General features: G+C 65.5%; 51 protein-coding genes (1 of these 51 running past the window's edge). 24 read left to right on the forward strand and 27 right to left on the reverse strand.

From position 1 onward, the window contains the following. Positions 1-134: 134 nt before the first annotated feature. Together API01S_RS23055 and API01S_RS23060 are read right to left on the reverse strand one after the other, a co-directional pair. Positions 135-875 carry an aldolase gene (locus API01S_RS23055; protein ID WP_050730619.1) on the reverse strand — a complete coding sequence of 247 codons (741 nt, stop codon included), beginning with the start codon at positions 873-875 and terminating at the stop codon, positions 135-137. 61 nt (positions 876-936) lie between these two features. Then, positions 937-1,656, reverse strand: coding sequence for a haloacid dehalogenase type II (locus tag API01S_RS23060; protein WP_050730620.1), 720 nt, complete (start codon positions 1,654-1,656; stop codon positions 937-939). 112 nt (positions 1,657-1,768) lie between these two features. On the opposite strand from API01S_RS23060, the gene API01S_RS23065 reads away from it, so the two are divergent. Further along, a complete protein-coding gene (locus tag API01S_RS23065; protein WP_050730621.1) occupies positions 1,769-2,641 on the forward strand; it encodes a LysR substrate-binding domain-containing protein in 873 nt (290 codons plus the stop codon). Positions 2,642-2,659: 18 nt separating this feature from the next. Here the strand turns inward: API01S_RS23065 and API01S_RS23070 are convergent, their stop codons facing one another. From API01S_RS23070 to API01S_RS23085, 4 genes are all read right to left on the reverse strand, one after another. Further along, on the reverse strand, positions 2,660-3,061 hold the full coding sequence (locus API01S_RS23070) for a YchJ family protein (protein WP_050730622.1): 402 nt from the start codon (positions 3,059-3,061) through the stop codon (positions 2,660-2,662). A gap of 15 nt (positions 3,062-3,076) precedes the next feature. Continuing rightward, the gene (locus API01S_RS23075) at positions 3,077-3,349 is read right to left on the reverse strand and encodes a GNAT family N-acetyltransferase (protein ID WP_006220966.1); all 273 of its coding nucleotides are present in this window, start codon (positions 3,347-3,349) and stop codon (positions 3,077-3,079) included. Positions 3,350-3,443: 94 nt separating this feature from the next. After that, positions 3,444-4,391, reverse strand: a complete 948-nt coding sequence (locus tag API01S_RS23080) for a 3-hydroxyacyl-CoA dehydrogenase NAD-binding domain-containing protein (RefSeq protein ID WP_050730623.1) — start codon at positions 4,389-4,391, stop codon at positions 3,444-3,446. A gap of 69 nt (positions 4,392-4,460) precedes the next feature. Continuing rightward, positions 4,461-5,858 (reverse strand): MFS transporter, encoded by a 1,398-nt coding sequence (locus API01S_RS23085; RefSeq protein ID WP_050730624.1) that lies wholly within the window; start codon positions 5,856-5,858, stop codon positions 4,461-4,463. Positions 5,859-5,982: 124 nt separating this feature from the next. Between API01S_RS23085 and API01S_RS23090 the strand changes: the two genes are divergently transcribed. Both API01S_RS23090 and API01S_RS23095 read left to right on the forward strand, forming a co-directional pair. Continuing rightward, the gene (locus API01S_RS23090) at positions 5,983-6,852 is read left to right on the forward strand and encodes a LysR family transcriptional regulator (protein ID WP_050730625.1); all 870 of its coding nucleotides are present in this window, start codon (positions 5,983-5,985) and stop codon (positions 6,850-6,852) included. Between the two features lie 93 nt (positions 6,853-6,945). Further along, positions 6,946-8,355 (forward strand): amidase family protein, encoded by a 1,410-nt coding sequence (locus API01S_RS23095; RefSeq protein ID WP_050730626.1) that lies wholly within the window; start codon positions 6,946-6,948, stop codon positions 8,353-8,355. Between the two features lie 272 nt (positions 8,356-8,627). On the opposite strand, the gene API01S_RS23100 is transcribed toward API01S_RS23095, so the two are convergent. The 9 genes from API01S_RS23100 to API01S_RS23140 all read right to left on the reverse strand — a co-directional run bounded on the left by API01S_RS23100 (position 8,628) and on the right by API01S_RS23140 (position 18,744). After that, positions 8,628-9,413, reverse strand: coding sequence for a 2-keto-4-pentenoate hydratase (locus API01S_RS23100; protein ID WP_050730627.1), 786 nt, complete (start codon positions 9,411-9,413; stop codon positions 8,628-8,630). Between the two features lie 4 nt (positions 9,414-9,417). Continuing rightward, a complete protein-coding gene (locus API01S_RS23105; RefSeq protein ID WP_006220959.1) occupies positions 9,418-9,798 on the reverse strand; it encodes a hypothetical protein in 381 nt (126 codons plus the stop codon). 451 nt (positions 9,799-10,249) lie between these two features. After that, on the reverse strand, positions 10,250-11,530 hold the full coding sequence (locus tag API01S_RS23110) for a glutamate-5-semialdehyde dehydrogenase (protein WP_006220958.1): 1,281 nt from the start codon (positions 11,528-11,530) through the stop codon (positions 10,250-10,252). A 146-nt stretch (positions 11,531-11,676) separates the two neighbouring features. Beyond that, positions 11,677-12,732, reverse strand: coding sequence for a DNA polymerase III subunit delta (gene holA / locus API01S_RS23115; protein ID WP_006220957.1), 1,056 nt, complete (start codon positions 12,730-12,732; stop codon positions 11,677-11,679). A gap of 3 nt (positions 12,733-12,735) precedes the next feature. Further along, on the reverse strand, positions 12,736-13,398 hold the full coding sequence (locus API01S_RS23120) for an LPS-assembly lipoprotein LptE (protein WP_050730628.1): 663 nt from the start codon (positions 13,396-13,398) through the stop codon (positions 12,736-12,738). A gap of 11 nt (positions 13,399-13,409) precedes the next feature. After that, entirely contained in the window at positions 13,410-16,067 is a 2,658-nt protein-coding gene (leuS, locus tag API01S_RS23125) for a leucine--tRNA ligase (protein WP_050730629.1), read from the reverse strand. Positions 16,068-16,167: 100 nt separating this feature from the next. Continuing rightward, positions 16,168-17,394, reverse strand: a complete 1,227-nt coding sequence (locus API01S_RS23130; RefSeq protein WP_050730630.1) for an MFS transporter — start codon at positions 17,392-17,394, stop codon at positions 16,168-16,170. Positions 17,395-17,622: 228 nt separating this feature from the next. Continuing rightward, complete coding sequence (locus tag API01S_RS23135) at positions 17,623-18,066, reverse strand: MarR family winged helix-turn-helix transcriptional regulator (RefSeq protein WP_231689508.1); 444 nt, start codon at positions 18,064-18,066, stop codon at positions 17,623-17,625. Positions 18,067-18,285: 219 nt separating this feature from the next. Beyond that, positions 18,286-18,744, reverse strand: a complete 459-nt coding sequence (locus API01S_RS23140) for an HU family DNA-binding protein (RefSeq protein WP_006220952.1) — start codon at positions 18,742-18,744, stop codon at positions 18,286-18,288. Between the two features lie 283 nt (positions 18,745-19,027). On the opposite strand from API01S_RS23140, the gene API01S_RS23145 reads away from it, so the two are divergent. The 4 genes from API01S_RS23145 to API01S_RS23160 all read left to right on the forward strand — a co-directional run bounded on the left by API01S_RS23145 (position 19,028) and on the right by API01S_RS23160 (position 23,750). Then, the gene (locus API01S_RS23145; RefSeq protein ID WP_084802483.1) at positions 19,028-20,188 is read left to right on the forward strand and encodes a D-alanyl-D-alanine carboxypeptidase family protein; all 1,161 of its coding nucleotides are present in this window, start codon (positions 19,028-19,030) and stop codon (positions 20,186-20,188) included. A gap of 27 nt (positions 20,189-20,215) precedes the next feature. Further along, a complete protein-coding gene (locus API01S_RS23150) occupies positions 20,216-20,764 on the forward strand; it encodes a hemerythrin domain-containing protein (RefSeq protein ID WP_061306221.1) in 549 nt (182 codons plus the stop codon). Positions 20,765-20,976: 212 nt separating this feature from the next. Beyond that, positions 20,977-21,849, forward strand: a complete 873-nt coding sequence (locus tag API01S_RS23155) for a phosphonopyruvate hydrolase (protein ID WP_061306222.1) — start codon at positions 20,977-20,979, stop codon at positions 21,847-21,849. A 104-nt stretch (positions 21,850-21,953) separates the two neighbouring features. Next, positions 21,954-23,750: a SulP family inorganic anion transporter gene (locus API01S_RS23160; RefSeq protein WP_006220947.1), complete on the forward strand. Its 1,797-nt coding sequence runs from the start codon at positions 21,954-21,956 to the stop codon at positions 23,748-23,750. Between the two features lie 80 nt (positions 23,751-23,830). Here the strand turns inward: API01S_RS23160 and API01S_RS23165 are convergent, their stop codons facing one another. From API01S_RS23165 to API01S_RS23190, 6 genes are all read right to left on the reverse strand, one after another. Continuing rightward, positions 23,831-24,595: an ABC transporter ATP-binding protein gene (locus API01S_RS23165; protein ID WP_039883465.1), complete on the reverse strand. Its 765-nt coding sequence runs from the start codon at positions 24,593-24,595 to the stop codon at positions 23,831-23,833. Beyond that, positions 24,592-26,469 (reverse strand): ABC transporter permease, encoded by a 1,878-nt coding sequence (locus API01S_RS23170; RefSeq protein WP_061306223.1) that lies wholly within the window; start codon positions 26,467-26,469, stop codon positions 24,592-24,594. The genes API01S_RS23165 and API01S_RS23170 overlap by 4 nt, the downstream gene beginning before the upstream one ends. Beyond that, positions 26,469-27,698 carry an ABC transporter substrate-binding protein gene (locus tag API01S_RS23175; protein ID WP_084802484.1) on the reverse strand — a complete coding sequence of 410 codons (1,230 nt, stop codon included), beginning with the start codon at positions 27,696-27,698 and terminating at the stop codon, positions 26,469-26,471. Before API01S_RS23175 ends, API01S_RS23170 begins: the two co-directional genes overlap by 1 nt. A 151-nt stretch (positions 27,699-27,849) precedes the next feature. Then, entirely contained in the window at positions 27,850-28,017 is a 168-nt protein-coding gene (rpmG, locus tag API01S_RS23180) for a 50S ribosomal protein L33 (protein WP_003810296.1), read from the reverse strand. Between the two features lie 37 nt (positions 28,018-28,054). Beyond that, positions 28,055-28,291: a 50S ribosomal protein L28 gene (rpmB, locus tag API01S_RS23185; RefSeq protein ID WP_013395424.1), complete on the reverse strand. Its 237-nt coding sequence runs from the start codon at positions 28,289-28,291 to the stop codon at positions 28,055-28,057. A 347-nt stretch (positions 28,292-28,638) separates the two neighbouring features. Beyond that, the gene (locus API01S_RS23190; protein WP_061306224.1) at positions 28,639-29,787 is read right to left on the reverse strand and encodes a Bcr/CflA family multidrug efflux MFS transporter; all 1,149 of its coding nucleotides are present in this window, start codon (positions 29,785-29,787) and stop codon (positions 28,639-28,641) included. 203 nt (positions 29,788-29,990) lie between these two features. On the opposite strand from API01S_RS23190, the gene API01S_RS23195 reads away from it, so the two are divergent. From API01S_RS23195 to API01S_RS23215, 5 genes are all read left to right on the forward strand, one after another. After that, positions 29,991-31,277: a class I SAM-dependent methyltransferase gene (locus API01S_RS23195; RefSeq protein WP_156487160.1), complete on the forward strand. Its 1,287-nt coding sequence runs from the start codon at positions 29,991-29,993 to the stop codon at positions 31,275-31,277. Positions 31,278-31,765: 488 nt separating this feature from the next. After that, positions 31,766-32,767, forward strand: a complete 1,002-nt coding sequence (locus tag API01S_RS23200; RefSeq protein WP_006220935.1) for an ABC transporter substrate-binding protein — start codon at positions 31,766-31,768, stop codon at positions 32,765-32,767. 291 nt (positions 32,768-33,058) lie between these two features. Continuing rightward, positions 33,059-33,916, forward strand: a complete 858-nt coding sequence (locus API01S_RS23205; RefSeq protein WP_006220933.1) for an ABC transporter permease — start codon at positions 33,059-33,061, stop codon at positions 33,914-33,916. Further along, positions 33,913-35,166: a quaternary amine ABC transporter ATP-binding protein gene (locus API01S_RS23210; protein ID WP_006220932.1), complete on the forward strand. Its 1,254-nt coding sequence runs from the start codon at positions 33,913-33,915 to the stop codon at positions 35,164-35,166. The genes API01S_RS23205 and API01S_RS23210 overlap by 4 nt, the downstream gene beginning before the upstream one ends. A gap of 146 nt (positions 35,167-35,312) precedes the next feature. Further along, positions 35,313-35,687, forward strand: a complete 375-nt coding sequence (locus tag API01S_RS23215; protein WP_061306225.1) for a tautomerase family protein — start codon at positions 35,313-35,315, stop codon at positions 35,685-35,687. A gap of 61 nt (positions 35,688-35,748) precedes the next feature. Here the strand turns inward: API01S_RS23215 and API01S_RS23220 are convergent, their stop codons facing one another. Together API01S_RS23220 and API01S_RS23225 are read right to left on the reverse strand one after the other, a co-directional pair. Further along, entirely contained in the window at positions 35,749-36,744 is a 996-nt protein-coding gene (locus API01S_RS23220; RefSeq protein WP_050730637.1) for a tripartite tricarboxylate transporter substrate binding protein, read from the reverse strand. Between the two features lie 127 nt (positions 36,745-36,871). Beyond that, on the reverse strand, positions 36,872-38,041 hold the full coding sequence (locus API01S_RS23225; protein ID WP_061306226.1) for a CaiB/BaiF CoA transferase family protein: 1,170 nt from the start codon (positions 38,039-38,041) through the stop codon (positions 36,872-36,874). 191 nt (positions 38,042-38,232) lie between these two features. On the opposite strand from API01S_RS23225, the gene API01S_RS23230 reads away from it, so the two are divergent. The 5 genes from API01S_RS23230 to API01S_RS23250 all read left to right on the forward strand — a co-directional run bounded on the left by API01S_RS23230 (position 38,233) and on the right by API01S_RS23250 (position 44,458). Beyond that, positions 38,233-39,297, forward strand: coding sequence for an AraC family transcriptional regulator (locus API01S_RS23230; RefSeq protein WP_061306227.1), 1,065 nt, complete (start codon positions 38,233-38,235; stop codon positions 39,295-39,297). A gap of 148 nt (positions 39,298-39,445) precedes the next feature. After that, positions 39,446-40,630, forward strand: a complete 1,185-nt coding sequence (locus API01S_RS23235) for a lipid-transfer protein (RefSeq protein WP_061306228.1) — start codon at positions 39,446-39,448, stop codon at positions 40,628-40,630. A gap of 100 nt (positions 40,631-40,730) precedes the next feature. Beyond that, complete coding sequence (locus tag API01S_RS23240) at positions 40,731-41,555, forward strand: SDR family NAD(P)-dependent oxidoreductase (protein ID WP_006220926.1); 825 nt, start codon at positions 40,731-40,733, stop codon at positions 41,553-41,555. After that, positions 41,552-42,727 (forward strand): acyl-CoA dehydrogenase family protein, encoded by a 1,176-nt coding sequence (locus API01S_RS23245; protein ID WP_084802485.1) that lies wholly within the window; start codon positions 41,552-41,554, stop codon positions 42,725-42,727. Before API01S_RS23240 ends, API01S_RS23245 begins: the two co-directional genes overlap by 4 nt. Before the next feature lie 36 nt (positions 42,728-42,763). Continuing rightward, positions 42,764-44,458, forward strand: coding sequence for a long-chain-fatty-acid--CoA ligase (locus tag API01S_RS23250; RefSeq protein ID WP_061306230.1), 1,695 nt, complete (start codon positions 42,764-42,766; stop codon positions 44,456-44,458). A gap of 86 nt (positions 44,459-44,544) precedes the next feature. On the opposite strand, the gene API01S_RS23255 is transcribed toward API01S_RS23250, so the two are convergent. Beyond that, on the reverse strand, positions 44,545-45,486 hold the full coding sequence (locus API01S_RS23255) for a LysR family transcriptional regulator (protein WP_050730644.1): 942 nt from the start codon (positions 45,484-45,486) through the stop codon (positions 44,545-44,547). Between the two features lie 142 nt (positions 45,487-45,628). Here API01S_RS23255 and mdlC point away from each other — a divergent pair, with 142 nt between their 5' ends. The 7 genes from mdlC to pcaG all read left to right on the forward strand — a co-directional run bounded on the left by mdlC (position 45,629) and on the right by pcaG (position 53,890). Then, positions 45,629-47,275: a benzoylformate decarboxylase gene (mdlC, locus tag API01S_RS23260; protein WP_255221308.1), complete on the forward strand. Its 1,647-nt coding sequence runs from the start codon at positions 45,629-45,631 to the stop codon at positions 47,273-47,275. Between the two features lie 68 nt (positions 47,276-47,343). After that, the gene (locus tag API01S_RS23265; protein WP_061306231.1) at positions 47,344-48,822 is read left to right on the forward strand and encodes an aldehyde dehydrogenase; all 1,479 of its coding nucleotides are present in this window, start codon (positions 47,344-47,346) and stop codon (positions 48,820-48,822) included. Positions 48,823-48,859: 37 nt separating this feature from the next. Beyond that, the gene (locus API01S_RS23270; protein ID WP_061306232.1) at positions 48,860-50,059 is read left to right on the forward strand and encodes a 4-hydroxybenzoate 3-monooxygenase; all 1,200 of its coding nucleotides are present in this window, start codon (positions 48,860-48,862) and stop codon (positions 50,057-50,059) included. A 32-nt stretch (positions 50,060-50,091) separates the two neighbouring features. After that, the gene (locus API01S_RS23275) at positions 50,092-51,519 is read left to right on the forward strand and encodes an MFS transporter (protein WP_061306233.1); all 1,428 of its coding nucleotides are present in this window, start codon (positions 50,092-50,094) and stop codon (positions 51,517-51,519) included. Further along, positions 51,516-52,532: a ketopantoate reductase family protein gene (locus tag API01S_RS23280; RefSeq protein ID WP_061306234.1), complete on the forward strand. Its 1,017-nt coding sequence runs from the start codon at positions 51,516-51,518 to the stop codon at positions 52,530-52,532. Before API01S_RS23275 ends, API01S_RS23280 begins: the two co-directional genes overlap by 4 nt. After that, positions 52,529-53,272 carry a protocatechuate 3,4-dioxygenase subunit beta gene (gene pcaH / locus API01S_RS23285; RefSeq protein ID WP_061306235.1) on the forward strand — a complete coding sequence of 248 codons (744 nt, stop codon included), beginning with the start codon at positions 52,529-52,531 and terminating at the stop codon, positions 53,270-53,272. Before API01S_RS23280 ends, pcaH begins: the two co-directional genes overlap by 4 nt. Positions 53,273-53,281: 9 nt before the next feature. Next, positions 53,282-53,890 (forward strand): protocatechuate 3,4-dioxygenase subunit alpha, encoded by a 609-nt coding sequence (gene pcaG / locus API01S_RS23290; protein WP_050730649.1) that lies wholly within the window; start codon positions 53,282-53,284, stop codon positions 53,888-53,890. 144 nt (positions 53,891-54,034) lie between these two features. Here pcaG and API01S_RS23295 read toward each other — a convergent pair whose 3' ends face one another. From API01S_RS23295 to API01S_RS23305, 3 genes are all read right to left on the reverse strand, one after another. Further along, entirely contained in the window at positions 54,035-54,457 is a 423-nt protein-coding gene (locus API01S_RS23295; protein WP_006220916.1) for a GreA/GreB family elongation factor, read from the reverse strand. A gap of 375 nt (positions 54,458-54,832) precedes the next feature. Next, positions 54,833-55,669: an alpha/beta fold hydrolase gene (locus tag API01S_RS23300; RefSeq protein WP_006220915.1), complete on the reverse strand. Its 837-nt coding sequence runs from the start codon at positions 55,667-55,669 to the stop codon at positions 54,833-54,835. A 396-nt stretch (positions 55,670-56,065) separates the two neighbouring features. Further along, positions 56,066-56,489, reverse strand: the 3' portion of a protein-coding gene (locus API01S_RS23305; protein WP_061306236.1) for a CinA family protein. The gene runs 110 nt beyond the window's last position; the window shows 424 of its 534 coding nt (coding positions 111-534); the start codon falls outside the window, past its right edge; the stop codon is at positions 56,066-56,068.

A 56,489-nucleotide genomic window follows, 5' to 3' on the forward strand; every position in this document is an offset into this window, starting at 1 on the left:
GTGGTTTCCAAATTGCTCCGCTTTTATGGCGTAGTGGTTCCGGTTTGACCGCAATCGATAATAGACAATTGAATAACCCCCTCGCAGCTGGCGCCGCGAGGGGGTTTTGTTTTATTCGAAACCCGAGATTGCCTTTATGGCAATTGGCGGCGTAGCGCTTCGAAAAACAGTTCGGATTGCAGCCGCTCGCTTTGAACCTGCTCTGCGACTTTGGCGGCGATCGTCGCATCTACAGGTTTGAGCGGCCGGCCCGTGGATTGGGCAAGGACCTGCGCGGTACAGGCACGTTCCAGGAAAAACAGGTCATCGTAGGCGTAGTCGAGGCGCTCGCCGCACACGACCACGCCATGATTTCCGAGGAAAACGATGTCAGCGCCTTGCATCGCATGCGCGATACGCTCGCCTTCCGAGACGTCCAGCGCCAAGCCGTTGTAGTTTTCGTCGATGGCCAGGCGTCCGTGGAATCGCATGGCGTTCTGCGACAGCGTCGTGTCCAGGCCGCGATCGGAAGTCAGGGTGAGCGCGGTGGCATACGGCATATGGGTATGAAGAACGCAGGACTTGCCCGCGATGCGGTGGATGGCGGCATGGATGAACATTGCGGTGGGTTCCACCGCATGTCGTCCGGCCAGTTTGTTGCCTTGCGCATCGATCAGCACGATGTCGTCGGCTTGAACCTCATTCCACATCAGCCCCCGGGGATTCAGCAGGAAGTGGTCAGGGTCGCCCGGCAGCGCGACGCTGAAGTGATTGCAAACGCCTTCTCCCAATCCGTGCGCGGCGGCCGCGCGCAAAGCCAGGGCCAAGTCGGCGCGAAGCGCTGCTACGGGTTCTGCGTGAAAGAGTGCGTCTGCAAAATGAGGTTCTTGATTCATGTCTGCCTTCGGGTTGAGGGGAGGATCGAATGCGTGAGCCGCTACGTGTCAGACCGCCGCCTTACATCCAGCCCGCAGCACGGAATAAATCCGGGACGCGGTCCAATGTCGGTACGGTAGCGTCCGGACGGTAGTCAGGCAATAGCTGCCGGCCCGTACCACGATCAATCCACACGCATCGAAAGCCGATGTCGCGCGCTGCGGCGTGGTCCAGATGCGGGCTGGCGCAAATATGTACGACCTCGTCGGGCGTGACGCCAAGGCTATCGTGAGCGTGCGCGAAGATCTTGCGCGCAGGCTTATAAGCACCCGCCGCTTCTGCCGTGATCACACGGTCGACATGACCGCCCAGTTGGGCGACGTTGCCGGCGATGATTCCGTCGTCGGTGTTCGAGATGATGCAAAGCCGGAAGCCCGCCTGTTTCAGGGCGGCCAGGGTGTCGACCACTTCGGGAAAAGGCGGCATGACCGAAATGCTATTTATTAATACGTCGGCATCCACAGGCCGGTAGGGTAAAGACAGATCCTGCATCGTCAAGCGCAACGACTCGCGCGAGATATCGGCAAAGTTGCGATGGGGCGGCGTGCGTTCCAGCCTATGTTCGTGCTGGTCGTAGACACGCAGAAATTCTGTCGGCGTGGGATGGTGAGTCGCTTGCTCTTGCGGGGTGTTGGCAAGAATACGGGTGACGGCAGCGTGCAGGCCCTCGTCCCATTGGATCAGCGTGCCGTAGCAGTCGAAGGTGAGCCACTCTGGGCGGGGCAGTGATGTCAGCGGCATGGCAGAACCTTATCGAAAGTGTTCGGAAGCAATCAGCGTAGAGCCTGGGCAGGGAAGTCGTAAAATTAATAATGAAACTCCCCTCAGTTGTAAAACGAATGAGAACGCCGCCATGCTTGATCTAGAGCTACTGCGCACGCTGGTCTGTGTTGCCGACGAAGGCAGCTTCACGCGCGCGGCCAGCCGCGTGCATCGGACTCAATCCACGGTCAGCCAGCAAATACGGAAATTGGAGCAGACAGTGGGAAAGCCCCTGCTGCTGCGGGACCGGGCGGGCGGCAATGTGTCCGCGACCGAAGAGGGCGACCTGATGCTGGCCTATGCCCGCCGTCTGCTCGCCATTGCCGACGAGGCCGAGCATGCGTTGATGGCGCCGCGCGCGGCGCGCGTCGTTCGCCTGGGCATTCCCGAGGACTTCGATGTGGCGCGGCTGACTTTGCTGCTGGCGCGATTTGCGGCTGATCATCCCGACGTTCGCCTGGAAACGGCCAGTGGCATGAGCACCGAGTTACGTAGCCGACTGTCTTCCGATGAATTGGATCTGGCGCTGATCAAGCGGGAACCGGGTGACGGCCCGTGTTTGGCTGCGTGGCCAGAGCGCCTGGCCTGGGTCAGCGCCAAAGGACAGGATGCGCCGAAAGCGCCCGTTCCGCTGGTGATGTTTCCGCACGGCTGCATCTACCGCAAGCGCATGATTTACGCGTTGGAGAGCGCCGGTCGCCCTTGGTATGTGGCGTACCACAGCCATAGTCTGGCGGGGGTGCAGGCGGCCGTCGCCGCAGGCTTGGGCGTGAGCCTGTTACCCGCGTTCGCCACACTTGAGGCGCACGCGGTGCTGGGTGCCGAAGACGGCTTTGAGCCGGCGCCATCGACCGAGCTGGCGATTGTCAGCAGCCGGTGCTTGCCCGGCAGCATCGAGCAACCGCTGGTGTCGGCGTTAAGGCAGGCGGTCGAGGCCGACACGCAAACGCCCGCGTTCGGATGAACATGAGCGGCGCTGCGTTCAGCTTACGTCGCCGTCCACATAGAACCACTGCCCACCTTCCCGGACGAAGCGGCTGACTTCGTGCAGGCGATGCGCGCGGCCGGCCTGACGGCTGCGAGCAACGAATTCGACGGTAGCGTGGTTGGCATCCTGATCCCGCGCCTGCTTGATGGACAAGCCCAGCCATTTCAGATCGGGTGGGTTCGGCTCCAACGCTGCTGGCCGCGTCGTGGGATGCCAACTGGCCAACAGGTAGGGCAGTTTGTCGAGCACGAATGCGCTGTAGCGCGAGCGCATAAGCGCTTCGGCGGTAGGAGCTTGCATGGCGAGCGGCCCTTCATGCCAGCGCGCACAGCAACGCTCGTAGGTCGCGCCGCCACAAGGACAAGGCGTGGCGGAGGAAGCAGATTTCTTGGTCACGGGTAGCGAGGCGCGTCAGGCACGCAGGTCGTTGTATTCGGGGTGGCGGCGCATGTAGACCTCGGCATACGAGCACACGGGACGCACTTTCCAGCCATTGGCGCGCGCCGTGTCCAGCGCGGTTTTGGTGAGCTCGGCCGCAATGCCACGTCCACCGACCTGGCTCGGAACGCCTGTGTGCACGATGGACATCGTATTGCCTTGCAGTTGGTAGTCCAGTACGCATTGCACACCGTCAACGGTGGCGGTGAATCGGGATTGCGCGAGGTCTTGCGTGACGACAGTCATTCGAAGGCTCCTTGGAGTGGCCGGGACGCAGGGCCGGCGTAGAACTCAATAGATTAACGCGGGGACGCGGGAGACCGCAGGTGGCCCCACGGGATTACCGGTGCAGCACCTTGATCAGCGCGGTGAGCTGGGCGTCGCGCGCGTGCACGATATCAGCGATGCTGCGCTGCCCGGCTTCGGCAGCGACGCCTTCGATCAGCTTGCGTTGCAGCTCCTCGGTCATTTCGGGCGCGCCCAGATCGTCCCACCACGTCTGCACCGGGCCCAGCAAGTGGTCCATGAAGTTCGCCAGGCCGCCTGCGCCACCCCCCAGGTTGAACGTCATGTGCGGTCCGAACAAGGCCCAGCGCAGGCCAGGCCCCTGCGAGACCGCCGCATCGATGTCCGCGACACTGGCGACATTTTCGGCGGCAAGATGGATGGCTTCGCGCCAGAGCGCCGCTTGCAGGCGGTTGGCGATATGGCCCGGCACTTCTTTGTTCAGACGGATTGGGTACTTGCCGATCGCCTTGTAGAACGCGATGCTCTGGTCGATAACCTCGGACGACGTCTTGTCCCCACCCACTACTTCCACCAGCGGGATCAGATGCGGCGGGTTAAAGGGGTGGCCGATGACAAAGCGCTCGGGATGCTGGCAGCGCGCTTGCAGACGGCTCATGATCAGTCCCGACGAACTGGACGCCACGATCACGTGAGCAGGCAAGAGGGCGTCCATCCTGGCGAACAGATCGATCTTGAAATCTTCGCGTTCCGGCGCGTTTTCCTGCACGAAGTCTGCGTCGACCAGCGCGCGGGCCAGATCGGGCTCGAATACTAGGGCCTCGAACGACGCGCCCTTGGCGACGCGTCCCAATTCCTTCAGTACTGGCCAGGCGGCTTGCACGCGTGCGCGCGTTTGGGCTTCGGCATCGGGAGCCGGGTCGCTGACCACGACGCTCAGGCCATGTGCAAGGAACAGTGCCGCCCAACTGGCGCCGATGGTGCCGGCGCCGACGATGGCGACACGGCGGATGGATGGCGCGGGCGTGGCAGTGCGAGACATACGGATCTCCCTAGGGGTGGAATCCGCCATATTGTGATGCAAAGGCTGCGCCCGTGCTTGCCCTGCGGATCAGGCGTTGGGCGTGCGTCGAAGGTGACGCCAGACCAGCGCAACCGCCGTCGCGTAGCTCGCGGCGATCACGCAATAGGCCACGGGCAGCGCGCTGTTCCAGTCGGGCAGGGCATGCATGATGGTGCCCATCAAGGCCACACCCACCAACGCACCGGACTGGCGGTTGGTGTTCAACGCCGCCGCCGCACTGTTGGCGTGGCGCTTGCCCGAGACCTGCATCACGATGCTGGTCATGGCGGGCACGGCAATACCCACGCCCAGGTTTCCCAGCGCCACCAGCAAAGCAAACGGCCAGTAGGCGATCGTGGGCGTGAACGCCACAATGCCGACCGCGCTCATGATGGCGGCCAACGACATGCCTCCCAACAGCGCTGCCGATACGTTCCAGCGCGCGGAGACGCGGCCGGAAATCATGTTGCCGATCGAGAACACCGCCAGCATCGGGACCAGTTGGATACCGGTCTGGAGCGCATCGGCCCCTCTTGCGTGTTGCAGGAACAAACTGAGCAGGAAGAGCTGGCCGTAAGAGGCCAGATTGATCAGAAAGCCCACGCCGTTGGCCGCGGCAAAATGCGGCGTCTTGAACAGGGCTCGCGGCAGGATGGGTTCGGCGTGGCGGCGTTCGCGTCGCACCAGCAGCACGACGGCCAGCGCACACAGCGCGGCGGCGCCCGCAATGCGGGGCGAAGTCCAGCCGTAGGCGTTGCCTTGTATCAGCACGAAGCACAGCGAAGACAGCGCGATCACGCCCAGGACATGGCTGATGGGATTGAGCGCGCGCGGACGGCGTGGTGCGGCCAGGATGCGGCGACGGGCAAGCCAAAGGCCGGCGACCCCCAGCGGCAGGTTGATGAGGAAAATGCCGCGCCAGCCGAACTGATGGATCAACACGCCGCCCAGCAATGGGCCGGCGGCGCCCGCCACCGCCACGATGGCTGACCAGGCAGCCAGCATGCGGTTGCGCACGTTTTCGTCGTCATAGGCGTGCGTCAGCAGGCTGAGCGAACTGGGCATGAATAACGCGGCGCCCAGGCCCTGCAACATGCGGGAAGCGATCAGCGTGTTGGCGTCAGGCGCCAATCCGCAGAGCAGCGAGGCCAGCGTAAACACGGCCAGGCCGGCCAGATAGATCGTCTTTGCGCCGTAGCGGTCCGCGAGCGCTCCCGCCACCAGCAGCAAGGCGGCGAAGGTCAGCGTGTAGCCGTCCACGATCCACACCAGATCGGTCAGCGGCACGACGAATTGCAAGGCAATGCTGGGCAGGGCGACGTTGACCACCGTCACGTCCAGCATCGCCATCACGAACCCGATGGCCAGCGTGACAAGCGGCAGCCAGCCGGTGGTGGGCTTGGCGGCGAGAGGGGGCAAAGGCGTGGTTCGGCAGGCGGTGTTCATGGCAGCAGTCGCGGAAGTTCGAGGCGCAAGCTTAGAAGTTTTCCGAAATGCAAAAAAGCCGAATTACTGCTTTATAGTGATGCAAAAATGCATTGGTGGGGACCTGACCCCCGGGGACGGCGCTATGGATTGGGACAATGCCAGGATCTTCCTGGCGATTTATCGTGTGGGTACGCTGCGCGGCGCGGCGGCCTTGTTGCAGATCGACCAGGCAACGGCGGGCCGACGCCTGGCGGCGCTGGAGTCATCACTGGACGCGCGGCTGTTCTTGCGCACGCCGGGCGGTTACGTGCCCACGCCCGCTGGCGAACTGGCCTTCGCGGCAGCAGAGCGCATGGAGCAGGCGGCCGACCAGTTGCAGCGCCAGATGCAGGGGCTGGATCACCGCCTGTCGGGCGTGGTGCGCGTAGCGGCTTCCGAAACCGTCGCCAGCTATTTCGTCATGGAGGCAGTGCGGCGCGTGCAGGCCCAGCACCCGGACATACGCGTGGTGCTGTCGGCATCGATCCAGATCAGCAACCTGACGCGGCGCGAGGCGGATCTGGCCATCCGCAACCTTAAGCCCGACAACCCCGACCTGATCCAGCGCCATCTGGCGCGCAAAGAAGTGGGGCTGTATGCGTCGCGCGGCTACCTTGCCGCGCATGGCGAACCCCGCCCCGGCACGGCCTTCGCCGGGCATACCTTGGTGACATACCAACAGGCCGTGCTGCCGGGGTGGTCCGACACGTTCTGCGGGGAACCGACGGGCAACGGTCGGATCGCCATCGAGCTGAACTCCGGCATGATGATTCTGGCCGCCGTGGCGGCGGGCCTGGGGATCGGCGAACTGCCCACGCACATGGCGCCCGATTACTCCGACCTGGTGCGTATCTGGCCCGGTCGGGCTGAACCGTACGATCTCTGGCTGGTCATGCATGGCGATCTGAACCGCACCGCGCGCGTGCGGGCCGTGGCCGACGCGATCGTCGAGGTGTTCGAAGAAGATAAATAGCCGCGCCCTTGCGGTAAGCCGTGGCTTGTGGACGAGCGCGACTGGCGCTAATGTGTGCTGCTCCGCTGGAAAACCACGATTCAGGAGCAACGTGTGTCCGATCTTTGGCGTTTGTCCGCAGTTGAGCTTGCCTCTCGTATCCGACAGCGTGAAGTGACCGCTGTCCAGGCCGCGCAAAGCGCTTTGGACCGGCTTGATGCCGTCAATCCGGCGCTGAACGCAGTCATCGATCATCGTCCTGAAGACGTCCTGGCTCGCGCGCGCGACGTGGATGCCCAGCTTGCGCGCGGAGAAAATCCCGGCTTGCTGGCGGGTGTGCCCGTAACGGTCAAGGTCAACGTCGACCAGGCGGGCTACGCCACGACCAACGGGGTCAGCCTGCAAAAGGACCTGATCGCAACGGACAACAACCCGGTCGTCGATAACCTGCTGCGCGCGGGCGCGGTCATCCTCGGCCGCACCAACACGCCGGCATTTTCGCTGCGCTGGTTCACGGGCAATCGCCTGCATGGCGATACCCGCAATCCCCGCAACGCGGCCCTGACGCCGGGTGGGTCGTCGGGCGGTGCGGCGTCGGCGGTGGCGGCCGGTATCGGGCATCTGGCGCATGGCACCGATATCGCCGGTTCCATTCGCTATCCCGCCTACGCGTGTGGCGTGCACGGCTTGCGGCCATCGCTGGGGCGCGTGCCTGCCTATAACGCAGCGCTGCCCGAACGCTCCATTGGCGGGCAGCTCACGGCGGTGTCCGGGCCGCTGGGGCGCACCATCGCCGACGTGCGCTTGGGGCTGGCGGTGATGGCGGCGCGCGATCCCCGCGATCCGTGGTGGGTGCCCGCGCCGCTGGTGGGGCCCGACGTGCCCCGCCGCGCCGCGCTGTGCGTGAACCCGGATGGCATGGACACGCAACCGGCTGTCGTCAAGGCGTTGCAGGAAGCCGCGCGGCGACTTAGCGACGCGGGCTGGACGGTCGATACGCTCGATGCCGTGCCGCCCATGCAAGAGGCGGCAGATTTGCAGATTCGGATGTGGATGGCCGATGGCTATGAGGCCATGGTGGCGGCAGCTGAAAAAGAAGGCGATCCCGGCGCCCTCGTGGCGTTGCGTGGTCAGCGCGACAAGGCGGCCGATGCGAATCTCAGTAATTTTTCCGCGGTCCTGACACGTCGGGCAACGCTGACCCGCATGTGGGAAGTGTTCCTGGCCGACTACCCGATCCTGCTGCTCCCGGTATCGGCTGAATTGCCGTTTCCCGACAAGCTGGATCTTCAAGGCGATGCCGCTTACGCGCGCGTGTGGCGCGCGCAGATGACGCAGATTGGGGTGCCGTTCATGGGTTTGCCGGGCCTGTCCGTCGCAATGGGCCACGCCATGAGCAGCGTCGGCCAAAGCCCCGTGGGCGTGCAGATCGTAGCAGGCCGATACCGCGAAGACTTATGCCTGGCCGCTGGTGAAATCATTGAAGCGGCGGGTGACGCTATCGCGATTGCCGAGCCGGACTGAGTCCCGGCCGGAGACTGGGCTTGAGCCTGGGTCTGGGCCCGGCCTGGGCGTGGGCCTGGGCCTGGGCCTGAGTCCCGAGCCTGGGCCTGGGCCTGGGCCGGAGCCCAGGTCCGAACTCGGACCGAGCTGATCCGGCGCGGGGCCGAAGCTATCCCGGAATTGATCCGAAATTGGTCCAAGGCTGGCCTCAGGCAGGTCCGCTGCACCTCACTTCCATCCGTAGCGCTATGACGGATGGCGGCCGGGTTGCCGCGCAGAAAAACAGGCTTCGCTTAACTTCCGAAGCGTACGCGTAGCACGCCCAGATCGCCGTAGATCAGTTCGATGTCCTGATGGGCGGGCACGTCCAGGAATCCGGCGTAAGAACCGGTGATGACGTGCTGGCCGGCATGCAGTCCAAGCCCTTGTTCGCGCAGGAAATTCGCCAGCCAGTACAGGCCGGCCTTCGGGCGCTCGTTGGGATGAAAGCCAGGATGTTGCTCGACTTCGCGGCCGGCGATGGACAAGGTCAACGTCATGTTGGTGGGCGCCGCGTCGGGGCTCGCAATGCGCGGCCCTAGGACCAGTCCTTCGTTGAACATATGATCGGCAAGCAGTTCGGGCAGGCTCGCATGTTCAGGAGACGCGTACCGGCAGCCCAGTATTTCCAGCGCCAGGCGGGCACTGCCCACGGCGGCGTCAACTTCGGCTTCGGTGTAAGGCGTATCGCGCGCGGGCAGGTCGTGGGCAAGCTCGAACGCAATTTCAGGTTCTACCCGCACGATTTCAGGGCGCGTGGCGACAGGGCCTGCCTCGGCATACGCCGTGCCGGATGCGTAGATCGGCGCCACGACGGTCTTCTCGGGCGAGGGCAGCGCGCTCTTCCAGGCGGCGATGCCATCCTGGTGCATTTCCTGCAAGAGCTGCGCAGTGCGTTGCTGGACCGCGAACGCCTGCGCCATGGATTGGGGGCGGCAGTCCGCGGGCAGGCGCGGCCCGGCTACGCCGCTTTCGCGCGCGGCGATCAGCGTGCGAGCGGCGTCCAGGCTGCCGGGATAGTCTTCGATTCGGATCTGCATGAGGTCAGGTTCCCAGGTACAACATCACCCACAGGACGATCATTGCAATCAGTCCCACCCAGCACGAACCCCAGAAACCCACGATCGGCCATTTCAGCGAGAGCGGCGTCTTCTTCGGGTCGACATGACCCAACAGGTCGTTCGCATTGCCGATCAGCCAGAACCGCGTGCCAGGAAACATCAGGCGGAAAAAATAATCCAGCATGATGGCCGCCTGGACTGCCAGCGGGTACTGCTTCCACGGACGATGTTGCAAATAAGGGTGCTTGAACGCAGCGTTGATTTCTTTGGTTTTCAAGAAAAACAGGACGATGCCGCTCAGTGTGCAGGTGATGAAGCAAAGCACGAAAAGGCTGAAGGCCATGGCCATGACAGGTGAATGCATGGGGGATCTCAAGATTGCGCGGCGTGCCGCATTGAATGAAAAAAAAGCAGAACCAATTGGGCCGAACCGGGCGGGTGAGGCTTGATGCGTAGCGCCGGCAAGATCAGCACTGGAGGGTGCTACCGGCAAGCAGTCAGTGATAGGCAGTAACCGGCGAGCACAACTTCGCAAACCGCACCTGGCACGCCCCAACTGGCAAACTGCCTCCCGCAAGTAACGCTTGATGAGCAACCTGCAAGGCCACCCTTCACCAGCACCTCTGACTGCAACGGCTGAAGACCATACCTGAAAAGCAGCATCGCAATGCGGCGTCTTCCAAGCAGAACCTGCGACACGGAAACAGCCAACCCAGAACAAAATTCCGCCCGTATTGTAGAAGGCTTGGCGCTGCCGCGTGTTCAGGGCTGCGTCAGCGATGGCGGGCGGGTCGAGCCACCATCGCTTGAAGCCTTCAGCCTCGGACCTGCCCCTCGCCGTTCAGCACCCACTTCAACGTCGTCAAGCCTTCCAATCCGACAGGACCGCGCGCGTGCAATCGGTTCGTGGAAATGCCGATTTCCGCACCCAGCCCATATTCAAAGCCGTCGGCAAAGCAGGTCGGCAGGTTGACGTAGACCGAGCTGGAATCCACTTCGCGTTGGAAGCGTTGCGCGGCGGACAGATCTTCCGTGACGATGGCGTCGGTGTGGCCCGAGCCCCAGCGCGCGATATGCTCGATCGCGTCGTCCAGCGTGTCGACGATACGAATCGCCAGGATCGGCCCCAGGTATTCGGTGCCCCAGTCTTCTTCGGTGGCGGCAGTGATATGCGGCAGCAAGGCCAGCGTGCGCGGGCAGCCACGCAGCTCGACACCATGCTCGATAAAGGCCGCGGCCAGCGAGGGCAGGATGGACACTGCGGCCACCGCGTCGACCAGCAATGTTTCCATCGCGCCGCAAATGCCGTAGCGGTAGGTCTTGGCATTGAAGGCGATGGTGTGTGCCTTGTCCGGGTCGGCCGCCGCATCGATATAGATGTGGCAGTTGCCGTCCAGGTGTTTGATGAGCGGCACGCGGGCTTCCTGCGACAAGCGCGCGATCAGGCCCTTGCCGCCGCGCGGCACGATGACGTCGATGTGCTCGGTCATGGTGATCAGTTTGCCCACGGCGGCGCGGTCCGCGGTGGCCACGACCTGGACGGCGTCGGGCGGAAGGCCGGCCTCGGCCAAGCCCGTCTGGACCACGCGGCCCAGCGCGATATTGGAATGCAGCGCTTCGCTGCCGCCGCGCAGGATGGCAGCGTTGCCAGATTTCAGGCACAGGGCGGCCGCGTCGATGGTGACGTTCGGACGCGACTCATAAATGATCCCGATGACGCCGAGCGGCACCCGCATCTGCGCCACGCGCATGCCGTTCGGGCGCACGGTGGTGGCGGTGATGCTGCCGATGGGATCGGGCAGGGCGGCAATCTGGCGCAAGCCTTCGGCCATATGGGCCAGAGTCTTGTCGGACAGCGTCAGGCGATCCAGCAGCGCCGGTTCCAGACCGTTGGCGCGGGCGGCGGACACGTCTTTTTCGTTGGCGGCTTTGAGTTCGTCGTGGCTGGCGGCCAGGGCGTCGGCCATAGCCAGCAAGGCCTTGTTCTTGGCGGCGCTGTTGGCGCGCATCATTGCGCGCGAGGCGCGACGGGCGTTTTCGCCCAAGGTCAGCATGGCGTGTTCGATGGAGGACGAGGACATGGCAGTGTCAATCATGGGATGGGGCGGCGCAGGCGCCGTCTGAGGATTCAGTTTATATCCGGCGCCCATGGCTGGTGCGCGGCGCGATGGCCAGGAACGAGCGGCGGGATCGGGGGCGAGGCAAAGAGCGGGTCAGGGCGAAGGCGGCGGCATTGCCGCCTTCACGGTCGTCCGCCGGCGGCGGCCACGCGCAGGGCCAGCCGGGTCATTTCTTCCCACGGATCGGAGAGCCGTCCGGCGACCGATAAGCCCTTGATCAGACGATCGACGTCGTGGGCGTGTTGCACAGCGACAGGCCAGACGGCGGGCTGCACACGGTTCAGCGCCTGCAACGCCAGGCGTTCGTGCGCGCCGAAGATACGCAGGCGGCGCATCAGCCCATTGGCGTCCTGACCCAGCGCACGCGCTTCGGCGATGCGGGCAAGCAGACGGATTTCTTCCCCGACCGCCCACAACACCAGCGGCAGCGCCTCGCCTTCGGCGCGCAGACCGTCGATCATGCGGATCGTGCGGGCGATGTCGCCTGCCAGCATGGCGTCGCGCAGGCCGAAAACGTCGTAACGGGCCACGTTCAGCACCGCCCGTTCGACGTCCTCAGCAGCCAGTTGGCCTTCGGGATACAGCAGACCCAATTTCTGGATCTCCTGGTGCGCGGCCAGCAGGTTGCCTTCGACCTTGTCCGCCATCCATTGCAGGGTGGCGGCGTCGGCGCGCTGGTTCTGGCGGGCCAGCCGCATGCCGACCCAGGCGGGCAGGCGGCCCCGTTCGATGTTGGCGATGTCGACCATCACGCCGCCTCGGGCAAGCGCTTGCACCCAGCGGCTCTCGCGCGTGGCCTTGTCCAGCCGAGGCAGCGCGATAAGGATCAGCGTGTCGGCATCTGGCTGCTTTTCGGCCTGCTCGGCCAGCTTGGTCAGGGTGTCGGCACCGGATTTTCCTGGCTTGCCCGTGGGGATCTTGATTTCAAGGATGCGGCGGTCGCCGAACAGCGACACGCTTTGGGTCGCGGCGGTGACGGCGCTCCAGTCGCTGCGAGCGTCCATTACCATCGAGAGCCGGTCGGTGTAGCCGGCGTTGCGCGCCGAGGCGCGCAACGTGTCGACAGCTTCGGTCACCAGCAAAGGCTCGTCGCCGGACACCGTATACAGCGGCGCAAGCCGGTTGCCCGGGCGTTGCAGATGTTCCGCCAGACGATCCGCGTCCAAAGGCTGTGCCATGGGCTAGCGCAGGATCGCCGGGTCGGTGGTGGACGGCGTCTTCCACGGCGCGGGCGTGCTCTTGGGCTGCGGCGCGGTCGGGTCGTACAGCGGGATTTCGCCGTTGTCTCCGCGTTGCTCGGCTTCCTCGAAGGCACGGCGCACGTCCGGGGCGGTCATGCGGCGCAGCAGGCGGGACACCAGGTCGCGCTGCATGGCCTTGTACAGCGTGTCGATCTGGCCCTGCTTGGCCTGCACGACCTGGTCGTCATACGGCATTTCGCGGTAGATGGACAGGGTCGTATCCGGGATCAGCGCCCGGCCCTTGCTGTCGATCAGGCGGAACGTGTAGTTGATGCCCAGTTCGTATTCCTCGACGCGGCCTTGCGCATTCAGGGAGACCTCGCGCAGCGAGCGGTTATCGCTAACCTGCTGGAGAATTGCCTGTGCATCCTTGGGGGAATCGACCAGCTTGGTATTCGGTGACGCTGCGCGCAACGCACGGCGCACGTCCGCGCCGAACAGCGTGTTATCAGGCACGCCGACGTAAAGCGTATCGAACGGCATCGGCGTGACGCCGCGCAGCGTGAAGCCGCAAGCGGTGAGCAGCATGAACAGCGCCAGGCAGGCGCCGCGCAGCAGCCAGGATTGGCGGGGGGAGTGCGAGAGTTGCCCGGCGGTGTACATGCTTGACCTCATCAGCCTACGACGTTGACCAGTTTGCCCGGCACCACAATGACGCGCTTGGGCGGACGGCCTTCCAGGAAGCGTGAGACTTCCTCCTGGCTGGCGGCGAGCTTTTCGATGTCTTCCTTGGCGGCGCCGGCGGCAACGCGGATCGAGCCGCGCAACTTGCCGTTGACCTGGAGCATCAGCTCGATCTCGTCCGCGATCAAGGCGGCTTCGTCCACGTGCGGCCAGGGCGCGTCGAGCAGGTCGCCCAGCTCTTTTGCGTAGCCCAGGTCTTGCCACAGATGCCAGGTGACGTGCGGGACGACCGGGTACAGCACGCGCAACAGCACGCCCAGCGTTTCGGCATAGGCGGCGTCGGCGGCGGCATCCTCGGGCAGCTTGGCGTCGTCGATGGCGTTCAGCATCTTCATGCAAGCCGACACCACGGTGTTGTACTGGATGCGCTGGTAGTCGTAGTCGGCTTGCTTGAGCAGCGTGTAGACCTCGCGGCGCAGGTCCTTGACGGCGGACGTGGCCTGCGACCAGTCGGCGCCATTGGCCAGGCCACGCGCCACCGCATCGCGGCGCGCGTAGCTGATGGACCACAAGCGGCGCAGGAAGCGGTTGGAGCCTTCAACGCCGGAATCGGACCACTCAAGGGTTTGCTCGGGCGGGCTGGCGAACATCACGAACAGGCGCGCGGTGTCGGCGCCCAGCGTGTCGATCAGCGATTGCGGATCGACGCCGTTGTTCTTGGACTTGGACATCGTGCCCACGCCGCCATAGGTGATGGCGGAACCGTCCGACTTGAGCTTGGCGCCGGTGATGGCGCCGCGGTCGTCGTAGACGTTTTCGACGTCTTCGGGCCAGAAGTACTCGATGCCGCCCTGCGGCGTCTTGCGGGAATAGATGTGGTTCAGCACCATGCCCTGGCACAGCAGCTTGGTGAAGGGCTCGTCAAAATTGAGCAAGCCCATGTCGCGCATCACCTTGGTCCAGAAGCGCGCGTACAGCAGGTGCAGCACGGCGTGCTCGATGCCGCCGATGTACTGGTCCATCGGCATCCAGTAGTCATTGCGCGCATCGACCATGGCATTGTCGTTGCCCGGCGAGGTGTAGCGCATGAAATACCAGGACGAATCCACGAAGGTGTCCATCGTGTCCGTTTCGCGGCGCGCGGGCTTGCCGCAGCTGGGGCAGGCGCAGGACAGGAAGGCTTCGTTCTTGGTCAGTGGGTTGCCGCTGCCGTCCGGGATCAGGTCGTCCGGCAGCACGACGGGCAGGTCTTTTTCGGGTACCGGCACCGGGCCGCAGTCAGCGCAGTGGATGATCGGGATCGGGGTGCCCCAGTAGCGCTGGCGCGAGATGCCCCAGTCGCGCAAGCGCCACGTGGTCTGCTTTTCGCCCAGGCCTTGTGCGCCCAGATCGACCGCGATGGCGTCCACGGCTTCCTTGTGCGAGAGGCCGTCGTACTTGCCGGAGTTGATGGTGCGGCCCGATTGCTTGTCGCCGTACCACTCCTGCCAGGCAGCGGTGGAGTATTCCTTGCCGGCCACGTCCACGACTTGCACGATGGGCAGGTCGTATTTCTTGGCAAAGGCAAAATCGCGTTCGTCGTGCGCGGGCACGCCCATGACGGCGCCGTCGCCGTAGGTCATCAGCACGTAGTTGCCGACCCAAACTTCGACGTCCGCGCCCGTGATCGGGTGCGTGACGGTCAGGCCGGTGCGCATGCCTTCCTTTTCGCGCGTGGCCATTTCGGCCTCGGTCGTGCCGCCCAGCTTGCATTGTTCGATGAACGCAGCCAGCTCCGGGTTGTTGCGCGCGGCATGGGTGGCCAGCGGGTGTTCAGGCGCCACGGCGCAGAACGTCACGCCCATGATGGTGTCGGCGCGCGTGGTGAAGACGTACAGCTTGCCGTCCTGGATCAACTGGCCGTCCTGGCCGGCGATCTTGTGCGGGAAGGCAAAGCGCAGGCCTTCGGACTTGCCGATCCAGTTTTCCTGCATCAGACGCACGCGCTCGGGCCAGCCGGGCAGGTCGTTCTGGACGGCGCCAAGCAGTTCGTCGGCGTAGTCGGTGATGCGCAGGTAGTAGCCGGGGATTTCGCGCTTTTCAACCAGCGCACCGGAGCGCCAGCCACGGCCGTCGATGACCTGTTCGTTGGCCAGCACGGTCTGGTCGACCGGATCCCAGTTGACCACCTGGGTCTTGCGGTAGGCGACGCCCTTTTCCAGCATCTTCAGGAACAGCCACTGGTTCCATTTGTAGTACTGCGGATCGCAGGCGCACATTTCGCGCGTCCAGTCGATCGCCAGACCCATCGCCTTCATCTGCTTCTTCATATAAGCGATGTTGTCGTAGGTCCACTTGGCCGGCGGCACCTTGGACTTGATGGCCGCGTTCTCGGCGGGCATGCCGAAGGCGTCCCAGCCCATGGGCATCAGCACGTTATAGCCGCGCATGCGCAGCTGGCGCGCCATCATGTCGTTGATGGTGTAGTTGCGCACGTGGCCCATATGCAGCTTGCCGCTGGGGTAGGGCAGCATCGAGCAGGCGTAGAACTTCGGCTTTTCGGAGCCGTCGGCGTTCTTGGCGTGTTCGTGAACCAGATAGGCGTCGCGGGCCTGCCAGTCTTGTTGGGCGGCCGCTTCGACGGTAGTGGGGAGGTAACGTTCCTGCATGGGCTCGGGCACGGTGGCAAAAAAGGGTGAGCCGCCCTGCCGCGCGGACGCGGGGGCGGCCTGACGCGGTGGCGGTCAAAACCCCTGATTATAGGAGGTGCTAGACGCGGCGAGGGGGCGGGGCCATTTCCGGGATGCGCGCACTGGGCGCCAAAGCGCCATATGCCAATGTAACGACGCCCAGAACAGCGCCCGCGATGACCACGCCGGGCCAGCCGAAGTGGGCGTAAAGCCAGGACGATACCAGTGAACCGGAGGCGCCGCCGAGGAAGTAGCTGGTCATGTAGCCCGCCGTGAGCCGGCTGCGCGCTTCCGGCCGCAATCGATAGAGCGAGCTGGTATTGGTGACATGCACGCCCTGGATGGCCAGGTCCTGCACCAGGATGCCCGCCAGCAGCGCCACCACCGACACCTGGCCAAAGGCCATCAGGCCCCACGAACCCAGCAGCAGCAACAGGCCCACCCGTGTGGCCAGGTTGCCCAGCCCCTGGTCCGCCAGCCGGCCAAACCGATTGGCGGCATAGGCGCCCGCCGCCCCCGCCAGGCCAAACAGCCCGATGGTGGTGTTGCTGTATTGATAGGGCGGGCTGGCCAACAGGAAGGTCAGCGGCGTCCACAGCATGCTGAATGCGGCGAACAGCAAGAAGCCCAGCAGCGACCGCGCGCGAAACAGGGGCTCTTGCACGAACATGCGCAGAATGGAGCCCAGCAGGCGCGGATAGCTCATCGTGGTGGGGCTCTGGTAGCGCGGCAGCACGCGCCACAGCGCGGCCGACATGCCCAGCATCAACAGCGCAGCCACCCAATACACCGTGCGCCAGCTGCCCACGTCCGCCAGCACGCCCGCCACCGTGCGCGCCAGCAGGATGCCCAGCAGCAGGCCGCTCATGACGGTGCCGACCGCCTTGCCGCGTTCGTGCGGCGCGGCCAGCGTGGCGGCGAACGGCACCAGGATCTGCGCGACGACGGACAGCATGCCGGTCAGCGCGGTGCCCAGGAGCAGCAGGGCGATGTGGTCGGCGAACGCGGAGATCAGCAGCCCGCCCGCCGACAGCAACGTCATCAGGACAATCAGGCGGCGGCGTTCAAACAGATCGCCCAGGGGCACCAGCAGCATCAAGCCCAGCGCGTAGCTCAGTTGGGCCGTGGTGACGATCGCGCCCGCCGCCGCGTTGGACAGCCCGAATTGCTGGCCGATCGTATGCAGCAGCGGTTGCGCGTAGTAATTGCTGGCCACGGCCAGGCCGGTTGCCACCGACATCAGCAGGACAATCGGCGCGGTCAGCGTGGGGGTGGGCGGCGTGGAAGGTTGGGAAGAGGCGGTCATGAAACGGGATGGAAAGGCTGGGCGATAAGGTGCGGAGTAGGGGGCGGAGTAGGGCGATGGCAACGAAGACGGCGACAGCGTCGGTAACGACGACTCAACGGCAATCGCCACGACGCCACTGCAACGGCAAGGACAACATTAACGACGGTACGGCAGCGGCGACGCCGCAACAGCAACGGACACTGCATTGATGACGGCATCGACACCGCCACCGTCAGCGCCGCGCGGTCAGGCGCCGATGCCGCCTGGCGTCTCCTGGTCGTGTTTGATCAGCAGTTTTTTCAGCAAGCCCGCCAGTTGCTTGCGTTCGGGCAGCGAGAGCGGATCCAGCAGTTCGCCCAGGTCCTTCAGATAGTCCTTGAGCACCAGCTTGATGACGCGCAACCCGTCTGGCGTCAGCGACACGATGATGCCGCGGCGGTCGTCCGGGTTGGGGTTGCGCACCAGCAGGCCCGCCTGCTCCAGGCGGTCGAGCCGGTTGGTCATGGCGCCGGAAGTCAACAGCAAGGCGTCGACCAGTTTCTGCGGATTCATGGCGTGCGGCGCGCCCGTGCGGTAAAGGGTCGCCAGAACGTCGAATTCGCCCTGGTGCAGGTTGTGGCGACGAAAGCTGCGGTTCACGTTGCGGGTGGCGAAGGCGTTCAGGCGGAACACCCGCGTGACGACCGCCATGGCCGCGAAATCCTGATTAGGGCATTCCGTGGACCATTGCGAGATGACGAGATCGACAAGGTCAGACGTAGGCAAGAGCGGCTTCTTTTGATGTGAAGTTTCTTAACGTAAAGATAAATTCTAGCTGGCGTGGGCCCACTCGTGCAAATCGAGCGGCAAAAAGAAAGGCCCGCCTCTTTCGAGGCGGGCCTTTCCGGCTTGACCGGATGGTCGCGCGAATTACTGCGCGGCGTCCTTCAGCTTCTTGAGCGGGCGAACCTTCACCTTGACCGAAGCCGGCTTGGCGGGGAACCAGCGCTCAACGCCGGTGAACGGGTCCTTGCCGAAGCGCTTGGCCTTGGCGGGAACCTTCTGCACGGCAACCTTGAACAGGCCGGGCAGCGTGAATTCGCCAGCGCCCTTCTTGTCCACGGAACCCAGCACCGAGGTTTCCAGGCTGGCCAGCACGGCCTTGACGGCCTTGGCTTCAACGCCCGATTGCTCGACGATGTAAGCGACCAGCTGGGTCTTGTTCATTGCAGCCTTGATGGCCTTGGGTGCAGCAGCGACCTTCTTGGCGGCGACGGCCTTCTTGGCTGCGGGCTTCACAGCGGTCTTGGCGGCGGTTGCCTTCTTTGCGGGCGCCTTGACGGCGGGCTTGGTGACTTTCTTGGCAGGAGCTTTTGCTTTCGTGGCCATGGTCAAAATCCGTAGTTGAGGACATGGAGCAGCGCGCGCCGGGTATCGGCAATTAACGCCACGCGCCCGATGATAGCGGAAGACTAGCCGTTCTTGCGGCTTTCCGCCGGGATTTAAGCCGTTGTTTGTTGTTTTCCACGCAGAAAGTGCTTGCTGCAAGGGTTCGATTTCAAAATGCTGTCGCGCAAAGCCCTGTTTTCACGGCATGCCAGCCAATGAACCATCCGCGCGTCTCGTGTTCCAATTGCCTCGCTAAAACAAAGCATGGATTCGAAGCACCGATATGTTGATGAAGAAATTGGCGGCGAGCCTGCTCGTCGCGACCGCATGCCTGTCCAGCGCGATGGCGCAGCCGATGCCTGAACCTGTGTTGTCGGCCAAGGCCTGGCTGTTGCTCGATGAGACCAGCGGGCAGGTGATTGCCTCGCACGCAGCCACGACCCGGATCGAGCCGGCGTCCCTGACCAAGATCATGACGGCTTACGTCGTGTTTGACGCCTTGAGCAAGAAAGAACTGTCGGCGAACCAAACGGTTGTCATTTCGACGCGCGCCTGGAAAGTGCCTGCGGGCAGCTCCAAGATGTTCCTGGAGCCCGGCTCGAAAGTCACGGTGGACGACCTGCTGCGCGGTTTGATGATCCAGTCGGGCAACGATGCCGCCATTGCGCTGGCCGAGGCAGTGTCGGGCAGCGTGGAAGCCTTCGTGGCGCGCATGAATGACACCGCCGCCAGGCTTGGTCTGCACGCCACGCACTTCGCCAGCCCGCATGGCTTGCCCGATCCGGGCACGTATTCGACTGCCAGCGATCTGTCCGTGCTGGCCACGCGCTTCATCCGCGATTACCCGCAGCTGTACAAGACCTACGATTCCGCCAAGCAATTCACCTTCAACAAGATCACGCAGCCCAATCGCAACCGGCTGCTGTGGCTGGACCCCAGCGTGGATGGCCTGAAAACCGGTCACACCGATTCCGCTGGCTACTGCATCGTTGCCACTGCGCGCCGTCCCAATGGAAACGATCAGCGCCGCCTCATCACGGTGGTCGTGGGCACGGCTTCGGACAAGCTGCGCACGCAGGAAAGCCGGCAGTTGCTGGAGTGGGGTTTCCAGGGTTTCAATACGATCAAGCTGTACGCGCGCGGCCAGGCGGTGGCCACACCCGAGGTCTGGAAGGGCGCAAGCGACAGCCTCAAAGCGGGTTTTGCGCGAGACGCCTACGTGACCGTGCCAGCGGGCGCCAAGGTCGAGCCGGTCTGGACGCCGCAACAGCCGCTGGTCGCGCCGATCGCGGCGCAGGATACGGTGGGCGCCTTGCGCGTGTTGGTCGACGGCAAGCCGGCCATGCAATTTCCGGTCGTGGCGCTGGAGCCCGTGGCTGAGGCAGGCATCGCAGGGCGCGCCTGGGACAGCGTTCGATTGTGGTGGCGCGGTCATTCTGGTTGATGGCGATACAGACGTCGGAGGTGTGCGATGGTGGTGAGCTTTCCCGGTGGTCCGGCTGCCGCGCCCGGCGCGGATGATCCTCTGGCACTGCTGTCCGCTTGCCACGGGCGCATCACGCGCCAGTGCGCGACGCTTGCGCGCCTGGCCGCGCACCTGCCGGTGCACGGCAGCGACGAAGCGGCGCAGACCGCCGCCGCCAGCGTGCGCCGGTATTTCGACACCGCCGCCGCACACCACCACGACGATGAAGAAGAGGATCTGTTTCCTGCCTTGATCGATGCCATGGCGGGCTCGGATGCGGGTTGCCTGCATGCGCTGGTGCGCGGGCTGGTGGACGAGCATCGGCGGCTGGCGTCATTGTGGACGCCGCTGCGGCAGGCACTGTCCGAGATCGCGGCGGGCCGCGCGGCGGCGTTGTCCGCCGAACAGGTTCGGGAATTCACGCAAGCCTACGCCGCGCATATCCAGCGCGAGGAAGACGAGCTGCTGCCGATGGCGGCGCGCCTGATCGCGGACGATGCGCTGACCGCCATCGGTCAAGCCATGAAGGCGCGCCGGGGCGGCGAAGCGGGCTGATCGGCGGGGGCGATCCCTGACCGTGCTTGGTGATGCGCCGCAGCCCCGTCGGCGAAACCTGAGTCCAGTCGGGGATACGGTGCGGCATCTTCGGCGGCCCCCGCCTCAATCTCCGTAATTGCCGCGCGCGCCCCGTCTCACCAGCTCCCTTGGAATTGGCGCTACGATCCCCCAAGCCGGCGCATTGGGCGCCGCCCAGACGACGCCTCGCCATGAACCGCAACCAACGCTTTCGCCAGCAGCTGCAAGCCCCCGTTCTGATGCACGCCATGTCGGCGCACAATCCCATGGCCGCGCGCCTGGCTGCCGAGGCGGGCTTTGACGCCATCTGGGGCAGCGGCTTCGAACTGTCCGCCAGCTACGCGGTGCCCGATGCCAGCATCCTGTCTTCGTCGGCGCACCTGGACATGATGCGCGCCATGGCCGCGACGGTGGACGTTCCGGTCATTGCCGACATCGACACCGGTTTTGGCAACGCGATCAACGTGTCGTATATGGTGCCGCAGTACGAAGCGGCAGGCGTGTCAGCCGTGGTGATGGAAGACAAGACCTTTCCCAAGGACACCAGCCTGCGCGCCCAGGGGCGGCAGGAGCTGGTTCGAATCCAGGAATTCCAAGGCAAGCTCGAAGCCGCCTGCGCCGCGCGGCGCGATGCCGATTTCTGCGTCATCGCGCGCACCGAGGCGCTGATCGCCGGCCTGGGCCAGCAAGAAGCCCTGGACCGCGCCTTGGCCTATGAAGCCGCGGGCGCGGACGCGGTGCTGATTCATTCCAAGCAAAGCTCGCCCGACGAAATCCTCTCCTTCATCGCCGCGTGGCCGGGCCGCGTGCCGCTGGTGCTGGTGCCGACCGCGTATCCGCAACTGCGTGAATCCGACATCCAGGCGCTGGGCAAGGTCGGGCTGGTGATCTACGGCAACCACGCCATCCGCGCGGCGGTGGGCGCCATGCGCGAGGTGTTCGCGCGCATCCGGCAGGACGGCGGCATCCACCAGGTGGACGCGGATCTGCCCTCGGTCAAGGACATCATCGCGTTGCAGGGCGACGCCGGCATGCGCGAGCTTGAACGGCGCTATCTGAAGTAAGAGGCCGTGCCCGATTGCGCCGGCCCGGGCGTTGCGCGCGCCCGGACGAGGCATTACGCTAGACGGCTTTTGGCGCCGGAAGGCACGATGGAACAGGCGACACGATGACGCAAGCCGCAAGCAAACTGGCCAGCCGCCTCTTCGGTTCATGGGTGGCCGAGGTCAATCGCGTGACCTTGCGCGCGGACCTGGCTGCCGGCCTGCTGGGGGCGCTGCTGGTGCTGCCCCAGGGCGTGGCTTTCGCCACGCTGGCGGGGCTGCCCGCCGAATATGGGCTGTATTCAGCCATCGTGCCCTGTATCGTCGCGGCGCTGTTCGGATCGAGCCGCCATGTGATGTCCGGTCCCACCAACGCCAATTCGCTGGCGCTGTTCGCCGTGCTGACGCCCTTGGCCGTCGCCGGCAGCCCTGGCTATATCGAGCTGGCGCTGGCGGTCACGGTGCTGGTGGGTGTGATGCAGTGGCTGGTGGGCGCACTGCGCCTGGGGTCGCTCGCGCACTTCATTTCACCTTCGGCGCTGTTCGGTTTCACCAGTGGCGCGGCCTTGCTGATCGCCGTGCATGCGCTCAAGGACGGGCTGGGCGTGCCATCGCCCGCCTCGCATGGCGCGGGCGCGCTGCTGGTCAGCGTGGGCACGCATCTGGATCAGGTTCATCCCGGCGCCGTCCTCGTGACGTTGACCACGCTGGGCGCGGCGCTGCTGGTGCGGCGGCTGGACAAGCGCAAGCCCTACATGCTGCTGGGGCTTATCGCCGGGTCGCTGGCGGCGGCGGGGTTCAATGCCTGGGTTGCCACGCGGGGCGGCGCGCCAGTGTCGGTGGTAGGCGCCATCGCGCAGCCGTGGCCGCCATTTCACGTGCCCAGCGTGGATTGGCGCGCCTTGCCCGACCTGATGAGCCTGGCTTTCGCGCTGACCATCGTGGCCTTGGCCCAGTCGATATCCATCGCCAAGGCGGTGGCCACCCGGTCGGGCCAACGCATCGACGCCAATCGCGAATTCGTGGGGCAGGGGCTGTCGAACATCGTCGGCGGCTTCTTTTCCTGCTACCTGTCCTGCGGGTCCTTGAACCGGTCGATTCCCAATTTCGAGGCCGGCGCGAAGACGCCGCTGGCAGCGGTGTTTTCCGCCGTGCTGCTGGTGCTGTTGGTGGCCGTGTCCGCGCCCTTGCTGGCCATGATCCCCAACGCCGCCATTTCGGGTTTGCTGTTGCTGGTGGCCTGGACCCTGCTGGATATACCGCGCTGGCGGCAATTGATCCGGATGCAACCGGGCGAATGCGCAATCGCCGCCGCCACGCTGGCCGCCACCGTCACCATCCGCATGGAAGTGGCGATTCTGCTGGGCACGGTGTTGTCGCTGATGGCGTATCTGCACCGCACTTCGCGCCCGGCGATGCGCACGATGGGATTCGATTCGCGCGGGCCGGACCGGCGCTTCGTCGTGCTTGCGCATCACCCGGATGCCTTGCCGGAGTGCCCGCAACTGAAGTTGCTGCGCATGGAAGGGTCCATCTATTTCGGCGCGGCGGCGCATGTGGCGCAGCGGCTGCATGAGCTGCGCGAAACGGCCGACGCGCCGCGCCACCTGTTGGTGATGGCCAAGAGCATGAACTTCATCGATCTGGCCGGCGCGCAGGTGTGGGAAGACGAGCTGGTCGCGCGGCGCGCGATGGGCGGCGACCTGTATTTCCATCGCCCCAGGCCGGAAGTGCTGGATATGTGGCGGCGCACGGGCTTTTTGGATCGGCTGGGCGCGGATCACATCTATCCGGACAAGGCGACCGCGCTGCGCGAGATCTACGCCAAGCTGGATCGCGGCATCTGCGCCGGCTGCACGGCGCGGATCTTCTGGGAGTGCGAGACGCCCGGCCAGACGGCCGGCGTACCGCCCAGCCCGTAGTCAGGCGGCCAACCGGATGCCATCCCGTAATCCGGCCCATCGTCCACAAGGCCGCCGCTGACGACGCGCGCCTGGCACCTTCACGCGTCAGGCGTTTCGGTCCCCAGATAGGCGGCGCGCACGCGCTCGTCGGCCGCGATGGCGGCGGGGGCGCCTTCGGTCAGCAGCGCGCCGCGCACCAGCACCGCGATGCGGTCCGCATGCTTGAACACCACGTCCAGGCTATGTTCCGTGAAGAGGACGGCGATGCGCTGCGTATCGGCCAGTTGGCGCGTCAGGCGCATCAGCGCGTGCCGTTCGTTGGTCGCCATGCCCGCCGTAGGTTCGTCCATGAGCAGCAGGCGCGGCTGATGGGCCAGGGCCATGGCAAGTTCGACCCGCTTGACGTCGCCATAGGCCAGCGTGCCGCATGGCGACAGCGCCTTGTCCGCCATCTGCACCTGGGACAGCAGACTCATGGCTTCGTCCAGCGCGTGGCGGTCGGCGCGGCGCCAGGGATGAAACAGCAGCCGGTCGCGGGCCAGCAGCGCGGTCTGCACGTTTTCGCGCACGCTCATCGAGCGGAACGTGGCGGCGGTCTGAAAGCTGCGGCCCACGCCTAGCCGGCAGATCTTGCCGGCCGACAAGCCGACCAGTTCGCGGCCATCCAGCCGCACGGAACCCGCATCCGGCCGCAATTGGCCGCCCAGCACGTTGAAGCACGTGGACTTGCCCGCGCCGTTCGGTCCGATCAGGGCCAGCATCTGGCCGGCGTCCAGCGTGAACGACACGCCCGCCAATGCATCGATGCCGCCAAAGGATTTGCGCAGCCCTTGCACTTGAAGCAGCGGAGCGCTGGCCGTCATGCGCGCCTCCCGCGCAAGCGCGCAGCGGCGCCCGCCAAACCGTCCGGGAACACCATGACCAGCGCCAGGATCGCCAGGCCAAGCACCGCGTGCCAGTACTCGGTGCTGCGCGCGGCAACGTCTTGCAGCCACGTGTAGGCGGCCGCGCCAACCAGTGGCCCCGCCAGCGTTTGCAGCCCGCCCAGCAAAACCATCACCAGGCCATCCACCGACCGGCTCACCGCCAGCACGTCAGGCGCGATGCTGCCCTTGGAAAAGGCGTAGAGCGATCCGGCGATGCCCGCCGCGAACGAGGCCGCGACAAAGCCCGCCCATTGCACGCGACGCGTCTCGATCCCCAGCGCTTCGGCGCGCAGGGGCGAATCGCGCACGCCGCGCAATGCATAGCCCAGCGGGGAAAACGCCAGCCGGCGCAGCCAGGCGATGCCCGCCGCGCACAGGCCCAAGGTCACGTAATAGAACCACGGGCCTTGCGCCAGCCATGCCGAGGGCCATAGCCCGATCAAGCCATTGCTGCCGCCCGTGACGTCGTCCCACTGATACGCCATCGCCCAGAGGATCTGCGCGACGGCCAGCGTCAGCATCGCCAGATACACACCCGACAGGCGCACGCAGAACCAGCCGAAGAGCAGCGCCCCGAAGGCGGCCGCGAAGGGCCCCAGCAGCAACGCGGCTTCCATCGGCAGGGCGGCCAGCTTGAGCAGCAGCGCCGCCCCGTAGGCGCCCAGGCCGAACCAGGCCGCGTGGCCGAACGAGGTCATGCCCGCCAGGCCGGTCAGAAAATGCAGGCTGGCGGCGAACAGGGCGGCAATCAGGATCTCGGTCATCAGAATGCCCAGATACGGCCATTGCAGTGTGGCGACGGGCACCAGGGCCAGCAGGACCAGCAGCGCGCCATAGGCAAACCGCAGGCGCGGGCCGGCTGGCGCGATGGGACGTTCCGGCGTGCCGGCGTGGGACGTGGGGGCGGGCGGCTTGCCCAGCAGGCCCCAGGGCCGCACCACCAGCACCACCGCCATGACGGCGAATTCCGCCAGCAAGGTCAGCTTGGACAGGTTGAAGACCCACGGGCCGATCGCCACCTGCCCCAGGAAAACGAAAACTGCCTTCACGCAGCAGATCAGCAGCGCCGCCAGGAACGCACCGGGTATCGACCCCAGCCCGCCGACCACGACCACGACGAACGCGCTGGCAATGATTTCCAGGTCCAGCCCCAGCGTGGCCGGGACACGCGGCGCGGCCAGTGCGCCGCCCAGCCCGGCAAGAAACGCCCCCAGCGTGAAGGCGGACGTGAACAGCCAGGCTTGGTTCACGCCCAGCGCGGCCAGCATGCTGCGGTTCTCAGAGGCGGCGCGCAGCAGCCGGCCCCAGCGCGTGCGCATCAGCAAGAGCCACAACAGCCCCAGCACGACGGGGCCGGCGGCGATCAGCAGCAGGTCATATTCGGGATAGCGCCGTCCCAGGATCTGCACCGCGCCGGACAGGCCGGGCGCGCGCGCGGCGAACAGGTCTTCGGGGCCCCAGATGGCCAGCGCGGCGTCGCCGATGATCAGCACCAGCGCAAACGTGGCCAGCAGTTGGAACAGCTCGGGCGCGCGGTACAGGCGCTTGAGCACCAGCCATTCGGCCGCTGCGCCGATCAGCCCCGTGACCAGCGCGGCCAGCAACAGGCCCAGCCAGTAAGCGGCGCCCGTGCCAAACCATTGGGTGAACGTCCAGGCCAGGTAGATGCCCAGCATATAGAACGAGCCGTGCGCGAAATTCACGACACGGGTCACGCCGAATATCAGCGACAGGCCCGCAGCCACCAGGAACAACGCGCTGGCGTCCGCCAGGCCGTTGAGCAGCTGCGACAGCAGCCCCGACAGGCTCATCAGTTTGCGGGGCGCATCTTGCGGACCTGCTCATCGGGCGGCTGCAAGCGCGCGCCGTCGATGTAGGCAAAGTCTTTCATGATGCCCTTGCCGTCTTCCACCGCCGTCACGCCCACGTAGACGCCCATCGTCGATTGATGGTCCAGCTTGCGGTATTGGATCGGGCCGTAGGGCGTGTCGACCTTCAGGCCGGCAAATGCGTCCACCAGTTTTTCGGTGTCGACGGCGCCAGCGGCTTTCAGGCCCTGGGCGATGGACATCAGCGAGGCATAGCCCACCACCGAGCCGACCTTGGGCGTTTCGTTGTAGCGCTTTTTGTAGGCGTCCACGAAGGCGGTGTTGGCCGGCGTGTCGATGGCATACCAGGGGTAGCCGGTCACGATCCAGCCCGTGGGCGTGTCGGCGCCCAGCGGTTCCAGATACTCGGGTTCGCCGGACAGCACGGACACGACGGGCATGTTTTCGAACAGGCCGCGCGTATTGCCTTCGCGCACGAACCGCGTCAGGTCGGCGGCGAACAGCACGTTGAAGATGGCGTCGGGCTTGGCGTCGGCCAGCGCCTGCACCACGGCGCCAGCATCGACCTTGCCCAGCGGCACGGCCTGTTCGGCCACGAATTCCACGTCGGACTGGAACGACTTCATCATGGCCTTGAAGGTGGCCACGGCGGATTGCCCGTATTCGTAGTTGGGGTAGACGATGGCCCAGCGCTTCTTGCGCAGGGCAAGCGCCTTGGGCGCCAGCGCGGCGACGTGCATCCACGTGGAGGGGCGCAGCCGGTAGGTGTAGCGATTGCCCTCTTGCCAGGTGATCTTGTCGGTCAGCGGCTCGGCGGCCAGGAAGAACACTTGCTGCTGCTTGGCGAAGTCCGTCAGCGCCAGGCCGGTATTGGACAGGAAGCCGCCGAACAGCAGCTCCACTTTTTCGCGTGCAATCAGTTCCTGCGCGGCGCGTACCGAATCGCCGGGGTTGCCGTTGTCATCGCGCGAGACGACTTCGAGCTTCCTGCCCAGCACGCCGCCACTGGCGTTGACTTCTTCCACCGCCAGTTGCCAGCCCTTTTTATAGGGGCCAAGGAATGCGGGAATGGCCTTGTAGCTGTTGATCTCGCCGATGCGGATCGGCGGTTCCTTGTCCTTGGCGGTAGCGGCGCCAATCGGCGTCAGCGCCAGGGCCAGGAGTGCGGGCGCGAGCGCGCGGCGCAGCAGGGGAAGGCAGGGACGAAGCATGGCGGATATCGCAGGCAAGAGGGATGGGAGCAGCGTAGCGGCCAATTGAAGCATGTCCCTTTGCCGCGCGGCAATAATAAAAAACGCCGCGAGCCAACAAAAAAGCCCCGCGATTGCGAGGCTTTTTGTACTGCTTGGAGAACCGGCTGCATTACTTCAGCTTGGTTTCCTTGTAGTCAACGTGCTTGCGAGCGACCGGATCAAATTTCTTGATCAGCATCTTTTCGGGCATGTTGCGCTTGTTCTTGGTCGTCGTGTAGAAATGACCCGTGCCGGCAGTCGACTCGAGCTTGATCTTTTCGCGGATACCTTTGGCCATGTCGTGCTCCTAGTATGTAGATTGGCGGGGAGGCCGATTAGGCCATTTCGCCGCGGGCACGCATTTCGGCCAGCACGGCGTCGATGCCGTTCTTGTCGATCGTGCGGATGGCCTTGGCCGAAACACGCAGGCGAACCCAGCGGTTTTCGCTTTCAACCCAGAACCGGCGCGATTGCAGGTTGGGCAGGAAGCGACGCTTGGTCTTGTTGTTCGCGTGCGAAACATTGTTGCCCACCATCGGGCCTTTGCCGGTCACTTGGCATACGCGTGCCATGGATGCACCTCTTTAGTGTCGTTCTTCTCGCGCATCGCTTTGGGGGGTAGACAGGGTTTTAGCCGCCGGGCTGTGAGGCGCGCAATGTGTTGCTTAAGTTGCGCTGCCTTGCCGGCCACCCAGTCTTAGTGGATGAGGGGCAAGTCGTACCGTAGTCAAGTAAGTATCTACTTCGTACGTGGTGCTTGCCCCGTGCTTATACCCGCTGCCTGCCGCCCGCTAAATACCGTAATGCGCGGGGTTGGGGTCAGAGTGCTGAACTACAAAGCATAGTAGTCCCGCACGGGAAACTTCATGTGAAGACTTAGATTCTAATACGAAAAACGTAAGCAGAGCAAGCGGCAGCGTCAGGTCGTGTGCGAACGCGCCACACGGCCCGCCGTCCACGACAGGCAGGCGCAGGCCGCCAGCGTGGTGGTCAGGGGCAGGGCGCTGTCCGTTTGCCAGGCGCTGACCGCAAAGCCGGCCAAGGCGCCGCAGGACAATTGCAGCGTTCCCAACAGCGCCGATGCCGCGCCCAGGCGCTTGCCCTGGTCCGACAAGGCCAGCGCTGCCGAATTCGGATTCACGAAGCCCTGGCTTCCCATATAGCTGATCAGGCACAGCATCAAGAGAGGCAGCGTCATCCAACCCGCCAGCGTCAGGCCCACGGCGACCAGGCTGGCCGTTGCCAGCGAGGTCAGCGCCCAGCGCTGCAACTGGTGCGGCTTGTAGCTGCGCAAGAGGCGGGCGCTGATCTGCGAACAGATGATGAGCGACAGCGCGTTGGTGCCGAACAGCAGCCCGTAATACTGCGGCGGCACGCCATACAGTTCGATGAAGACGCGCGGCGAACCGATGATGTACGCAAACATGCCGGCCTGGCCGAACCCGCCCGCCAGGCTGTGCGCCATGAAGCCGCGATGCATGAACAGGTCGCGATAGTTGCGCAGGATGGTGCTCCAGCGCAGCGGCACGACGCGTTCGGGCGCCAGCGATTCCTTCATGATGCGGGCCACCGCCACCATCAACATGGCGCCACCCACCAGCATGATCCAGAACAGGCTGCGCCAGGACGCGATGGCCAGCAGTTGCCCGCCCGCCAGGGGCGCGAGGATGGGAGCCAGACCCATGATCAGCATCAGCAGCGACATCGCGCGCGCGGCTTCGTGGGTGTCGTAATGGTCACGGATGACGGCGCGCGGGATCACGATGCCTGCCGCGCCGCCCATGGCCTGCAAGACGCGCCAGCCGGTCAGCGCTTCGACGGACCCCGACAGCGCGCAACCCAGCGAAGCCACCATGAACAAGGCCAGGCCCACCATCAGCGGCGGCTTGCGGCCGAAGCGATCCGCCATCGGTCCGTAAAACACCTGCGCCAGCGCCAGGCCGATCAGATAGGCCGCCAGCGTGCGTTCCACGTCGCCGCGCGGCACGCCCAGATTCGCCGCGATGGTCGGGAACGCGGGCAAATACATATCGATGGCGAAGGGGCCGATCGCGGTCAGCGCGCCCATGAGTATGAGCCAGCCGGGCAGGCCATTGCGGGAAACAGATGATGGGGACATGGTGATCGCGGTAAAACGCAGGGACAGGGCGCGCTTGCGGTTGCCCGCCAGTCTTGCGCCAAGCCAACGACTTTATCATGCGCGACCTGACAGCAAAGTGTCGCAATATGTCGATAAAGTCGCCCACGACCTGTCGTGTTCGAGGAGAAGACGTGAATCCTTTGCTTTCTGTGGTGGAACGCAAACTTCAAGCCCTTCCCGTGTCGGTGCAGCTGGTTCTGCCCGATGGCGCGGTGCTTGGGCCGCCCGATCCGCGAGTGCGCTTCGTGACCCACGACATGGCCGCGCTTGCGCATCTTGCCGAAGGCGGCGTCGGCGTGCTTGGGCAGGACTATGTGGAAGGGCGCATCGACATCGAAGGCAATATGCGCGACGTCATGGCGGCCGCGTCGGCGCTGCTGCCGGGCTCGCCCGTTGAAGCCGCGCGCGGCGGCTGGCTGACCGAGCTGGTGCGGCGCGTGATGTCGGTATGGCGCCATTCCATCGAGCGCGACGCCAAGCAGATCGAATTCCATTACGACCTGTCGGACGATTTCTACGCGCTGTGGCTGGACCCCCGCCGCGTCTATTCCTGCGCATACTTCCGCACGCCGGACATGACGCTTGCGCAGGCGCAGGAGGCCAAGCTGGATCACATCTGCCGCAAGTTGCGGCTGCGGCCCGGCGAACGCTTTCTGGACGTGGGCGCGGGCTGGGGCGGGTTGTTGCTGTGGGCGGCCGAACACTACGGCGTGGACGCCACCGGCATCACGCTGTCGCGCAACCAGCACGCCTACGTCACGCGGCTGATCGAGGAAAAGGGCTTGTCGGGCCGGGTGCGGATGGCGTTGCTGGACTACCGCAAGCTTGATGAGTCCATCCCCTACGACAAGATCGCGTCGGTGGGCATGTTCGAGCACGTGGGCCGCGCGCAACTGGACGATTACTTCGCCAAGCTGCGCCGCCTGCTGCGCCCGGGCGGCCTCATCATGAACCATGGCATTACGGCGGCGGGCGTCTATAACGCCGAGCTGGGCAATGGCATGGGCGAATTCATCGAAAAGTACATCTTCCCCGGTGGCGAACTGACGCACATCAGCGTCGTCATGCAGTCGCTGACCAATGGCGGCCTGGAAGAGGTGGACGTGGAAAATCTGCGGCCCCATTACGCACGCACTTTATGGGCATGGAGCGACGCGCTGGAGGCCCATCTTCCTCAAGCCGCAGCGGTGTTGAAAGGGGAAGAGGGCGCTCGCTCGCTGCGGGCGTATCGCCTGTATCTGGCGGGCTGCGCCATGGCGTTCGAGCATGGCTGGATCGCGTTGCATCAGATCCTGGGCCAGCCGCCGGCCGTCGGGCGCGCCGATGAATTGGACAACCCCGCAGACCTGGCGTACCCGTGGCGGCGCGACTACATGTATGGCGACGTGGAACGCTCGATCAATCTGAACAAAAACTGAAAACAAGCTGACGATTTACTGAAATTAGCAAGCAAAATTGGCGGGGTTGAGCCTTCTTTGACGTCCTTTCAGGCTGCCGGAACACCTTGTATGTACTAATACGAACCAAATATTTACTGAATGTATCGTCAATTTGAAACCAATATTCCCCAGGGGAAATTGCGTCCATCCCCCTTGTAGCCTAGGGTTATCCCGGGGCTTTCAAGCCCCGAATGTATCTGACTTATTCAGGTTTGGGGTTGGGCGGTGCAGCAATTTCGTTTAAGATGCTGCCTTCTTCGTTCAGTTTGTTCCCTTCTGTGGGTTTTCAAAAAAGCTGTTTTGAAACTCCTGCTGTCTTGCAAGAACCCGCGCCTTTGCGGTTCCTCTTGTCGCTAGTGTCGGTTTGTATTGGCGGTTCGCCCGTCTTCCGCACAACCCCCTTAGCTCCACGGCACTTCCGGGCCAGGCCCGGCGTGTGTCCTTGAACCTATGGAGGCAAAAAGCCAATGCGTTTTACCCCTGTCAAGACCCTGGCCGCCGCGGCCGTCATGTTTGCCTTTGCCGGCGTGGCCCAAGCCGCCGACGCCCCGCAATGCGAAATCAAGCGTCCGGTCAATTTCGGCGCCATGAACTGGGAATCCAACCTGGTCCTGGTCGATGTCGAACGTTTCATCATGGAAAAGGGCTACGGCTGCAAAACCGAAACCCTGCCGACGGAAACGCTGCCCGCCCTGGCCGCGCTTGAACGCGGCGACCTGGATATCAATACCGAAATCTGGCTCAACAGCGTGGCCGACCCCTGGGACCGCGCCGAGAAGACCGGCAAGGTCAAGCGCATCGGCGATCTCTACATGGGCGCCGAAGGCTGGTACATCCCGCGCTACACCGCCGAACGCCTGCCCGAACTGAAGTCCGCCGCCGATCTGCCCAAGTTCAAGGACGAATTCAAAGACCCCGAAGAACCCGGCAAGGGCCGCTTCTATGGCTGCCCGGCAGGCTGGGGCTGCGAAGTCACCAGCAATAACCTGTTCCACGCCTTGAAGCTGGACGACAGCTACACGCTGTACTCCCCCGGCACGGGCGCTGCGCAGAAAGCCGCGCTGATGTCTGCCTACAAGCGCAAGCAGAATGTGGTGTTCTACTACTGGTCGCCCACGCCGCTCGTTGGCGCGATGGATCTGGTCAAGCTGGACATGCCGCCTTACGATGCCGAAAAGCACAAGTGCCTGACGTCGAGCAAGTGCGCCAATCCCCAGCCCAGCGCTTACCCGGAAAACCCCGTCTTCACGGCGGTGAACACCAAGTTCACGCAAGAAGCGCCGAAGCTGACCGAGTTCCTGTCCAAGGTCTCGGTGCCGCTGCCGGTCATCAACGAGACCCTGGCCCACATGGAAGAGTCCGGCGATGAATCCAATGCCGTGGCCAAGTGGTTCCTGAAGAACAAGCCCGACGTCTGGACCAAGTGGGTTCCGGCCGACGTCGCCCAGCGCGTCCAAACCGCGCTGTAACGTAATCGGATCTGGCCTCGCGCTGTCAACGCGCGTGCCGGCCCGGTCTGCCGCAAGCGTCGGCATGCCGGGCCGCCTTAAGGGAAAAAGCCCCGTGGCAATTCTTGCGTTGGGTTTTTTCCCCTGAGATGGCCGCTGGCCGGGCGCTTGCGCCCGTCCGCCAGCAACAGGCGTTGCACCGTATGCAGCCCGCTTTCGTCAAGAAAGCCATCCGGCCGCATACCCATCCGGAATCCGGAATGCGTGGTGGCCATCGGCCGCCGCATAGCGCCCCAGAATGGAGTCGAAACTATGTTTCCTGAAATTATTCCCGCCCGCCAGGTCAGGGCGGCGATCGACGGGTTCGTCGATCACCTGGTCACCAATTACGCGGACACGCTTGAGACCCTGTCTCAGCCGGTGCTGCACGCGCTGGTGTGGTTGGAGCAACTGCTGCGCAACTCGCCCTGGTGGGCCGTGGTTGCCGTCACCATCGCGATCGCCTACGGCGTCAGCCGCCGTATCGGCCTGAGTCTGGCCATGGGCGCGCTCTTGTGCGTGATCGGCGTGCTGGGCCTGTGGGACGCCGGCATGCAGACGTTGGCGCTGATGATCATGGCCGCCGGCCTGTCGGTGGTGATCGGCATCCCGCTGGGCGTGCTGATGGCGCGCATCAATTGGCTGCGATCCATCATGCTGCCCGTGCTGGACGTGATGCAGACGATGCCCAGCTTCGTCTATCTGATTCCCGTCGTGATGCTGTTCGGCCTGGGCAAGATCCCCGCCATCATCGCCACCGTGATCTACGCCGTGCCGCCGCTGATCCGCCTGACCGACCTGGGCATCCGGCTGGTCGACCGCGAAGTGCTGGAAGCGTCGCGCGCCTTTGGCGCCAACCCGCGCCAACAGCTCTTTGGCGTGCAACTGCCGCTGGCGCTGCCCAACATCATGGCCGGCATCAACCAGACCACGATGATGGCGTTGTCGATGGTGGTGATCGCCTCGATGATCGGCGCGCGCGGCCTGGGTTATGAAGTGCTGCTGGGCATCAACCGCCTGGAAGTCGGCCGTGGCCTCTTGGCGGGCCTGGGTATCGTGGTGCTGGCCGTGCTGTTCGACCGGATCACGCAATCGTATGGACAGCGCATGCGCATGGGAGGCCAGCGATGAGCAAGATCGAAGTCAAGAACATCTACAAGGTCTTCGGATCGCATCCGAAGAAATGGCTGCAAGCCGCCCAGGGCGGCATGAGCAAGGAACAGCTGCTGGCCGAAAGCGGCCACACGCTGGGCCTGCGCGACATCAGCCTGTCGATTGAAGAAGGCAGCATCTACGTCATCATGGGCCTGTCCGGCTCGGGCAAGTCGACGCTGATCCGCCACTTCAACCGCCTGATCGAACCCAGCGCCGGCCATATCCTGGTCGATGGCGTTGACGTCGTCAGCCTGAACAAGCGCGAACTCGAAGTCTTCCGCCAAAAGAAGATGAGCATGGTGTTCCAGCGCTTCGGCCTGTTCCCGCACCGCACAGTCCTGGACAACGCCGCTTACGGCCTGACCGTGCAGGGAGTGGGCCGCGCCGAACGCGAAAAGCGGGCGCGCGACTGGCTGGAACAAGTGGGCCTGGCCGGTTTTGAAAACCAGTATCCGCATCAGCTGTCCGGCGGCATGCAGCAGCGCGTGGGCCTGGCGCGCGCGCTGGCCACCGACGCCGAAATCCTGCTGATGGACGAAGCCTTCTCGGCGCTGGACCCGCTCATCCGCCGCGAAATGCAGGACCAGTTGCTGCAATTGCAGGCCAAGCTGAACAAGACCATCGTGTTCATCACGCACGATCTGGACGAAGCGCTGCGCCTGGGCAACCGCATCGCCATCCTCAAGGACGGCGAACTGGTGCAGGAAGGCACGCCGGAAGACATCCTGCTGAATCCGGCCAATGATTACGTCCAGTCGTTCCTGCAGGACGTGAACCGCACCAAGGTGCTGAACGCCACGCACGCCGTCAACCCGGCGCGCCTGACCTTGACGATGCGTTCGCGTCCGGCGCACGCGCTGGACCGCATGCGCGCCATGGACTACGAATACGCACCGGTGCTGGACGGCAAGCGCCTGGCGGGCGTGCTGACCGCCAAGGCGGCCGAGCAGGCCATCCAGGAAGGCGTGCGCGACGTGTCTCGCTTCGTGGAAGACCTGGCGTCCGTGCCCGCCACCGCGGGTCTGGGCGAAGTGCTGGCGCAGCTGGTGCATAGCGATCAACCCGTGGCCGTGACCGGCGAAGACGATGAATTCCTGGGCATGCTGTCGCGCAAGAAGGTCGTTGAACTGGTGACGCCGGCCTTGACCGAGACCGTGACGTCCGAGACCGACGCCGCGGATCTGGTCGCCCAACCGGTACCCGAGCATCGGGGCGAAGCGGCCTGATCGCCACCCGGCGTCCTGCCATCCCGGGAAGCCAGAAGAAAGAACTTTGCCCGCGTGCAATCGCTTGCACGCGGGCAAAGTCGTTTTATGATAGCTGGCCGGTCAAGCTGCCCGGCGTTCCCCGTTTCGAATAACCGGAAGCCGTCATGCCCATTTTGAATGTCCAGATCCTGCAAGGCCACTCGGCCGCCCAGAAGGCCGCCTTGCTTCGCGCCGCGTCAGACGCCGTGGTCCAGAGCATTGTCGCGCCGCTGCCCAGCGTGCGCATCGTGCTGCAGGAAGTGCCCGCCGAAAACGTGATCGTGGCCGGAGAGATCGGCAAGCGCATGGTGCGCGTCGACGTGGCGCTGATCGAAGGGCGCGACGAACCCAAGAAGGCCGCGCTGATCGCCGCCTTGAACCAGGCCGTGTGCAGCAGCATCGACATCTCTGGCGAAGACGTGCGCGTGTTGATCCGCGACGTGCCCAAGGTCGACATGGGCGTGGCCAACGGCATCAGCGCCAAGGCTGCCGGCCGCTAAGACGCCATAGCCAGCCAGCCCGGCCGCGCGGCGATCCCGCGCGTTTTTTTTTGCGCCCGCGTTATTGCATCTTCAACCCGAGTTCGGCCACGAAATGCTTTTCCTCGGCGACCTGCCGGACCGCGAAATCGGTATAGGCCGCGCTGTCCATCAACATGTGCGGTTGATCCGCGTTGTCCAGCGCGCGGTTGTATTCCGCGTCGCGCGAGGCGCGATGAAAGGCCTTTTGCAGCACGGCCACCGTCTTGGGATCCATGCCCTTGGGGCCGGCGATGCCCACGGGGTTGGTCGCCACGATGGGGTAACCCAGTTCGGTCATCGTGGGTACGTCGGGCACGCGCTTGGCGCGCGCTTCGCCAACGATGGCCAGGAGCCGCGCGCGGCCCGTGTCGATCATCGGTCCCCACCCGGCGTCCGACACCATCTGGATGTGCCCGCCCAACAGCGCGGTGGTCTCTTCCGCCGCGCCCTTGTACGGGATGAAGTTGAACCTGGCCCCGGTCAGCCGTGACAGGCGTTCGATGGCGATGCGGCCCGAACCGCCCGCGCCCGTGCCGCCGTAACTGATCTTCTCGGGGTTGGCGCGCGCGTGGGCGATCAGTTCGTCCAGCGTTTTCCACGGCGCGTCCTCGCGCACCACGATGCCGTAGGAATACGCCGTCATGCAGGCGATATAGGTGAAATCCTTGACGGGGTCGTAGTTCACCTGTTGCAGGAACGGGTAGCGGAACAGCGTGCCCACCACCACCGATACCGTGTAGCCGTCCGGCGCCGCCGTCTGCGCCATGGCGGCCGGCCCCAGCGTGCCGCCCGCGCCGGGCCGGTTGGCGATGACGACCGTCTGGCCCAGCTCGCGCGAGGCCGCCACCGCCAGCGCGCGCATCTGCGTATCGGTCGCGCCGCCCGCGGGGAACGGCACGATCAGCGTCACCGGACGCGTCGGAAACGAGGCGGCGCGGGCGGCGGGCCAGAAGCCGAACGTGGCTGGCAAGGCCAGCCCCAGCTTGAGCAGGCTGCGACGCCGGGGCAAGGCGCTGCGGCGAGAATGATCCGTCATGGTTGTCTCCGTTCTGTTGGTTGTTATCGGGTACCGCAATGCGTCGGCGACGCCGCGCGTTCAAGGACGGGGCAACGGGCACGGTCACGCATTACCCCGCATGCGGCCCCGGCACTCCCGCCCGCGATCAGCACGCCACGCCGCGCGCCGACAGGCTGGCGATGGCGGCCTCGTCGTAGCCGGCTTCGCGCAGGATCTGCGGCGTGTGTTCGCCCGGCAGCGGCGCTTGTCTCGCAATGGCGAACTGAAAGCCTGACATCCGCACCGGACTGCCCACCTGCGCGCCCGCGCCGTACTCGGCATGCCGGGCGGCGTGCACCATGCCGCGCGCCGTGAAGTGCGGGTGAGCCAGGCTCTCCGCCAGTTTCAACACGGGCGCGACGCAGCAGTCCGCGCCATCCAGCACGTGCAGCCAATGCGCCAGCGGACGCTGCGCGAACAGCTCTTGCAGTTCGGCGCGCGCCCAGGCCTGCCGCGCCGCGTCTTCGTCGCGGTGCAGGGCCAGCAGATCCTGCCTGCCCAAGCGCTGGCACAAGGTGTCCCAGAACTTGGGCTCCAACGCGGCGACAGCCAGATAGCGGCCATCCTGCGTGCGGTATTGCCCGTAGCAGGCCAGCGCGCCCGACAGCGTGTCGCCGCCGGCCGGGCGCGTATCGCCGTGTGCGTTCAGTGTCGCCAGCGGCACCACCGCGCCGGCCAGCAAGCCGTCGGCGATGGCGATATCCACATAGCGCCCGCGCCCCGTGCGCTGCGCATCGACCAGCGCCGCCAGGATCCCCATCACCGCCGTCAGCGAACCGCCCAGGATGTCTGCCACCGGCAGGTTCGACAAGGCCGGTTGATCCGGCCCGCATCCCATCTGGTCGGCCACGCCCGCGTAGGCGGCATAGTTCAGGTCGTGGCCAGCAGCCTGGGCCAGCGGACCGTCCTGGCCGTAGCCCGTGATGCTGCAATACACCAGGCGCGGATTGTGGCGCGACAGCGTGTCGTAATCGGCCTTCAGGCGCGTCGTCACGCCGGGCCGGAAGCTCTCGATCAGCACGTCGGCGTCGCGCGCCAGCGTCGCCAGCGCCGCCTGTCCATCGGGATGCTTCAGGTCCAGCCGCAGCCCGCGCTTGTTGCGGTTGCACACGGCGCGCAGGGCGGGGGGCGCGTAGTCGCCCGCCTGCGTTTCCTCGATCTTGATGACGTCGGCGCCCAGGTCGGCCAGATACTGCGCGCCCAGCGGGCCGGGCAGCAGACGCGACAGGTCCAGCACCTTGATGCCCGCAAGCGGGGCGGTGTTCGGCGTATCCAAAGAGGGACTCCGGTAAATGCGAAGAGGCTGCCGGCCATCGGCAAAAGCCAGTCTAGGCGCGGGTTCGCGGCGAACCAATGGCGAAATGGTTGATTCCGCTTGGCGGGAATGCTCACGTCGGGCATTCCTGGGACGCGGCGCTTTCGCTACCATCGACGCAGTCGGTTCACGCCCCGCCGTAGGAATCCGCCATGACGCATCACACCATTGCCGTCGGACACATCGCCCAGATCCTGCAAGGCGCGCGCACGCGTGGCGTGGACGTCGAGCGCGTGCTGCGGCGCGCCCAGGTGCCGCCCGCGCTGTTGCAAGCGCCGATGGCGCGCGTGTCGCAGGCGCAGTTCGCGCAGATTCTGCGGATGTTGCGGCGCGCCACACGCGATGACTTTCTGGGCATGGGTCGATACCCGGTGCCGCTGGGCGCATTTGCCCACGCCTGTCGCCTGGCCTTGCAGGAAAGCACGCTGGGCGACGCGCTGCGCGTGGCGTTCCGCTATTACCACGGGGTGCTGCGCGACTTCACCGCGCGGCTTTGCATCAGCGGCGACACCGCGCGCATCGTGCTGGACGCGCGCGGCGCATCGGGCTGCGCGCAGTGGTATGGCGAACGCACGTTTCTGTTCTTCACGCTGGGCGTGGCCAACTGGCTGGCCGGTCGGCGCCTGCCTATCCTGGGCGTCGATTACAACGCCGGCGCGCGCAGCGCCGATGCGCAAAAGGTATTCCATGCGCCGGTGCGCTACGGTCAGCCCCAGACCGGGCTGTGGCTGGAGGCGCGCTGGCTGGCGCTGCCCGTGGTGCAGGACGCGCAGGCGCTGCACGCCTTTCTGGCGAACGCGCCTTTCGACCTGCTGGTCAAGTACCAGGACCGCGCCACGCTGACCGACCGCATCCGCCGCCTGTTGCGCAACGACCTGTCCGCCGACCTGCCATCGCTGGCCCAGGTCAGCGCGCAGTTGTCGATGACGCCGCAAACGCTGCGTCGCCATCTGCGCGAGGAAGGGCAGGGGTTTCAGGTGCTCAAGGACGACTTGCGGCGCGATGCCGCCGTCGAGTACCTGGGCCGGCACGATCTTTCCCTGGTGGAGATCGCCGAGCGCCTGGGCTTTTCGGAGCCCAGCACCTTTCATCGCGCGTTCAAGAAATGGACCGGCGTGTCTCCTGGCGAATACCGCCGCAATCAATTGACGTGCGGCCCCACGTTCGACCCGCCCCGCGCACGGCCAGGCGCTGACACTTTCCGCCAATCCATTTGATGCCTGCGGCCATTGCCGCGCCCTGTGCGCGGCGGGAAGCTACGGGCTGGTTCGCGGCCCAGCGGACGGCGACAGGCGGCAGCGGCATCCCGCAAGCCGCATCCCGTATTTCGCGCAGCCGCCACGACACACGACAGGAGAGGCAGGCATGAATCGAACCGTATGGGTGGCCGGCGTCGGCATGATCCCGTTTTGCAAACCCGGCGCCAGCGAGCCGTATTCCCAGATGGGCGTGCGCGCAGCGCGGGCCGCCTTGTCCGACGCGGGCGTGCCCTACGAAGCCGTGCAGCAGGCGTACGCCGGCTATGTGTACGGCGACTCCACCTCGGGCCAGGCGGTGGTGTATGGCGTGGGCCTGACTGGCATCCCCGTCTTCAATGTCAACAACAATTGCGCCAGCGGTTCGTCTGCATTGTTCCTGGCGCGCCAGGCGGTCGAGAGCGGCGCGGTGGAATGTGCGCTGGCCGTGGGATTCGAGCAGATGAGCCCGGGCGCGTTGAAGGGTGTGTACGAGGACCGCCCGTCTCCGCTGGCGCGCTTCGTGTCGGCCATGAGCGATGCGCAGGGCTACGACACCGCCACGCCGCGCGCCGCGCAATTCTTTGGCGGTGCCGCGCGCGACTATATGAAGCAGCACGACATCCGCGCCGACACCTTCGCGCGCATCTCGGTCAAGGCGCGCCAGCACGCGGCCCGCAATCCTTATGCAGTGTTTCGCCAGACCGTCACGCTGGCGGAGGTCATGGATGCGCCCATGATCTTCGAGCCGCTGACCCGTCTGCAATGCTGCCCGCCCACCTGCGGCGCGGCGGCGGCGATTCTTTGTTCCGATGATTTTGCACGCCGTCACGGCTTGCGGCCCGGCGTGCGTATCGCCGCGCAGGCCATGACGACCGATACGTCATCGACGTTCGAGGCTGCTGATATGCAGCGCCTGGTCGGCCTGGACATGACGCGCGCCGCCGCCGACCGCGTGTACGAAGCGGCGGGCGTGGACCCCGCCGACCTGGACGTCGTGGAACTGCACGACTGCTTTACCGCGAACGAGCTCATCACCTACGAAGGGCTGCGCCTGACGCCGGAAGGCAGCGCCGAAAAGTTCATCGTCGACGGCGACAACACTTACGGCGGCCGGGTCGTGACCAACCCGTCGGGCGGCCTGTTGTCCAAAGGCCACCCGCTGGGCGCGACGGGGCTGGCGCAATGCACAGAGCTGGTCTGGCAGTTGCGCGGGCAGGCCGATCTGCGCCAGGTCGACGGCGCGCGGCTGGCGTTGCAGCACAACCTGGGGCTGGGCGGCGCGTGCGTCGTTACGCTGTACCAGGCGGCGTGAGCGGGTACGTGCAGGTCACGTGGCCGGCACACGCGCTGCGCAACACACCAATTCACGGCGGCGCACGCGCGCTGCCTTGAAAAGAATCAGGAGACAGACGATGGGTACGCTTGAAGGCAAGGTAGCGCTGGTGTCCGGCTCGGGGCGCGGCATCGGCCAGGAGATCGCGCTGAAACTAGCGCGCGAAGGTGCGAAGGTCGTCGTCAACGATCTGGACGAAGGCCCGGCCAATGACACGGTCGCGATGATCCGCCAGGCGGGCGGCCAGGCCCAGGCCTGCGCAGGCAGCGTCACCGCTCCCGGCTTTGCCGACCGCTTCGTCGGCGCGGCGGTGGACAGCTTTGGCGGGCTGGACATCATCGTGAACAACGCCGGCTACACCTGGGACAACGTCATCCAGAAAATGACGGACGAGCAATGGGACGAGATCCTGGCCGTGCACCTGTCGGCCCCTTTCCGCATCCTGCGCGCGGCATCCGGCTTCTTGCGCGAAGCCGCCAAGGCCGAGGCCGCCGACGGACGCGAAGTGTTCCGCAAGGTGGTCAATATCTCGTCCACCTCGGGCGTGATGGGCAACGCGGGCCAGGCCAACTACGCCGCCGCCAAGGCCGGCATCAACGGCCTGACGCGCGCGTTGGCCAAAGAGTGGGGGCGCTACAAGGTCAACGTGAACAGCGTGGCGTTCGGCCTGATCAAGACGCGTCTGACCGACGCCGCCGCCGACGGCGACACCACGCTGGACATCCAGGGCCGGCAGATCAAGGTGGGCGTGAATCCCCAGGTGCTCAAGAACGCCGAAAGCCTCATCCCGATCGGCCGGGCGGGTACGCCGGTGGAAGCGGCGGGCGCGGTCTATCTGTTCTGCCTGCCCGAATCGAACTACATCAGCGGACAGGTGCTGGTTGTGGGGGGCGGCCGTCCATGACGCGCCCTGAGACGTCGATGCCGGCGACCGGCCCCGCCTGGATGGACGCGGATCTGACGCTGTTCCAGGACTCCACCCGCCGCGTGTTTGAAAAAGAATTCGCGCCCGACGAGGACAGGTGGCGTCGCCAGCAGCATGCCGACCGCAGCATCTGGGACAAGGCGGGGCGGCTGGGGCTCTTGTGCGTCAGCATGCCCGAAGCCTATGGCGGCGGCGGGGGCAGCTTCGCGCACGAAGCCATCGTGGCGGCCGAGCAGGCGCGCGCCATGGTCTATGGGTTCAGCAACAACGTACACAGCGCCATCCTGGCGCACTACATCCTGAATTACGGCACCGAAGCGCAGCGGCGGCGCTGGCTGCCCAGCATGGCCACCGGCGACCTGGTGGGCGCCATTGCCATGAGCGAGCCGGGCGCGGGGTCCGACCTGAAAAGCGTGCGCACCACGGCCGCGTGTGATGGTGACGTTTACGTCATCAATGGCTCCAAAACATTCATCACCAACGGCCTGCATGCCGACCTGATCTGCGTGGTGGCCAAGACGGACCCCTCGGCGGGCACTCGTGGCGTCTCGCTCATCATGGTGGAAACGCGCGACCTGCCGGGCTTTCGGCGCGGCAAGCTGCTGGAAAAGCTGGGCCAGAAAAGCCTGGATACGGCCGAGCTGTTCTTCGACGACGTGCGCGTGCCAGCCGCCAATCTGCTGGGCGAAGCCGAAGGACAGGGCTTTACGCAGCTGATGCAGCAGTTGCCGCGTGAGCGGCTGCTGATCGCGGTGGGCGCGGTGGCGACGATGCGGCGCGCCATTGACGACACCGTCGCCTATACCAAGACGCGGCAGGTGTTCGGGCAGGCGCTGATTGACTTGCAGAACACGCGCTTCAAGCTGGCCGAATGTGAAACCATCGCCACCATCGCGGCGCGCTTTGTCGATGACTGCATCGCGCGGCAGTTGCAGGGCACGCTGGACCTGTCCACCGCCGCCATGGCCAAGTGGTGGACCACGCAGATGAATTGCCAGGTCATCGACGAATGCCTGCAATTGCATGGCGGCTACGGCTACATGCTGGAAACGCCGATTGCCCGCATGTATGCGGATGCGCGCGTGGGCAAGATCTATGGCGGCTCGAACGAAATCATGAAAGAAATCATCGCGCGTGGCATGACCGCCTGAGGCGGGCGGCACCTGGCGCGGGAATCGGAGACACGGATGCAAGAAGCGCATTTTCGGGTGTGGCCCAAGGGGCTGCCGGCCCACATCAGCCAGCCCCGGTCCAGCCTGACCTTCAACCTGGAGGCGTCGGCAACGCGCTATCCCGACAAGCCCGCCATCGTCTTCTACGACACCGTGCTGGATTACGCACGCCTCAAGCGCGAGGTCGACGCCATGGCCGGCTATCTGCAACAGTGCGCGGGCGTCAAGGCGGGCGACCGCGTGCTGTTGTTGAGCCAGAATTGCCCGCAGTTCATCATCGCGTACTACGCCGTGCTGCGCGCCGATGCGGTGGTGGTGCCGGTGAACGCGATGAGCGCGCAAGACGAGCTGGCGCACTACCTGCAAGACAGCGGGGCGCGCGTGGCCTTTGCCGCCCAAGAGCTGGCGCCACGGCTGGCGAGTTTCGTCGAGGACGGGCGGCTGGAACGCGTCATCGTCCACACTTATTCCGATTACCTGGGCGCGGGCGCGGGTAAGGCGGGCGAGGGGTGCGAGGGGTCCGACATAACGCCGCCCGACTGGATCGCCGCGCCGCGCGGCAGCCTGCACAGCCTGGGCGGCGTGCCCTGGTATGGCGCCCTGGCGGTCAATGCACCGCCGTTGCCGCACAAGGCGCGCGCGGGCGATCTGTGCTTGTTGCCCTATACGTCCGGCACCACGGGCCGGCCCAAGGGGTGCCGTCACACGCATGGCACGCTGGGGGCGGCGGTGACGGGGTCGGCGCTGTGGCGCGGCCTGACGGCCGAGGCCGTCATCATGGGCGTGGCGCCGCTGTTCCATCTGCTGGGCATGCAGAACTGCATGAACCTGCCGATTCTGCTGGGCGCTACCGTCGTGCTGCTGCCGCGCTGGGACCGCCAGGTGGCCGCGCAGCTGATGGCGCGGCATCGCGTCAGCGTGTGGGCCGCGCCTCCCGCGATGGTCGTGGACTTTTTCGCGCAGCCCGACATTCAATCCTATGACCTGTCGCGTCTGGCGCTGCTGTGCGGCGGCGGCGCGCCGATGCCCGAAGCGGTGTCCGCCATGCTGTCCGAGCGCTACGGCATCGTCTTCAACGAAGCCTATGGCCTGACCGAGACGGCTTCGTTCCTGCATTGCAACCCCATGCACCGCAACAAGCGCCAGTGCATCGGCGTGCCGACGTTCGGCGTCGACACGCGCGTGGTGGACCCATCCACCTTGCAGGAAGTTGCGGCGGGCGAGGTGGGCGAACTGGTCACGCGCGGCGCGCAGCTGATGCTGGGCTACTGGAACAATCCGGCGGCCGACGACGAAGCCTTCTTCATGCTGGACGGCCAACGCTACTTTCGCACGGGCGACCTGGGCCGGGTGGACGAGGACGGGTACTTCTTTATCACCGACCGCCTCAAGCGGATGATCAATGCCTCGGGCTATAAAGTCTGGCCGGCCGAGGTCGAGAACACCTTGTACGAGCACCCCGCCGTGCATGAGGCCTGCGTGATCGGCGTGCCCGATGCGTGCCGGGGCGAAACGGTCAAGGCGCTGCTGGTGTTGCGGCCCGAGGCGCGCGACAGCGCCCGCGAGGAAGAGGTGATCGCGTGGGCCCGCGCGCGGATGGCCGCGTACAAAGCCCCGCGCATCGTGCAATTCGTCGAGGCCTTGCCCAAGTCCAGCACCGGCAAGATCCTGTGGCGGCAGTTGCAGGGGGCGGGGCGCGAGACTGCCTAGCGGCGAGGAACAGTGCCCATGGCCAAACGCTCAGGGCAAACCGGTCCGGGCCAAGCGCTCAGGGCCAAGCAGTCAGGGCCAGACGCTCAGGGCCGAGGGCCCTGGGCGTGGGGAGCGTGGCGGGGTGGGTTGGTCGCCAATTGACGCAATTCGCTCAATAGCTTGGCGGCGGGCAGGGGCAGCAGCCCCTGGGTGCGCCGGAAGGCCGTCAGCATGCGCGTGTCGGACGCGCCGGGGATGGGCAGGCGGTCAAGCAGCCCCGCGCGCAACTCCGCGTGATACATCGGTTCGGGCATCCATCCTAAGAAATCCGAATGCGCAATCAGATTTTTCAGAACCGTGATGGAACGGGTTTCAACCGTCACATCGGGCATGGGCAAACAATGCCGGTTGAACAGCTGGTTCATGTGTTCGAAGGGGTCGGTGCCGCGCGGCAGGATGGCCCATTTGTGCTCCAGCGTATCGGCCAGGCTCAGGGCGGGCCGCGATCGTAGCGGGTGGTCGGTGCTGGCCACCACATAGCTGGTGTCTTCCCAACGGCAATCGGGCACCGAAACAATTTCGTCCGTGTCTTCGGTGTGCGCGCCCAGCGCCAGGTCGATCTCGCGCGACAGCAGCGCGCTGGCCAGCCTGTCCCACACGCCTTCCACCACCTGCACCTGCAAGGTCGGCCAGCGATTGCAGGTGCGGGTCAGCGCGGTCGGCAGGATCAGGCACGCGATGCTGCCCACGGTGCCCACCCGGATGGTGCCCTTGGCCAGCCCCAGCATCGCGCGGATTTCCTCTTTGGCGCTTTCGGCATCGCGCAGCAGCGCGATGGAATGCGGCAGCAGCGTAAGCCCGATGTCGGTCAGCTGCATGCCTTTGGAATGTCGTTCGAATAGCGGGGCGCCGACCTGGCCTTCCAGGCGGCGCACGATGCGGCTAAGTGCGGACTGCGTCAGATGCATGGCGTCGGCGGCACGTCCCAGGCTGCCGGCGGCCACGACCGCATTGAATGCCGCCAATTGGTGAAGGTCGAATGGCATGCCAAAGCGTAATGACTTTGTCTCGATATATCAATTCTCAAGTCTGCTAGGGGGGGCGACACTCTGCCATCGCTGTTGACCGCGCCGAAGGCATGCTGCGGCCCGCGACAACACCCGCAACCTCCTCGCAAGGACCCGAGCAATGAACGGCTCCGTTTTTGGCCTGTTGGGCACTCTTGGTGCTTCCGGCAACGTGTCCACCCCGGATGCGCCACCGCAAGCGCTGACCGTGCGCGACGCTGTCTACGACCTGATGCGCCGCGTTGGCATGACGTCGGTTTTTGCCAACCCCGGCTCCACCGAACTCCCGATGTTTCGCGGCTTCCCGGACGACTTCCGCTATGTGCTGGGCTTGCAGGAAGCAACGGTCGTCGGCATGGCGGACGGCTATGCGCAAGCCACGAACAACGCTGCGATGGTCAACCTGCATTCGGCGGCGGGCGTCGGCAACGCCATGGGCAACCTCTTCACCGCCTACAAGAACCGCACGCCGCTCGTGGTCGTCGCCGGCCAGCAGGCGCGCGGCATCTTGCCGTTCGACCCCTTCCTGTCGTCCAGCCACGCGGCCGAACTGCCCCGTCCCTACGTCAAATGGAGCACCGAGCCGGCGCGCGCGCAAGACGTGCCGCTGGCCATCGCGCGCGCCTATTACCTGGCCATGATGCCGCCGCGCGGACCCGTGCTGGTCTCGGTTCCTGTCGATGACTGGGACGCGCCTTCGCCGCCCCTCGCGCACCGCTACGTCAGTACGGAAATACGGCCGCAACCCGAAGCCATCGGACGCATCGGCGCGCTCCTGGACGCCTGCCGCCGGCCCGCCCTCGTCGTGGGCGCTGCGGTGGACCGCGACGGCGCCTGGAACGAAATCGTGGCGCTTGCCGAATCGCACAGCGCGCGCGTGTGGGCAGCGCCGATGTCCGGACGATGCAGCTTTCCGGAACGCCATCGCCTGTTCGCCGGTTTCCTGCCCGCCGCGCGCGAAGGCATCGTCAGCCGGCTGCAAGGGCACGACCTGATCCTGGTAGTGGGGGCGCCCGCCTTCACCTATCACGTCGACGGAGCGGGGCCCCACGTGCCCGACGGCGCCGAGCTCTGCCTCTTGACCGAAGACCCGGACACCGCCGCTTGGGCACCGGCCGGCATGGCGGCGGTGGGCAGCCTGCGCCTTTGCCTGCGCGACCTGCTGGCACGGCCGGCGCCCACCATGCGGCCCTTGCCTGCGCGTCGCGCATCGGCTCCCATGCCCGAGCCCTCCACGCCGATGTCCGTGGCCTTCGTCCTTCAGACCTTGGCCTCCATGCGTGACCCGGCCGACATCATCGTGGAAGAAGCGCCCAGCGCCCGACCGGTCATGCAGCAATTCCTGCCCCACACCCGTACCCAGACCTTCTACACGATGGACAGCGGCGGGCTGGGCTACGGCATGCCTGCGGCCGTGGGCGTGGCGCTGGGCAGACCCGACCGGCGCGTCATCGCCCTGATCGGTGATGGTTCAAGCCTGTATTCGATCCAGGCGCTCTGGAGCGCCGCCCAGCACAAGCTGCCCATCACTTTCATCATCCTCAACAACCGCCGCTACGCCGCCTTGCAGGACTTCGCGCCGGCGTTCGGATTCGGTCCGCACGACAAGGTCGTAGGCACGGAGCTGCCCGGCATCGATTTTGTCGCGTTGGCGACCGGGCTGGGCTGCGGCGCGGTGCGCGTGTCGGAGGCCGCGCGCCTGGGTGCGGTGCTGGCCGATGCCGTGGCCAGCGGCGGCCCCAGCCTGGTTGAAGTGTTGGTGTCTTGATCCCGATCCGCCGGATGCGCAGACCCTGGACTTGCCAAGAGTCCTCACCCCAAAGAGGCCCAAACGCCATGCAGGAATCCCCCGTGCAGCAATCTGCCAAGCAGGTATCCCTATTGATCAACGGCGACGCAACGAGCGCCCGCGGCGGCCAGACTTTCCAGCGCCACAACCCGCTGAACGGCAGCGTGGCGTCGGTGGCGCCCGCCGCCAGCGTGCAGGATGCGGTCGCCGCCGTGCACGCCGCGTCGGCGGCTTTCCCTTCGTGGTCGAACACCGGCCCCGGCCAGCGTCGCGCGCTGCTCATGCGGGCTGCCGACGTGCTTGAGGCCAAGACGCAGGCGTTCGTCGACATCATGGTGCTGGAAATCGGCTCGTCGGCTGGCTGGGCGCAATTCAACGTGCGGCTGGCGGCCGGCGCGCTGCGCGAGGCCGCGGCCCTGACGACGCAGATCGGCGGCGAAGTCATTCCGTCCGATGTGCCGGGCAATCTGGCTCTGGCCGTGCGCCAGCCGGCCGGCGTGGTGCTGGGCATCGCGCCCTGGATTGCGCCGGTCATCCTGGCCGTGCGCGCAATCGCCACGCCTCTTGCTTGCGGCAATACCGTCGTGTTCAAGGGCAGCGAACAATGCCCGGCCACCCACGGGCTGGTCATGCACACGCTGCAAGAAGCAGGCTTTCCCCGAGGCGTGCTCAACTTCATCACGAACGCGCCCGCCGACGCGGCCACCGTCGTCGAGGCCATGGTGGCGCACCCGTCTGTGCGGCGCGTCAACTTCACCGGCTCCACGCAGGTGGGCAGGCGCATCGCCTCAGCATGCGCAAATCATCTGAAACCTGTCGTTCTTGAACTCGGCGGCAAGGCGCCGTTCCTGGTGCTCGACGATGCCGACCTGGACGCAGCCGCCTGCGCCGCCGTGTTTGGCGCGTTCGCCAATTCCGGGCAGATCTGCATCTCCACTGAACGCATCATCGTCGACCGCAAGGTGGCCGACACCTTCGTACAAAAGCTGGCCGATCGCGCGGCCTCGCTGCCCCTGGGCGACCCGCGCGAAAGCGCCGTGGCGCTGGGGGCAGTGGTCGACATGCAAACGGTGCATCGTTGCAACGCCTTGATCGACGACGCGCTGGCGCAAGGCGGCCGGCTGGTGGCGGGCGGCAAGGCCGACAGCACCTTGATGCCGGCCACCTTGATCGACCACGTCACGCCCAGCATGCGGCTCTATCGTGAAGAGGCCTTCGGCCCGGTCAAGGGCATCGTGCGTGTCAATGGCGTTGAAGAAGCCGTGGCCTGCGCCAACGACAACGAATACGGATTGGCGGCGGCGGTGTTCGGACGCGACGTCGGGCGTGCCATCGCGGTGGCGCGCCGCATCGAATCGGGCATCTGCCACGTCAACGGCGCCACGGTCCACGACGAACCGCAGATGCCGTTCGGCGGCATCAAAGACAGCGGAATGGGGCGGTTCGGCGGCAAGGCCGGCATCGACGCCTTTACCGATCTGCGCTGGCTGACCGTGCAGACGACCCCGCGCGATTACTCGTTCTGACAATGGCCAACAGTGACCTCACGAAGGGGAAGCGTGCATGCGTACTCAGGTAGCGATCATCGGAGCCGGTCCGGCGGGGCTGGTCCTGTCGCAACTTCTGGACGGGCAGGGCATCGAATCCGTGGTGCTTGAATGCCGAAGCCAGGAGGCGATCCGCGCGACCATACGCGCCGGCGTGCTGGAGCAGGGCACGGTAGACCTGCTGACCGACATGGGCTTGGGCAAACGGATGCACAACGAAGGCTTGCGGCATGAAGGCACCGTGCTGCGGGTCGGCGGTGTGGACCGGCGCATCGACTTCGTCGGCTTGACGGGCGGACGCGCCGTGATGGTCTATGCCCAGCACGAGGTCCTCAAGGACCTGCTCGACGCGCGGCTGGCTACGGGCGGCGACCTGCGCTTCAACGTCAGCGACGTCACGCTGTCCGGCATCACATCAGACATGGCGTCGCGGCCTGTCGTGCGCTTTCGCGACGCAAGTGGCGCGGCGGTGTCGTTGCGCGCGGACTTTGTCGTGGGCTGCGACGGTACGCAGGGCGTCAGCCGCAGCGCCGTCGATCCCCAAGCTCTGCAAACCGTCGAGCGCCATTACCCGTTCGGCTGGCTGGGCATACTGTGCAAGGCGCCGCCATCTTCCGACGAACTGATCTACGCCCTGGGAGCCGATGGCTTCGCGCTGGTCAGCACGCGGTCTTGCGAGGTGCAGCGCATGTATCTGCAATGCGATCCCGGCGATACGCCCGACGATTGGTCCGACGACCGCATCTGGGCCACGCTGCGCGCCCGCCTTGCCACGCACGACGGCTGGCAGCCCAACGAAGGGCCCATCTTCGACAAGACCGTGGTGGGCATGCGCAGCCGGGTCATCGAACCCATGCGGCATGGCCGCTTGTTCCTGGCGGGCGATGCGGCCCACGTGGTGCCGCCTACGGGCGCCAAGGGCCTGAATCTGGCGATCTCCGACGCGCGGCTGTTGGCGCGCGCGCTGACTCGCTTCTACCGGGACGGCAACGAAGACCTGCTGGACACCTACGGCCCGACCGCGTTGCGGCGCATCTGGCGCGCGCAGCGGTTTTCAACCTGGATGACGACGCTGCTGCATCGCTTTCCCGACGCGGACGCCTACGCCCGCAAGCTGCAAGACGCCGACCTGGACTACCTGACCCGATCACGCGCCGCGTGCACCACGCTGGCGGAAAACTACGTAGGGCTGCCCGTTGCGCCGCCCTGGGACTGAACGCGGGCGATCCCGCACCAAGGAGAACCAGCATGACTCGTAGCACCCAGAACGCGACGGCCCATGCCGCCGCGCCGACACACCGCAGCGCCGACGTGGGCGATCTGCTGGATAACGGCCCCTTCACCTCGATGCAGATGTTCGTGGTGATGCTTGCCGCGCTGTCCATCGTGCTGGACGGCTTTGACGGACAACTGATCGGCTTCGCGATCCCGATGATGATCAAGGAATGGGGCATCACGCGCGAGGTGTTCGCGCCCGCCGTGGCGGCCGGCCTGATCGGCATGGGTATCGGCAGCGCCTCGGCGGGCCTCTTCGCCGACCGCTACGGGCGGCGCATGGCGGTCATCGTCAGCGTGTTCGTGCTGGGCACGGCAACCTGCGCCATCGGGTTTGCGCCCGACGCCACCACGGTGGCCGTGCTGCGCTTCATCGCCGGCCTGGGCATCGGCGGCGCCTTGCCCAGCTCCACCACGGTCACCGCCGAATTCACGCCTGCGCGCCGGCGCACGCTGGCCGTCACCGCCACCATCGTCTGCGTGCCGCTGGGCGGCATGCTGGCGGGCCTGTTCTCGGCTTACGTGCTGCCCTTGTACGGCTGGCGCGCCTCGTTCTTCATCGGCGGATCTTTACCCATTGTGCTGGGCTTCGCCTTGATGGCCGTGTTGCCCGAGTCGCCCCGCTTCCTCGCGCGTCGACCCGAACGCTGGAAGGAACTGAGCCACTTGCTGGCCCGGATGGGTCGCCCCATGCCGCTGGGCGTGCGCTACACCGACGCCACCGAGCAAGCCCTAGAACAGCGTGGCGCCCAGCCGCAGCTGGGCGTGCGGGCCTTGTTCGCCAAGGGCTATGGCGCCGACACCATCGCCATCTGGGTGGCGTTCTTCATGTGCCTGACGGCGGTGTACAGCGCGTTCAGCTGGCTGCCGACCATGCTGACCTCCGAGGGCCTGCCTGGCGCGGTGGCAACCTCCGGGCTGACCGCCTACAACCTGGGCGGCGTGATCGGCGCGCTGGTCTGCGCCGTCGCCATCACGCGCTGGGGGTCCCGCTGGCCGCTCGCCATCTGCTGCGCGGGCGCGCTGGGCAGCGCCTTCCTGATGCTGCTGCTCGACGTGCACCAGAATTCGTCGTGGCTGGTGTTCGGCTTCGGCGTGCACGGGCTGTTCGTCAATGCAGTGCAATCCACCATGTATGCGCTGTGCGCCTATATGTATGCCACTGGCGTGCGCGCCACCGGCACGGCGGGCGCGCTGGCGTTCGGTCGTCTTGGCGCCATCCTGAGCGCCTTCGTGGGCGCAACCGTCATCACGCAGGGCGGCGCGCAGGGCTACCTGATATTGCTGGGCACGGTCATGGTGTTCGCGTTGATCGCGTTGCTGCTGGTGCGTCGGCATATTCCCAGCCGGCAGGCCGCAGCGCCGTTGCGCACCGTTGCCGCCATGGGAGCCTCACGATGAATATCGCCATGCTGGGCGCGGGCGCCATGGGCTGCCTGTTCGGTGGATTGTTGAGCGAAAGCGGGCAGCGCGTGACGCTGCTCGATATCGACGATGCGCAGCTGGACGCGATACGCAGCCACGGCTTGCGGCTGGAAACCGACCGCGGCGACCGGCGCATCCACGGCATGTCGGCCTTGCGGCCCGAGCAATGCCGCGAAGCGCCCGACCTGCTCATCCTGTTCACCAAGAGCCTGCACACCGACGCGGCCTTGCGAGGCGTCAAAGCGCTGATCGGCGCGCCGACGCGGGTGCTGACCTTGCAGAACGGGCTGGGCAATCTGGAGGCCGTCACGCGCCACGTGGATCCTGCCCGCGTGCTGGTCGGCATGACGACGTGGCCGGCCGATCTGGCCGGGCCCGGCCACGTCAGCTCGCATGGGACAGGGGTGGTGCGTCTGCGGTCGGCGGCTGCCGACGATGTGGCCGATATCGCGGCCAATATTGCGGTCAATGTTGCGGTCAATGTTGCGGCCAATGAGGCGGCCAATAATGCGGCCGATATTGCGCATATTTCGCAAGTGCTGGATGGGGCCGGCTTGCGCTGCGAGGTCGACGCAAACGTGTGGAAGGCGATCTGGGAGAAGGTCGCCTTCAACGCCGCGTTGAACAGCCTGTGCGCTGTCACCGCTTGTTCAGTGGGCCAGTTGGACCTCGTCGCCGATGGGGGGGCGCTGGCACGCGCCGTGGTGTCGGAAGTGATCGCCGTGGCGCGCGCCACGGGCGTCGATGCCGACGAGTCCGCCTGCCATGCCAGTGTGGCGCACGCCATTGCGCATCATCGTGGGCACAAGCCGTCGATGCTGCAAGACGTGCTGGCGGCACGGCCAACCGAGATAGAAGCGATCAACGGCGAAGTGGTGGCGCGTGCGCACGCGGCGGGCGTGCCGGTCCCCCACACCGCCATGTTGCTGGGCCTGGTGCGCTTGATCCAGGCCCGCCAATCCGACCTTGCGTCGTGGAGAACCCGATGAGCTCATTCCCCTTCACCAAGACCTTGGCCGTATCCACCGCAACGCGCCTGTCGCCACGCGATTGGGACAGCCATCCGGACTATCTGTACGAAGGCTATCGCTCGACAGAGCAACGCGGTCCGCAGCGGCCGCTGGTGCCTTTGGACGCAGCGTTAGGCGAAATGCGCCAGCCCGTCTTTGGCGACGATAGCATCGGCAGCCTGGATCACGACCTGACGTCCAACGCACGCCGCAACGGCCAGCCCATCGGCGAGCGCATGGTGTTGGCCGGCCGCGTGCTCGATGACCAGGGCCGGCCCGTGCCGCGCACGCTGGTGGAAATCTGGCAAGCCAACGCGGCGGGCCGCTACGTGCACAAGGCTGACCGCCATGACGCGCCGCTGGATCCGAACTTCCTCGGCGCGGGCCGTTGCCTGACGGATGCCGATGGCCGCTACCGCTTTCTGACGATCAAGCCCGGCGCGTATCCGTGGGGCAACCACCCCAACGCATGGCGGCCCCAGCACATCCATCTGTCCTTGTTCGGCCAGCACTATGGCAGCCGGCTCGTCACCCAGATGTATTTTCCGGGCGACCCGCTGCATGTACACGACCCGATGCTGACCGGCACGCCGGCGTCGGTGCGCAGCCGCCTGATCGCGGACTTCAGCCTGGACCTGACGCAGGAAGGGTTTGCGTTGGGATACCAGTTTGACATCGTGCTGCGCGGGGCGCGTCAAACGCCCTTTGAAAACCGCTAGGGAGCCGTCATGTTGATGCAGGGCTTGCAAGACAATTTTGGCCAGACTCCGTCGCAAACGGTCGGCCCTTATTTCGCCTATGGTTTGGCGGCCGCGCAATATGGCTACGACTTCGATCAGACCTTCGATACCGTGCTGGCGGGCGATGAGGCGCACGGCAGGCGTATCCGCCTGCAAGGCCGTGTGTTGGACGGCGAGGGCATGCCGGTGCCCGACGCGCTGGTTGAAATTTCGCAGGTGGACGGGCGGGGCCGGTATCCGCGCAACGTCTACGAAGCCTCCGCGATGGGGTTTCGTGGTTTTGGGCGCTGCGGCACGGGCACGGATCTTGGCAACCGCTACTCGTTCGACACGGTCAAGCCCGCGTCACAGGCCGAGGGCGAGGCCCCGCACATCGATATGATCGTGACCATGCGTGGGCTGTTGCTGCACGTGTTCACGCGCGTTTACTTCGATGACGAAGGCGCGGCGAACGCGGAGGATGCAGTCTTGAACTCCGTGCCCGAGGCGCGGCGCGACACGCTGATCGCGCGCAAGGACGTGCGCGGCGGCGACGTCGTGTACCGCTTCGACGTCCATATGCAGGGACTGTACGAAACCGTGTTCTTCGACGTGTAGCGGAACGACTGGAGGGCGTTGGCGGCGATGCCCGGCGCCCTGATGGCAGAACGCAGGCTGTCCGTTGTGCGCGGACAGCCTGCGTATGCCTGAATTACCGGATCCCGCTTGTCCGTTGCCTGTTGCGCAACGCGGGCTACCGCATCACGCCGTCGTGTCGCCGGCGGCTTCGGGTTGGTACAGGATTTCTTCGATGCTGGCCGAATGTTCGGTCTGGTTGGGGGCGGTCCAGGTGACCAGCTGCCCGGTGCGCGAACCGATCAGGCTCAAGCCCAGCGGGGACATCACAGAGACCTGGCCCTGGGCCAGGTTGGCGTCGGCCGGATAGCACAGCGTGACAACCATTTCATCGCCCTTGTCGTTCAGCAGGCGCACGCGCGAACGCATCGTGATGATGTCGGGCGTGACTTCTTCGATGGGGATGATGGGCGCGGAATCCAGCAGCTCTTGGGCGGCGTCGATCGCATCGCGCGACAGCGTCGCGGCGCTGGCGGGGCGGGTGATCATGCCCAGCAGGCGGGCGTGGTCCAGGGCGGTGATGAGTTTGTCTTGCGGCACGGCGTTCATGTCGGTTCTTCTTAGACGAAAGGCCCCGCTAGGCGTAGGCCGTTAGGCGTGCGCGGCGAGGCAATGGAGGAGATGACAGCGCTTTGGGAAGAGATTTCCAAGCGGTGCCGCGACGAAGCGTACGGTGTGGATCGTGTCCGGGCGGTGCGCCGACTTTGCGGCTTACTGCGGTAACCCACGGTGAGGCGGGTTCGGACCCCGGAGGGTGTGCATCACCGGGCTGATTCGAGCGTCGAAGCGGTGCAGGTTTTGCGCAATTGGCGCCCAATCTGCTGTCGGCAATAAGCGAGTATATAGGCCATTGCCATAAGCGTGTATCGGATTATTCTGAAAACGGGGCGGTTTGGGCCGCCCCGTGCCGTTTTCAGTGGGCAATCAGCCCTTGATGAAGGCCAGCAGGTCCGGATTGATGATGTCGGCGTGCGTGGTCAGCATGCCGTGCGGCAGCCCTTCGTACACTTTCAACGTGCCGTTTTTCAGCAGCTTGACCGACAGGCGCGAGGCGTCGTCAATCGGTACGATCTGATCATCGTCGCCGTGCATGACCAGCGTGGGCACGGTGATGGCCTTCAGGTCTTCGGTCTGGTCAGTTTCGGAAAACGCCTTGATGCCTTCGTAATGCGCGCGGGCGCCGCCGATCATGCCTTGGCGCCACCAGTTGTTGATAACGCCCTGCGACACCTTCGCGCCCGAACGGTTGAAGCCGTAGAAGGGGCCCGAGGCGACATCGATGTAGAACTGGGCGCGGTTGGCCGCCAGCGCTTCGCGAAAGCCATCGAATACTTCGATCGGCAAACCGCCGGGATTGGATTCGGTCTTGAGCATCAGCGGCGGCACGGCGCTGACCAGCACGGCCTTGGCGACGCGGCCTTTCGGCTGACCGAACTTCGCGACGTAGCGCGCTACTTCGCCGCCACCCGTGGAATGGCCGATATGCACCGCGTTGCGCAGGTCCAGGTGTTCGACCACGGCCGATGCGTCGGCGGCGTAGTGGTCCATGTCATGACCCTCGCTGACCTGGCTGGAACGCCCATGGCCACGGCGGTCGTGTGCAATGACGCGAAACCCTTTGTTGACGAAGTACAGCATCTGCGTGTCCCAGTCATCGCTGGACAGCGGCCAGCCGTGGTGGAACATGATCGGCTGGGCGGTCTTCGGACCCCAGTCCTTGAAGAAGATCTGCACGCCGTCGGGGGTGGTGATAGTGCTCATGGGCTTGTACTCCGGGTAGGTGCCACGGGTGGAGCGGGCGCTGGTACAGGCGGGCAGACGAGCCTGGCCCGGCGTCGCCAAACCTTGAGCGTAGCGCCGCATAAGCGCAAGCGCTTGAACATTATGAAGCGGCTTTGAATGAAATCATCTTGCCGTGTGGGAGCGGCGAGAGCAGGGCGAAGGGGTGCGGTACGCGCCCACTAGTACGTCTGTCCCTCGCACACCCTTCTCGCGCCCTTCCGTGCATCCCTTCCTTGCGCCGCTTTCTTGCCCGCTTCCTTGCTTCCCTTCCTTGCGCCGCTTTCTTGCTCCCTCCCTTGCACCCCTTCCTCGCGCCGCTTTCTTGCTCCCTCCCACGCACCTCTTCTTGCACCCGCCCCTGCGCCAGCCTCCGTTCTACTTCCCGGAATGCTTCCTGCCCGTCGCCTCGGCGCCACCTTCCCGCAGCGAACGGTAATGTTCCACGACCCCTTGCAGGGCATATTCCGCGCTGGCTTTGCGGATGCTGTTGCGGTCGCCGGAGAAACGTTTCGTGGCGGTGAAGACCACCGGCCGGGCATCGGCCTGGCCCATTTTGAACACCCAGGCGTAGCATTGCGTGCCGCTGGGAATGCGGTCGTCGGTGGCGTCGGTCACGCCCGTGTTGGCCACCGCCACATTGGCCGGGCTTTTACGCGCCGCGCCCAGCGCCATGTCGCGGGCCACGGCTTCGCTGGTCAGGTTATGCGAGTCCAGCGTCGATTGCGGCACCCCCAGGCACCGCTGTTTGGCTTGCACCGAATACACGACGAAGGCGCAATCGAGCAATTGTCCGGCGCCT

This window comes from Achromobacter piechaudii NBRC 102461, assembly GCF_001571245.1.
In the GTDB taxonomy this organism is placed as follows: Bacteria; Pseudomonadota; Gammaproteobacteria; order Burkholderiales; family Burkholderiaceae_B; genus Achromobacter; species Achromobacter piechaudii.

Coding starts and splice junctions, on each gene's coding strand:
- API01S_RS23055 (WP_050730619.1), bottom strand. CDS start 875: ATGAATCAAGAACCTCATTTTGCAGACGCACTCTTTCACGCAGAACCC.
- API01S_RS23060 (WP_050730620.1), bottom strand. CDS start 1,656: ATGCCGCTGACATCACTGCCCCGCCCAGAGTGGCTCACCTTCGACTGC.
- API01S_RS23065 (WP_050730621.1), top strand. CDS start 1,769: ATGCTTGATCTAGAGCTACTGCGCACGCTGGTCTGTGTTGCCGACGAA.
- API01S_RS23075 (WP_006220966.1), bottom strand. CDS start 3,349: ATGACTGTCGTCACGCAAGACCTCGCGCAATCCCGATTCACCGCCACC.
- API01S_RS23080 (WP_050730623.1), bottom strand. CDS start 4,391: ATGTCTCGCACTGCCACGCCCGCGCCATCCATCCGCCGTGTCGCCATC.
- API01S_RS23085 (WP_050730624.1), bottom strand. CDS start 5,858: ATGAACACCGCCTGCCGAACCACGCCTTTGCCCCCTCTCGCCGCCAAG.
- API01S_RS23090 (WP_050730625.1), top strand. CDS start 5,983: ATGGATTGGGACAATGCCAGGATCTTCCTGGCGATTTATCGTGTGGGT.
- API01S_RS23100 (WP_050730627.1), bottom strand. CDS start 9,413: ATGCAGATCCGAATCGAAGACTATCCCGGCAGCCTGGACGCCGCTCGC.
- API01S_RS23105 (WP_006220959.1), bottom strand. CDS start 9,798: ATGCATTCACCTGTCATGGCCATGGCCTTCAGCCTTTTCGTGCTTTGC.
- API01S_RS23110 (WP_006220958.1), bottom strand. CDS start 11,530: ATGATTGACACTGCCATGTCCTCGTCCTCCATCGAACACGCCATGCTG.
- holA (WP_006220957.1), bottom strand. CDS start 12,732: ATGGCACAGCCTTTGGACGCGGATCGTCTGGCGGAACATCTGCAACGC.
- API01S_RS23120 (WP_050730628.1), bottom strand. CDS start 13,398: ATGTACACCGCCGGGCAACTCTCGCACTCCCCCCGCCAATCCTGGCTG.
- leuS (WP_050730629.1), bottom strand. CDS start 16,067: ATGCAGGAACGTTACCTCCCCACTACCGTCGAAGCGGCCGCCCAACAA.
- API01S_RS23130 (WP_050730630.1), bottom strand. CDS start 17,394: ATGACCGCCTCTTCCCAACCTTCCACGCCGCCCACCCCCACGCTGACC.
- API01S_RS23135 (WP_231689508.1), bottom strand. CDS start 18,066: ATGGCGGTCGTCACGCGGGTGTTCCGCCTGAACGCCTTCGCCACCCGC.
- API01S_RS23140 (WP_006220952.1), bottom strand. CDS start 18,744: ATGGCCACGAAAGCAAAAGCTCCTGCCAAGAAAGTCACCAAGCCCGCC.
- API01S_RS23145 (WP_084802483.1), top strand. CDS start 19,028: ATGTTGATGAAGAAATTGGCGGCGAGCCTGCTCGTCGCGACCGCATGC.
- API01S_RS23150 (WP_061306221.1), top strand. CDS start 20,216: ATGGTGGTGAGCTTTCCCGGTGGTCCGGCTGCCGCGCCCGGCGCGGAT.
- API01S_RS23155 (WP_061306222.1), top strand. CDS start 20,977: ATGAACCGCAACCAACGCTTTCGCCAGCAGCTGCAAGCCCCCGTTCTG.
- API01S_RS23160 (WP_006220947.1), top strand. CDS start 21,954: ATGACGCAAGCCGCAAGCAAACTGGCCAGCCGCCTCTTCGGTTCATGG.
- API01S_RS23165 (WP_039883465.1), bottom strand. CDS start 24,595: ATGACGGCCAGCGCTCCGCTGCTTCAAGTGCAAGGGCTGCGCAAATCC.
- API01S_RS23170 (WP_061306223.1), bottom strand. CDS start 26,469: ATGAGCCTGTCGGGGCTGCTGTCGCAGCTGCTCAACGGCCTGGCGGAC.
- API01S_RS23175 (WP_084802484.1), bottom strand. CDS start 27,698: ATGCTTCGTCCCTGCCTTCCCCTGCTGCGCCGCGCGCTCGCGCCCGCA.
- rpmG (WP_003810296.1), bottom strand. CDS start 28,017: ATGGCCAAAGGTATCCGCGAAAAGATCAAGCTCGAGTCGACTGCCGGC.
- rpmB (WP_013395424.1), bottom strand. CDS start 28,291: ATGGCACGCGTATGCCAAGTGACCGGCAAAGGCCCGATGGTGGGCAAC.
- API01S_RS23190 (WP_061306224.1), bottom strand. CDS start 29,787: ATGGGCGCGCTGACCGCGATCGGCCCCTTCGCCATCGATATGTATTTG.
- API01S_RS23200 (WP_006220935.1), top strand. CDS start 31,766: ATGCGTTTTACCCCTGTCAAGACCCTGGCCGCCGCGGCCGTCATGTTT.
- API01S_RS23205 (WP_006220933.1), top strand. CDS start 33,059: ATGTTTCCTGAAATTATTCCCGCCCGCCAGGTCAGGGCGGCGATCGAC.
- API01S_RS23210 (WP_006220932.1), top strand. CDS start 33,913: ATGAGCAAGATCGAAGTCAAGAACATCTACAAGGTCTTCGGATCGCAT.
- API01S_RS23215 (WP_061306225.1), top strand. CDS start 35,313: ATGCCCATTTTGAATGTCCAGATCCTGCAAGGCCACTCGGCCGCCCAG.
- API01S_RS23220 (WP_050730637.1), bottom strand. CDS start 36,744: ATGACGGATCATTCTCGCCGCAGCGCCTTGCCCCGGCGTCGCAGCCTG.
- API01S_RS23230 (WP_061306227.1), top strand. CDS start 38,233: ATGACGCATCACACCATTGCCGTCGGACACATCGCCCAGATCCTGCAA.
- API01S_RS23235 (WP_061306228.1), top strand. CDS start 39,446: ATGAATCGAACCGTATGGGTGGCCGGCGTCGGCATGATCCCGTTTTGC.
- API01S_RS23240 (WP_006220926.1), top strand. CDS start 40,731: ATGGGTACGCTTGAAGGCAAGGTAGCGCTGGTGTCCGGCTCGGGGCGC.
- API01S_RS23245 (WP_084802485.1), top strand. CDS start 41,552: ATGACGCGCCCTGAGACGTCGATGCCGGCGACCGGCCCCGCCTGGATG.
- API01S_RS23250 (WP_061306230.1), top strand. CDS start 42,764: ATGCAAGAAGCGCATTTTCGGGTGTGGCCCAAGGGGCTGCCGGCCCAC.
- API01S_RS23255 (WP_050730644.1), bottom strand. CDS start 45,486: ATGCCATTCGACCTTCACCAATTGGCGGCATTCAATGCGGTCGTGGCC.
- mdlC (WP_255221308.1), top strand. CDS start 45,629: ATGAACGGCTCCGTTTTTGGCCTGTTGGGCACTCTTGGTGCTTCCGGC.
- API01S_RS23265 (WP_061306231.1), top strand. CDS start 47,344: ATGCAGGAATCCCCCGTGCAGCAATCTGCCAAGCAGGTATCCCTATTG.
- API01S_RS23270 (WP_061306232.1), top strand. CDS start 48,860: ATGCGTACTCAGGTAGCGATCATCGGAGCCGGTCCGGCGGGGCTGGTC.
- API01S_RS23275 (WP_061306233.1), top strand. CDS start 50,092: ATGACTCGTAGCACCCAGAACGCGACGGCCCATGCCGCCGCGCCGACA.
- API01S_RS23280 (WP_061306234.1), top strand. CDS start 51,516: ATGAATATCGCCATGCTGGGCGCGGGCGCCATGGGCTGCCTGTTCGGT.
- pcaH (WP_061306235.1), top strand. CDS start 52,529: ATGAGCTCATTCCCCTTCACCAAGACCTTGGCCGTATCCACCGCAACG.
- pcaG (WP_050730649.1), top strand. CDS start 53,282: ATGTTGATGCAGGGCTTGCAAGACAATTTTGGCCAGACTCCGTCGCAA.
- API01S_RS23295 (WP_006220916.1), bottom strand. CDS start 54,457: ATGAACGCCGTGCCGCAAGACAAACTCATCACCGCCCTGGACCACGCC.
- API01S_RS23300 (WP_006220915.1), bottom strand. CDS start 55,669: ATGAGCACTATCACCACCCCCGACGGCGTGCAGATCTTCTTCAAGGAC.